The following is a 57,149-nucleotide window of genomic DNA, read 5'->3' as shown; positions in this document are numbered from 1 at the left end:
ATTTACAGCACAGGCATCGCCCGCGCTGGATTGGTATTTTATTAGCATTTTTACTAGGTATCCCAATGATAATTGGTCTATGGCTGCTGCTGTGGCGGTGGAACTACGTATCGTATTTAACTGGGCCCATCGGCGCAGGCATCATCTACCTAATATATAGTTTTATAACCCAGGAAGAAAAACCGCCGCTCCTTGATATCATTTTATTAATCTCAGCCTCTATACTCGGCACGGTAATCGGTTTCGCTGTTTGTCTGGCTGAATCGTTGCATATTTATACTAAAATCGGGTTCTTAGCAATGGTAGAATTTATCGTTTCGCCGCCAACATGGACAATATTATGGAAAGCAAATCCGATGGCTATCCTCTCGCTCTTATTCTCAATCGGTTTATCTGTTTACATCATTTTATGGGTTTGGCGCATATCCAAGCGAGCTGTTTTATAGAATATTCGCGGATTTTAGCCGTTGGCGTTATAATCACCCCATGACCATGAAACGGCACTTCATCAGCACCGCCTGGCAAAGCACGCGTTTTCGCCGCGGCTTGTTGAATTGTTCGTAAATTTCTTCTGAAAAACTAACCATGAATAGAGGCCGCGCGCGGCCTTTTTTATATAACCAAAGGAGGAATCATGAAACAAAGAATAATTATCATTGGCGGCATGGGACCGCAGGCGAGCTTGAAACTACACCGGCGAATAATTCGGCAGGCGCTAGCAAACGGCGCGAAGGCTGGCACGGATTTTCCGCATATAGTTCATTTGTCACTACCAGTTCCTGATTTTATCGCCAACGAATCGCGGCGCAGCGAAGCCTTGGAAATTATCATAAACGAACTGAAAAACATTGACGCGTCGATGGACGATGTTATCATAATTGCCTGCAATACCGCGCATTTACTACAGCCAGATATTGCACGGCAGCTGAATATTCGCATAACTTCCATGGTGGATGCCGCAATTGATTACGTTAGCCGCCATCATAAAACAATTCGATTGCTAGCGTCGCCGACAGCCATCCGCACCGGACTATATGACAAGCCGTTGAAAGCCGCCGGAGTAACCGTATTAACGCCGGATAAGGACGAAGAACAAGCGCTGGAAGTAATAATTCGCGCAGTAATTTCTGGTCAGGCAATACCGCAGTCAGCACTGGATAAAATACCAATAACAATCCAGTCCGAGCAGGCAAACGCAGCAAACTATCCGCCGATACTATTAGGCTGCACCGAGCTATCCTGCGCCTTCGCCGAAAAATCAAACACCATTGACCCAATGAATATTTTATTACGTTACTTAACAACCAAAGGAGTGTTATAATGAATACAATGAAACCAACCAAACCCGTCATCCTCACTGGCGTGCGCGCCAACAACGATATTCACATTGGCAATTATTTTGGCGCCATTTTGCCGATTGTCGACATGGCGAAGCGCCGCTCGGCTGATTATGATATCAATCTGTTCATCCCAGATCTACACAGCTTCACCACGCCAATCGACCACAGCAAGTTGTATGAGAGCATTCTCAGTAACGCCTGGATTTATACGGCGGCGGGGTTGCCGCTGGATAACGAGGCCATTCATTTGTACCGCCAAAGCCGCGTCCCGGCGCACAGCGAGCTGGCGTGGATTTTGGACTGTTTCACCGGGTTTGGCGAGATGAGCCGAATGACGCAGTTTAAGGATAAATCGCGCAAATTCATAGGCAATAAAATGTCTGAGGATACCACAGTAGATCATCGGAATATATCGGAAATTATCCAAAGCAATACCTCTGCTCATTTATTAAACTCTCCTATGCTAATGGCTTTAGAGAAGGCCACTTACAATAATGCGTCTGTTGGCCTGTTCAACTACCCAGTCCTGATGGCCGCCGATATCTTGCTCTACGGTGCCACTTACGTGCCAGTTGGCGACGACCAGACGCAGCACCTGGAATTTACCCGCGACATTGCCGAGCGGATGAACCGCAAATTTGGCGACTTATTCATCGTACCTAAGCCAGTCGCCCAGCAGCACCAATTCTTCGGCAACGACCAGGGTCTGAGGATCAAAGATCTAGTCAACCCAACCAAAAAAATGAGTAAATCCGACGACAGCGGTAAAGGCGTCATTTTCCTCGGCGATGAACCGCAGATAGCCTACAAAAAAATCATGAGTGCCACTACCGACTCGCTGGGCACAGTACAGTACGACCGCGACAACCAGCCGGGCATTTCCAATCTGCTGGAGATTTTGACCCTGGTACGCCAAGACGCTGGACGAGACGTCAGCTTGGAGCAGACCATCAGCCAGTACGCCGGCATGGAGCGCTACGGCAACTTCAAGCGAATCGTGGCTGATGAAGTAGCCGAATTCTTGGCGAATTTCCAAACGCGCCTGGCGGCAGTTGACGAGCAGGCCATCGAACGCAAACTGGAATCCAGCGAGCGCGACATGAACCTCGTCGCTAACACAACCTTGCACCGCGTCCAGACGGCCGTGGGGCTACGGAGATAGTATGGTGATGGCAAGTTGTCTCACCAAGCGGGGAACGCCGCCAGATCAAGCGCCGCAGATGTCTAGCCGCCCAAACCGCAGAGGACACGCCGCGTGAAAATTTTGCCGCGCACCGTCCTCAAAATCGCCAGATTGTACCAGCTGGCAGACGACAATACGCCCGTCAAAGCCTTGCGCCATCTGAAGGTTCAGACGGACGAATCGCACATTGTGGCGGAGTTTATCTTGAACAAGCAGCATTTCGCTGTGCTCTACGGTTCGATCATTGACGAGGAATCAATTGACGAATTGTGGCCCGGTAGGCCCGCCAACGCCGAGATGTTACCAAACCCGCTTGATTCGAGCTGCACCGAGACGCCGTTTCAGGGCAAGTTTGTCATGATGTTTCGAATTGTGCCGACCAAGCAGCGCCTGGACATCCACTTGTCCACGGACTTTGACCCGTCAATTTCGCGCAGCCTTTGGCAAAAACACATCAAAGCCGGGCATGTTTCGGTCAATCAGCGCGTAGTAACGACGCCGAAATTTGAGGTCGACGAGACTGACGAGATCGCCGTCAAGCTGCCAGAGCAGGAGCAGGCCAGCGCAGAACTGCCGGTTCTATACGAAGATGATGACGTGATGGTGGTCAATAAGCCAAGCGGGCTATTGACCCACGCCAAAGGTGGACTATCGACCGAGCCGACGGTGGCAGAAATTATTCGCCCCAGGACGTCGTTTGCCTCGGATACCGACCGGCCGGGCATTGTCCATCGGCTTGACCGCGACACTTCGGGCGTGCTGATTATCGCCAAAACTGCTGACGCTGCGACCCACTTACAACGGCAATTCGCCCAGCGCACCACCAAAAAAACCTACCTCGCGGTGACCGACGGCGTGCCGAAATTAGCCGCCGCGAAGATCGACCTACCGATTGGCCGCAACCCAGCCGCGCCCAGCACCTTCCGCGTCAACCCGAACGGCAAACCCGCCCAGACGACCTACCGCGTACTGGCGGCGGCTGACAACCAGGCGCTGATTGAGCTCAAACCCACCACCGGTCGTACCCATCAGCTGCGCGTCCATATGGCACACCTAGCCACACCAATTCTCGGCGACCGCGTTTACGGCAAACCAAGCGCCAGCCGCCTGATGCTCCACGCCCACAAATTAGAAATCACGCTGCCATCAGGTGAACAAACCACCTTTGAAGCGGCCGTTCCAGAGGAGTTTCAACAATTGTTTCCAAAGGTCGCCGTAACCCCGAACGAGCCTGGTGAGGCTGCTCATGCCTAACCCGCACCCAGTGAACATGCCAATACTGGCACATCGCGACCGCACGCCACTACATCAACTCGCCGATCGACTGCCGCAGGCACTGATCATCACCGCCGAGCGTGGGCTGGACGGCATGGGTGCCGCTGAATACCTAGCAACACTCACACCATCGGAGGTGCTTCGGCTGCAGCCGCTGGAGGCAAAAACCACGATTACAACCGAGCAGGTCCGCACCATGATCGCCATGCTGCGCACGCACGCCACGGTTCGCCGCGTTATCGTTATCAATCCAGCCGACCAGATGAGCGAGGCGGCACAGAATGCGCTTCTCAAATCCCTAGAGGAGCCAAACACCAACACGCATTTTTTGCTCGTGACCGAGAACGAACAGCAGCTGCTGGCCACCATTCGTTCGCGCTGTCAAGTGCTGACCTTGCACCGCACCTCGCAGGTGCAGGACGAAACGCTACTTGACGCCACCTCACTCACCGCCAGCGAGCGGCGCCAAATCCTGTTCCTAGCCGCCGGACGGCCGCTGCTTATCCGCCAATTAGCACGCACGCCGAAATTACTGTCCGAATATCAAGCCATCGCCGCTGACGCCAAATGCATCCTCTCTACGCCAGGCTCATACGAAGCACTACGCACGCTGCCATCCTATTTCACCGACCGCGCCAAAGCCCTCCAATTGATCGACATCCTCCTCACCATGGTGGCGTTTCAGATGAAAACTCAGCCGAGCCCCGCGCACCAGCCTCTCCTTGATCGGATCATCACCGCCGAGACGCGACTGACGCATAATGGCAATGTGCGGCTGGCGCTACTCAATATTGTGGTATAATGGATGCATATGTCTGGATTATTAGTTATCCTGCTAGTTATGGTGTGGGCAGTTTGGTATCAGCCATCAGTCGGCGAAGCGCAAAACTTACCAGTTAAATTGTCAGAGAAACTCGATAAGCTCTGGGCCATCGCTCAAGAGTCGCTGCGCGAAAACAAATATCTGCGTGCCGAGAAGGCACTCCTAACCATCCTGCGCGTCGATGAGAAAAATGCCACGGCCTACAACCGCCTGGGGATTTTATACGCCAAGCAGCGCGCCTACAAGGACGCCATCGAATGTTTTGAAATCGCCCAGAGCCTCGAGCCGAGCGCCTCGAGCCTGCACAATGTCGGCCTCATTTACTACGAGACGCAAGATTATGTCAAGGCGGCGCTGGCATTTGAGCAGGCGCTTGATATGGAAGCCAATCATGCCGCCCGGCACATCGCCTACGCCAAGGTTCAGGAGAAATTAGGCAACACCAAGAAAATGCTGGCGGCGCTGGAGAAGGCCGCCGAGCTTGAACCGACGCCGCACACACTGAACACACTCGCTCAAGCCTACGACAGCACCAAGCAGCCCGAACAAGCCGCCAAGCTTCGCGAGCGCGCCACGGCCATGCTCACGCCCGACAAACCAGCCGCCGCCCCGCGCCATTCGCAGCACCCAGCCCACCCTCAGCAGGCACGCCAGCCGCGGCAACAATCACGAAAAGTGATCATGTAGACCTTGTCTTGGGCTGCAAAACTTGCTACAATCATTCAAGATGCCGATTTAGCTCAGCTGGTTAGAGCAGCTGTTTTGTAAACAGCAGGTCCTGGGTTCGAATCCCTGAATCGGCTCCATTTGCGTCGCCCCCGCACCAAGCGTGTAAAAACGTGCGGACGCCGCGGTACAGCAAGTTCCATGCCGGAATCGTGTAGTGGCAATCACAGGAGACTGTAAATCTCCCGCCGTCAGGCTTCGTAGGTTCGAGTCCTACTTCCGGCACCAAATAGTTATTTCAGAGAGAGCGTCCGTCGGCGCTCTTTTATTGACTTTACTCGTAAACAATGCTATAATTTCGAGCATGTTAGAGCTTATTAAGCGAGGACTGATCACTTGGAACGAGCAGAAAAATCAGCGCCTCAAACTGCAGCAGGCCTATGTCGCCCTAGCCATCATCAGCTTGACTGTCGGCGGCGGGCTAATCCTGATCAGTAATTCAGCCGCACACCTAGCTGCCTCAATCGCCGGTATCGTCGGCGTGGTCTTCTTGGTCAATAGCGTCGCCTGGACGGTACTGGACGCCATCATTGCACCGCGCTTGCCACGGCCAGCCAAGCCAACCCGAGCGCGCACCACAAAATCTACCCGTACTTCACGCTGAGTTGCTCGCCGCCGCCCGACATGCTATTATCAAATCATGAAACGATTTCCATTTGCCAAAACACTCAAAGCACTCTATAAACCATTACCACGCATGTCCAAGCAATCGCGCCAAGCGGTCGCCGACAACCTCTGGATTGTCGCCGCACTGCTGGCAGTGGTGGCTGCCTTGTCGCTAACCTCAGCCCTGTCATTACTGTCACAAGCTGATCATATCTCCCTCTTTGGCGTCGCCATATTTGTACCAAATATCGCCATCATCCGCTTGCAGCAGATCATCACGCTGATCTTTGCGATCACCGAAATTGTCCTCTTCGGACTGGCCATCTCACCGCTACGACGCAAGCAAACCCGAGGCTGGCTCTTTACTACCGCTGGCATTGTCGTTACGTTCCTTGCCACCGTTGTCACCTTTATTCTCAGCTTCTTCACTCATTACTACGACGTTGCGAGCGGAGTTGTCGCCATCGCCCTGGTCGCCGCTATGGGCTACGTGCTTAGCGAAATCGAATCTGAGTTCGACTCAGCCAAAGCAGATAAGCCAACAACCCCTAAAGCTACTGATACACCAGACCAGGCTAAAACGGAAGCCAAAGCAAAGGCTAAGAAATAGTCTCGACTCGCCATCATCTTTGCACGACCATGCGAGTGTGATACAATAACAACTGTTACTGCGCCGTTTTTAGACGTAGTAATATGCCGCGATAGCTCAGTTGGTAGAGCGCATCCATGGTAAGGATGAGGTCTCGGGTTCAAGCCCCGATCGTGGCTCCATTTTGATTTTTAGATTACTAGTAAATTTTTAGCCAGTTTTTTTGTTTTGGCGCCTTGATGTCAGTAAGGCCATAACTCCAAGATCCACAATGGTAGGTAAATTGTCGGGTATATTATTATCGCTAGGTAAAGCATTCTCAGAAATGCAAGCAATAAACAAAGATACCTCCGATAACATCGACGACAGTCTACAGAATTATTTCCATGTATACAAGTGAGCACCGAGTGTTATTTTGTGGTATACTACTATTAGTCTATTAGCATGAAAGTACAAGAATTTAAGAACAAATTAGAAAATACCTTAAGGGGTGACCTTAAAGTCTTGCAAGACAAGAATAATGATTGGGTAGTTAAGGGCTTTATAGACATTTACAAAAATATCTATACTATCTCAATAGATACAAAGGTCATATCTAAGATAATAGAGCTTATGTTGTTCCCTACGATTTCGAAGTTTGCGAGAAGCAATAAGCTAAAAATGGTGCTAGCTGAGCATCAAAATTTCTATCCTGACATTACGTTTATTGATGAGAGAGACGGGACTGTGTTTGCAGTAGATGTGAAATCTACCTATCGAGTCAGCAATACTCGAGTAAACGGTTTTACCTTGGGTGCTTTTACTGGATATTTCCGCAATCGTTCCAGTGGTAAAAATATAACTATGCCATATTCAAATTATACTTGCCACCTTGTTCTTGGGGTCATTTATACGCAGCAGCCCAATAAAATTGATGAAGAAAAAATATATACGATTGATGATTTACCGGAGATAGTCTCTGTTGTCTCTGATTTTGATTATATTGTTCAGGAAAAATATAAGATTGCCAACTCAAGGCCAGGTTCAGGAAATACAAAAAATATTGGCTCGATCACAGAGATAGAAAAGCTACATAATGGTAACGGGCCGTTCGCTAAACTTGGTGCAGATATTTTTGACGACTATTGGATGTATTACCAAACTCGTGATATGGCTGATGGTGGAAATACGCCATATTCAAATCTAAAGCAATACGTAGCATACAAGAAAAAGCTGCCGGATGCTAAATTATTAAACACCATCGACGAAGAGTTGTAGCTATGAGAGATCTGAACGTCGCAATTCAGCCATCCTTCTTACCGTATTTAGCAGAAGAAAAAATCATTACTGTATTTGACGAAATGCACCCTTTTCCAGCTACACGCTATCAGGGTTCAAAGAACAAATTAACAGATTGGATTTGGGAAAATATATATGATATAAATTTTACAACCGCACTTGATGCTTTTGGTGGAACCGGTTCTGTATCGCATATGCTGAAGCGCAAGGGAAAGGAAGTTATCTATAACGACATTCTTAGGTTCAACTCGATAATAGGAACTGCACTTATAGAAAATGATTCCATATTATTAACCGAGGAAGATATTGAATTCATATTAAACAATGACAGCGGTTCATTTAATTTTATTCAAAAAACGTTTAAGGGAATTTTCTATACTGACGAGGAAAATGCTTGGCTTGATAAAACGATTTTTAATATTGAGCTCTTGGGGATAGGTATAAGAGGGCAATTGCTTATTTTTCTTTATTTCAATCGTGTATTATTAAAAGGCCGTATAATTTATTTCATAGAGCAAACTTGTACTTACGACTATCGACAGTAAAGCGCAGTTTTGGCAACAAAGCGACATGGGACAAGTCTTTCGAAAGTTGTTTTCGACATTTCGCAGCAGAAGCCAATAGCTCAATATTCTCAAACGGTAAAAATTGTGTTGCCCTAAATAAAGACGTAGCAACTTTTGATTCAAAAAACATTGACCTAGTATATCTTGACCCACCGTACATCTCTAGCAACGGTGTAGGCACGGACTACTTAGATTTCTATCACTTTCTAGAGGGAATAGCCAACTACAAAACTTGGAACAATAAGATTAATCATAGATATAAGCATTTACCTATAAAAAATAAGAAAAAGAACCCGTGGACTAATAAAAATCAGATAGAAAGAGAGTTCCATAAAATAATAAGTAAGTTTTCTGATTCCACAATAGTCATTTCTTATAGAAGCGACGGTATCCCGAGCATTGAACAGATATGTGATATACTTTCACAATATGGTAAAAAAATGTGCGTGGTATCTAATAGGGACTACAAGTACGCTTTGTCACACTCGAAAACAAAAGAGGTGCTAATCATTAGCAAATAACTTAAGCTAAGTCGTTTTGGTTTTGTTTTAGGCTACCTGGTTTGATATAAAAGAAGTGACTACGATGAAGCTCGTGCCGGGTTTCACCGAAACAGTGGGAGCAGCGTTAGCAATGCGCCGCTTATAGGTTATAATAAACATATGCTTCACAACCTCACGCGCCAACTCGAAACGCTCGCTCAAGGCAACGAATCCTACGCCGCCTTTAACAAGCACATCGTCAACACCAAAATGCCGGTCATCGGTGTGCGCATACCGGATTTGCGGCGATTGGCGAGGGAATTAGCGCCCGACATGAGCGCAGCGGACATTAGCAAATTGCTAACGGCCAAGAACAAGTCATTTGACTACGTGCTGCTATGCGGGCTGCTGATCACACACGCTCGGCTCGATGACCAAACGGCGATTGATCTAGCCAAGCGCTACCTGCCGCGCGTTGATTCGTGGGCGCACATTGATGTGTTCATCGAGAAAAAGCGGCGCTTTGCTGGCGAAGTGTGGTGGGGCTTTGCGCTGGAATGTTTGCGGAGCGAAGCCGAGTTCACGGTGCGCTACGGCGTGATTTCTTTGATGACTAATTTCCTAGACAAAGCACATATTGACCAGGTTTTTGCGGCGCTGCAAAACGTCAGGCACGATGGCTATTACGTCAAGATGGGGCTAGCTTGGCTATACGCGACGGCGGCAGTTAACTTCTTTGAGTTAACACTGGCTGAACTAGAAAGCAGACACATCGACGCTTGGACGCGCAACAAAGCTTACCAAAAAATGCGCGAATCGCGGCGATTCACACCCGAAGAGCAACATATCATTAGGCAACAAAAAGGAGGACGCCAATGACCAGCAAACCAACCATTTCAGCAGCGGAAATTACCAAAGCGCTGGATTTTCGCCATGCCTGCAAGAAATTTGATGCTGATAAAAAGATCTCTGACCAAGATATGAAGCTGATCCTTGAGGCAATTCGCCTCACGCCAACCTCGTACGGTTTTGAACAATTCGACGTCATTGTCACCCAAGATCAGCAGCTGCGCCAGGGTCTGAAAAAATGCGCGCCGATTAACAAGACAAGCCGCGCTTTGATGCCAGTCATTTCCTGATTTTTACCGCCAAGACGGCCGAGGCGCTTAGTGATCACATTGATCACATACTCCAGGACGTAAAACAAATGAACCTGGTCGAGCGCACCGCCTATAAGACCTTCTGGAAGCAGTGGGCCAAGAAAGATTTCAAGCTGATGGACACACCTGATGGGCTACATCAGTGGTCGGCGCACCAGGCGTACATCGCCCTTGGCTTTGCCATGCTGGTGGCAGCCCAGCGGGGGATTGACTCGTGTCCGATTGAGGGATTTTCGATTGATCAGGCGACAGAGGTACTGACAACCCACCAGCTCATTGACCCGGATAAAGACCTGCCAGTTCTCATGCTGGCGCTCGGATACGCCAGCCGGAGTGACCAGCCACACCCGCGCAGCCGCCGGCCACTTGATGAGGTGGTTCGCTGGTATTAGTCCGAGAGCAAGAGCAATTTTCCTTAACAAGCGCCCTAGCGTTTCCCAATTATCTGTGCTATAATCGGTCAAGATTGTAAATAAACGTAACGAGTAAAGAGATGGCAAAGAAGAATACGAAGCGAAAGTTGATTGGTTTAGTCAGTGATTTGAGCGGTCACCGCACGTACTACACCACGGTCAACACCCAAAACCGCACCACCAAAGGGCAGGGCAAATTGACACTCCGAAAATACGACCCGGTAGCTCGCCAGCACGCAACCTACACCGAGACCAAGAAAAACCTCGGCCGCAACGAAGTCAAACCACGTAAGGGCTAATGACATCGAGCGAGAATCACCCCCTCAGACAGGGGTGATTTTTTATTTGCGACAAACGACCAAATCAGTAGGCCGGCTTAATTCCCCTACGCTAACCTCAGCGCTGAGCCACGATCATATCGAGCAGGGTATTGACGTATTCAGCCGAAGCCACCACCGACGATACGCTTTGTTCATTCACTGCGCCAGTTTTCATAATGCGCCGCTCGCGGATCAAGTCAACGATTCGCTCTGCTCGCGCCATCTCTCCTGTCTCGATGTAGTATTGCGCCAGCCACAGGCTAGCAACCACGCTGCTATTGGGGTCATCCGCCCGTCGCTTAAACAGACCATCAACTGCCGCTAAGGTTTGCACCGCCTCAGTGACCAGCTGCTTTGTCCGCTCAGCCTCGCCCTCAACGCCAAACATATAGGCAGCATACACCGCATCCATCGTTACCTCATCAGCACCACGTCCCGCCAGTTGCGTGCTAATATCATCAGCGCAGGTTCGCCACTGCACCGCATTGGCTGGGTCGTCATGTTGCTGCGCGAGTTCACTCGCCTGTTCCAGCGCCGCGCGCGACAACTGCCAAACGAACGCTGTGTCGTCGTCCGCTGCTGGATTGTCCCAATTATCCGTCAAAAATGTCGCTACCTTGGCGGCCACCGATTGATATAGCTGCCGCGAGCGCTCCATGCCAACTCGCGACGTCGCAAATTGACAGAAGATAAATAGTACCGCCGCCGCATCCGCCAGTCGCATTGGCGGCCGGTCTTGACTCCACGCGGTATCAGTCGCCACCGGCTCACCATCCGTATAATACGCTGGCGCAAAGTAACCATCAGTCTCAAATATCCGCCGGCAAGCTTCGAAAAACATCGCCGCCTCATTGCCATACCCCAGCCGAATCAGTGGCCACAGCGCAAACGCCGCGTCGCGCAGACGACAACTGCCCGCCGCGTCATCAGTCAGTACCAGTCCAGATTCATCTGCGTGAGCCCGTAGTGTCAGCAGGGAATTAACGAAGGTCTGGCGGTGGGCTGGCGACAATTTCTGCACTGCGCGAAAACCTGGACTCAGCCACTTGTGCCAAAAATCCGTTGTCCGCGCCAAGCTCCGCACCAAGCCGATACTGCGCGTCTTTTCGTGCAGCCCCAATGCTTCCTTGATCGACGTCCCCGCCGCTAACCAATAGGTGCAGCGATCCGACGCCAACGCCGCTAGCCGTAGCGAACAGCCTAGCACCGAGTCAGTCATGCCATATTCATGCGGACAGCCCGCCAGCTCACCGTCCTCCGCATCACGCCACGCTCCATCCAGCCCAGCGCCAAATCGCCCGACCGTCCACCGATCGAAATCACGCCCATTAAACGTCCGTAGGCCAGCGGCAAACGCCCGCCGCCCGCGATAATGTAGCAGCGCCCGCGAAGCCTCGACATACTGCGCCGTATCAATCGCTTGACCATCGTCGTGCAGCCGAAACGCCTGATGCAAAAACAACCGCACCTGGCGTGTCTCAGTTCGCAGATTGACCACGTGAATATTACGACCAAATACATTGACCTTGCTATCAACGAAATCATCGCATTCCAGCACCAACCCCAGCCGCTCATGCTTGAGCACCGTGTGCGCCACCAGCGCCCCCTGCGGCAGTCGCATCGTCACTTGCCACGATCCATCATCAATCCACGAAAATTCGCCGTCTACCCACACGCCGATCCGATGCACGGATTGTCGATTCTGAACTTCGCGGCCAACGTGCGGGAACGACAGTGAACTCACTCGACCAAACTGATCGAGCCTAATCGCCAACCTGCCATTTGCTAGTAGCACCGACATCAAAACCTCTCGTACCGATGCGCGCTCAGCCGCCAGCGCACATCGCGAATTGCGTTAACATAATAGAGGAAGGCCTCGTACGGCGAATCATACGGACTGAAATAGGCGTGGACATCGCCGTCAGTAAACCACTTGGTACACATATAATAGAAATGATCAGACGACTGCAATCGCCGCCAATCGGCGATCAGCTGCTCATCGCCACTCCTCAGTACGTCGGCCTCCAGCTCGTACAGATACCGCAGCGCCTCCTTCTGCAAGTCATTGCCATTCCACGCTGTCAAATCGCGCTCACTATCCGCCCAAGTCACCGTCTCTGGCATACTGATATCACCAACCGGCCGATGCGCCGCCAGCGCCTCAGACACCGTATAAAACGTATTATCACTAACCTCGAGCCACGAGGCAACGAACTGATCAAAAAAGCTAAAAATACCGCTATCCGACCACTGGTGCTCGCCAAAGGTTTCATAATCCATGAACAAATTAACCAGCGGCGCCTCGGCCGTCGCCTCCATCAGCCACGTCCGATATTTTTCTGCCGTCAGTGGCCAACCCGCCCACGACCGATTGCTAAACCGAAAGGCGATATCGTCACTCAGGCGATAATTCTTGAGCAGCAGCCCGATCGTTTCCGTGCCGACCGGCCGATACACATAATTCGGACTACGCCACTCTAGCACATCATCCCAACCTTCGGCCAACACACCACTAAAGCCAGCCGCCTCCGCCCACTTAGCGAGGTCGTTATTGTACGCCAGCTCGGTATTTGCGAGCACCGTGGTCTCGACGCCAAACAGCTGGCGCAGTTTCTGCTGGTGGCGACGAATTTGCTCCTCAAACTCGGGTCGCGAATAAAAAAACGCTAGGCTGTGATAATACGGACTTGATACCAATTCGACCTTGCCAGTGGCAATCAGCCGCTTAAAGCTCTCGATCACCGCTGGGTTAAAGCGCTCCGCTTGCTCGAGGAACACACCGCTGATGCTCAGCGACAGCTTGAAATCATGATGCCGCCTGAGCAGCTCCTCCAATAGAGCATTCATCCGCAGATACGACTTCTCAGCGACTTTGTGAAAAATCAGCTCGTTGTTTTGAGCCGGATCATTGGTCTCGAAATAATCATGCCGCGCTGCTACGTCAAAAATACTATATCGCCGCACCCGCCACGGCTGATGCACGTGGAGATAGAGGGTGATACCCCGGCTCATGCCCACCTCCTTTGAGCCGATGCTTGATACAGCGCGACGCATCGCTCGGCGGCATCCCGCCACGACAGCCGAGCGTATTCATCCTTGACATTACGCTTTAATGCCGATTGCAGGCCCGGCGAGCGCGCAATATTGACGATCTCGTCCGCCAGCTTATCAACATCCCAATAGTCAAACCGCATGATGTTATGGAGCACCTCGCCAACACCTGACTGCTTGCTGATGAGCAGCGCCGTATCATGATGCGCCGCCTCCAGCGCCGTCAGCCCAAACGGTTCTGATACCGAACTCATGATAAATATATCGATCAGGTAGTAGGCATCGCGCCACTGCTTGCCACGAACAAAACCAGTGAAAATTACCCGGTCACTAACACCTAGCCGTGCCGCCAACGCTACCAATTCATCCCGCTGCTCGCCATCGCCCGATAGCAAAAATGCGATCTTGTCGTAGCGCTCTAGCGCTCTAGCTGCCGCCCGCACAAAATAGGTCAGCCCTTTCTGCACCGTCAGCCGCGTCAACGCACCAACAATGGTATAGCCATCAGTCTTGAGATCCTCGAGGTATTTATATGTCGCCGTGTCGTACTCATGCGGCGGCAGATCAGCCAGGTCAATCGCATTATATACTACCTCAACTTTATCTGGCGGGATGTGATAATTCTTGACAATCATATCCTTGGTGATACGGCTAACCGCGATAATTCGATCTGCCATCATCAGCCCCTGCTGTTCAATCTCATGCACTAACGGGTTACCCGAATGTTCACCCGAGCGATCAAACTCAGTAGCATGCACATGAACGATCAGCGGTGCGCCCGACACCTCCTTGGCGATCACACCAGCCTCCATCGTCAACCAGTCATGAGCGTGGATGGCATCTGGTGGACGTGACTGAGCAAACTGCCTGACAAACGTACCATAGCGACGCTGCAGTCGGCGCATCGGTTCAAGTCCGTGCTCATCGCTATCCTCAGTATCTGGCGTGACACCATGATCGTACGCCCCAAGGTCATGATAGCCCGGCGGCAGCGGCGAGGCCGCATGAATGTTCATATGGGTAATATTCGGATGCTCGGCCGTGTAGGGCACAACAAAATCAATAGCAATACCATGCGCTGCCAGCGCCTTTGACATCTGGTAACACGCCACACCGAGGCCGCCACAATTGTGCGGAGGAAGCTCCCACCCTAGCATCAAAATTCTCATCTTATTTACAGTATAGACCGCCGCTTATGCTTTTTCAAGCACATCTGGCAATTTTTCACGAGATCAAGGCATTATTTTCACAAGAGACGAATTGATATGCGCCGTCAATTCTACAGCAAGCCATTAAAAAACGACTTTCATCAAGTCGTCACGCCATAAATTGTGGCAGGGGCAGTAGGAGTCGAACCTACCTCTGCGGTTTTGGAGACCGCCATTCTAGCCGATGAACTATGCCCCTATCGTCCCGCTAACGGGTTAGCTCATCTATTATAACAGAAAAAAATATTCTGCAAACTGACCCAAACTAACTATTTTGAAAAAATGTGATATAAGTTATTGACAAAATAATGCTTGTGTGATAATATTGGGGAAACAACCAGTGAGGAGGATGTTATGAAATTAAGTACAAAGCTTAAGATCGTGGCGCTGTCGCTGGTCGCTGCTTTCGGAGCAGGACTGGTCTACTACGCCAACGCAGAAACAATTGACAATACCCGCGACTGTGACAAGTACGCCGTGGTGTATTGTGGTACCATGTCGGTACAAGAGATGCGCGAACGATATTTCAACAAAGGCGTATCAACAATTTATGGCGCGTTCGGTATTTCCTACGAGATGCTGAGCGGCAACTACGCTAATGGCGCAGTCTACCGTAACGGCGAGGTTCGCCTCGACAACGGCACCGTTGTCGCCACCAACGCTCGGACAGCCATCCGCAACATCAGCGGCGGCACACCGATCTCAGGCACCAACGCCAAGGTCGTCCCAGCCAGCCGCATGGGTAGCGCACAGCAGGCATTTATCCGACTTGATGAGCAGGGCCGCTTTAAGTTCGCCATCATGACACCGTGCGGTAACCCGGTTGTCGCCACCAACGTTGTTGTGCCACCAAAACCGAAACCACAGCCAGTGGCTACTTGTAAAGCACTTGACCAGCCAGTCATTAATCGTCAGACTAACACGGTCGCCCTGAAGGCTCACGCAACAGTCGAGAATGGCGCAACTGTCAAGTCATACACCTTTAGCATCACCGATGCTTCAGGCAAGGAAGTCTTCTCACGCAGCAACACTACTTCAGCGCTGACCAGCGAGACCAGCGCTACCATCAAGGAAGCGGGCACTTACACCGCTCGCGTCACAGTCACAACCAGCCTTGGTGATCGCACCAGCAACGACTGTGTCAAGCAGTTCACCATCCAGCCAGAAACGCCAAAGGCTAACCCTGGCATCAAAATCGAGAAAAAGGTTGATGGCCTCAAGCACAAGACCGTCCAAGTCGGCAACGAATTCCCATACCAGGTAACCGTCACTAACACCGGTAACGTTGACCTAAAGAACGCTGTTGTCACCGACAATGCGCCACAAGGTGTTACCTTCCTGAAAGCATCTGAGGGCACGCTCCAGAACAATACCTGGAAAGCAACAATTGCTGAACTCAAGCAGGGCGCATCAAAGACCTTTACCATCACGGCAACCATCAAAGAACAAGTTACTGGCAAGGTCGTCAACACCGCCTGCGTTGATACCCCAGAGATTCCTGGCGACAAAGATAGCTGCGATAACGCAACCGTCGATGTACCAGAAAAAGTTGAAGCATGTAACGTCCAGACTGGTGTCATCGAGAAAGTCGAAAAGGGCAAAGAGAACACGCCACCATACACCACTGATCTGAGTAAATGTGAAAAGATCAAGGTCTGTGACGTCACTACCAAGACCATCCGCGAAGTTACCAAGAAAGAAGCTGAAGACACCAAGCGATTCGTCGGTATTGACAGCGAAGAGTGTAATCCAAAGCCAACCACCCCAACCCCACCAACACCAACCGCACTACCACGAACTGGTATGACCGACATGGTACTCGGCGGCCTGGGTCTGGGCGCACTGGTTACCTCAGCCCTGGCATACGTCGCCAGCCGACGCCACCTGTAAGAGACTGACCGCTCCGAGAATCTATATTCTGAAGCGCGAGGTTTCAGGCGAGAATCCCCTTGGATAAGGGGGATTTTTTGTGTATACTAACATATATGAAACCTTTGCAACTTTCTTCTCCTCACATCATTGCCATGGTGGGCGTGCCGGGGGCGGGCAAGTCGCAATTCGCGGCTGAGTTTTCTGAGATGTTTCATGCGCCGCATTTGGACTCTAGTATCTTAGCGGCATTATCCGATGATGAGGCGGCCGTTAATTACGCTAGCGGTGCACTACTTAAAGAATTAATGAAGACCCATCAAACCATCGTGTTTGAAGGGGCGACAGAGAAGCGAGCTTGGCGGGTTGAGCTCGCCAAGACAGCCCGCGCTGCTGGTTATAAGATTCTCTTTGTCTGGGTACAGACTGACCTGGCGACCGCCAAGATGCGCTGGCTCAAGGCCAATGATAACGACGAGGCAACATTCGACGCTAAAATCAAACAATTCTCATCGCCGCACCCCAGCGAGCCATGCGTCGTCATCAGTGGTCGTCACACCTATAATACGCAGGCACGCACCTTGCTCAAGCGCCTGGCCGACGTGCACCCGAATACTACAGCCGCTCCGACTCAACCGCAAGCCGCCCAGGCTGATACTCCCAAGCGCCGTCCGCAACGTCCGGTACTCAGCCGCGTTCGCATCAGCTAGGAGCTATGTATGCCAACCATTACCGACGCTGAGTTTGGCGAAATCACGGTGAGGCGCTCGCACTTGGCGCGTCAGGTGTCACTGAAAGTCGCGCCAAACGGGCAGCTGCGGATTAGCTTACCGACGTACGCACCGCTGCTCGCAGCAAAAATGCTCATCAAATCATCCCGGCCGCGTATTCGCGAGTTCCTGAGCGAGCATCAACAGGGTCACTACTACACGCACGACCAATCAATTGGTAAAAGCCACCACCTGATCATTGAGACCCAGCCCACGCTCACTGAACCCATTATCAAGCGCTCCGGCACCCGCATCCTTGTCAAGCTACCGCCCGGCACCAACATCGCTACTCCAGCCATCCAGCAGCGCATTCGTGAAGTCGTCATCACAGCGCTACGCAAAGAAGCCAAAAGCTACCTGCCACGGCGACTGAAGTTCCTGGCCGAGGAATACGGCTTTTCCTATCAAACCGTCAAGCTGACGCACGCCTCGAGCCGCTGGGGTAGCTGCTCGTCGCGCGGCACGATTAGCCTGAACATCGCGCTGATGAACCTGCCGTTTGAGCTACTTGATTATGTGCTGATTCACGAGCTGGCTCACACCCGCCAGATGAATCACTCTGACGCGTTTTGGCGAGAGGTCGCAGCCATCGACCCGGCCTACAAAACGCACCGAGCGGTACTGAAAAACCATACACCGCACGTGTAGCATGTGCTATACTAAAATCATATGAGACAAGGGATGGGCAGGTGGCGCATGGGGCGCAGTCAGCAATGCGGACGCGATGAGACGAAAGCCGCGCCAGAGCATAGCCAGATGATGACATTGGTAAACAGCTTGACCGACGCGGTGCTGAGTACTGACGCTCACGGCGTGATCACGATTTATAATGCGGCGATGATCGGCCTGCTGGACACTAACGCCACGCTGCACGGTCATCACATTAGCGAGACATTTCAATTGCAGACGCTTAGCGGTACACCGATCGACGTGTTTGAGGAGCTCAGTAAGTCACCCTCAATCCGCACCCGTGACGACCTGATCATGCCACTCAGCGATGGCGATCATTTGCGACTGGAGGCGACCTTTGCGCCGATTTTGGGCGGCAGCTCGAGTACCGACGGCTATGTGTTAATTCTGCGTGACGTCACCAAGATAAAAAGTCTCGAAGAGGAGCGTGATGAGTTCATCAGTGTCGTTAGCCACGAACTGCGCACACCGGTGGCGATCGCCGAGGGAGCGCTTGATAACGCTCGACTGCTCGCCGAGAAAGGCTACACCCAAAAGGTGCATGAGGCGCTGGTGGCGGCGCACGATCAAGTGATGTTCCTCGCTAAAATGATCAATGACCTTGGCACCTTATCGCGCGCTGAGCGTGGGGCGGCGGACGAGACGGAGACGATTAATCTGATGGAGCTGGCCAGCACGTTACACAGTGAGTTTGCGCCGCGAGCGGCCGAGAAGGGGTTACGGTTCGACCTCGACGTGAGTGCGCAGATTGGCGTGATCAAGGTTTCGCGGCTGTACTTGACCGAGCTATTACAAAACTTCATCATCAATGCCATCAAATACACGCCTCGTGGCGGGGTGACGCTGCGGATGCACCGGCGTAACGGCGTCGTGCAATTTGCGGTAATCGATACCGGGATAGGCATCGGCAAGACAGACCAAAAAAAGATTTTCCAGCGATTTTACCGGGCCGAGGATTACCGCACCCGCGAGACCAGCGGCACCGGACTGGGGCTGTACGTTGCGGGCAAATTAGCGCACAAACTCGGCTGCACCATCTCTGTCAAAAGCCGACTCAATCACGGCTCGACGTTTAGCTTTGAGCTGGCCGATCAGCCCACGTCCGCGTGAGACCGCCCTTGCAATCACGCTTCGAACACGCTACAATAGACTTGACAGTCTGCTAAGAAGCAGACTTTTTAAATTGGGAGAAACTATGGCTCAAAAAAACGCAGCAGAATCAAAGACGAGGGTTCGCCGCATCACCGCGAAAGATGACGAGACGAAGCAGCCGTCACCAACTAAACCAAAATCAACCGCAACCACCAAAAAAACCACCAGTAAGACCGCCAAAAAAACGGTGGCAGCGACCAGCACCTCACCAAAGCAACCAAAAACTACGGCCAAAAAATCATTGAAAAAATCAGGTGACGTTGGCTACTTCAAGGGCGCGTGGCAGGAACTCAAATTGGTACGCTGGCCGACTCGCTCAGCAACCTGGAGCATGACGGCGGCGGTGCTGGTGTTTACGTTGATCTTTGTGGTGCTGATCTTGCTGCTTGACGCCGGCTTTAACTGGGGCTTTAATCAAATTTTGAAATAGGAAAGGGAAATTATGTCATCAAATCGCTACGATTCAACTCGCTCGTGGTACGCCATTCACACCTACTCGGGCTACGAGGAAAAGGTTGCTGAGTCCATCCGCCAGCGCATCAACGGCGTCGACATGGCCGACAAAATCTTCGACGTCATGGTGCCGAAAGAAAAGCAAATTCAGATCAAAAACGGCAAGCGCAAGGTTGTCGATGCCAAGATCTTTCAGGGCTACGTGCTGGTCGAGATGAAGCTGACCGACGAGACGTGGTACATCGTCCGCAACACGCCGGGCGTGACTGGCTTCGTTGGTGCTGACACCACGCCAACACCGGTGTCGGACAAAGAAATTGCCAAGATCAAAAAGCGCATGGGCGTCGAAGAGCCAAAGCATCAGATCGATTTCTCGGTCGGTGAAGTGGTCTCCATCATTGACGGGCCGTTCAAGGGCTTTGATGGCTCAATCGCAGAAATTGACGCCGTCAAGGGCAAGATCAAGGTCATGGTCAGTATGTTTGGCCGTGATACACCAGTCGAGCTGGACGCGCTGCAGGTCAAGAAAGTCTAGCTGCCTGATCATCTAGCCGCGCAGCGATACACCACCAAGCTACCAAACATCTTTGGCTTCAACTACCTCGCTACTTTTGGCGAGGTAGTGTTGCGTGGCAAAGAGGACCAGCGCCACCGTAATTACTCCCAGTAGCACCGCCGCGATCGGCCACTGCCTAGCATCATACATCGCCATGATCAGCACTGGCACCGTACCGATGCCGCACGCCAATATCTTGCCAAATAACAAGGTCGCCAGCGTCACTTGGCTGTGACATAATCGAATGCTGCGCTTCAACAGATACGAGCCGCAGCGCCCCAGCCAATACGGTAGCATCACCACCACACCCAAAACCGCCACCGTCATTACCGACATCAACACCAGCTGCACCACCTGAAGGAGAAACGGTACCGCACGAGGCGTCGTGTCGCTCGGCGTAGTCGGCGGGGTGGGTGCCGGCTGGACTGTCTCTGGCGATACACCGAGCTGCATGAGTAGGCCACTACGCGCCAGCCACAACAACCCAGCACCGACGATAACCGCATAATTAAAAATCAACAGGCTGTAAGCGAGCGCCCCAAACATGTTGATTAGGCGACGAACCGGCTTGATGCTGCGAGCGTTCATGCTTGTATTCTAGCACAATTTTCGTTATAATACAGTGGTTACGCACGGAAAAATAAGAGGAAACTATGGCAAAGAAAGTTATCGGTAATCTAAAATTACGCATCCCTGCCGGACGAGCAACCGCCGGGCCACCAGTCGGTTCAACCCTCGGTCAGTGGGGGCTGAACATGATGGATTTCATCAATCCATTCAACGACGCTACCAAAGATATGATGGGCAAGGACGTTATCGTCCACATTCAGGTGTTTGAAGACCGCACCTTTACGTGGAAGAGTCTGGGGCAGCCAGTCGATGACATGATCCGCGAAAAAGCCGGCATCCAAAAGGGTTCAGGCAAGCCACACGCCGAAAAGGTCGGCACCATCACTCGCGCACAGCTTCAGGAAATTGCCGAAACAAAAATGGATCAGCTAAACGCCATCGATATCGAAGGCGCGATGAAAGTCGTTGCTGGTTCCGCTCGCTCAATGGGCGTAGAAATCGCCGCCTAATTTACACCTGTTCATCCAAAATTGCTCCCTGCCGTGGGAGCAATTTTATTGTGGTATAATCATTTGGTGATTACCAAAAACTTACTTGATACCACCGTTATCGAGGCGCTGCGAGCTGACAAACTCGTCGTGGCACCAACTGACACTATTTATGGCCTGCTCGCTCGAGCTGATAGCCCGAGGGCAGTTGATGAGCTGTACCGCGTACGCCGGCGCGACCGCACCAAATCCTGCATCATCCTGCTTAGTAGCGCCGACAACATTCCCGAACTCACCACCAAGCAGCGGCATATCTATGACCAGCTACGCCACGAACGGCCGACCACTATTGCTGCCCGGGTTAGCCCTGACTTTATGCCGCACCTAGTGCGTACTGACGCAACCTTGGCATTTCGTGCCGTACCACCAGACACAGCATTATCTGAGCTAATTCGGCTAGTTGGCCCACTGCTGGCACCAAGCGCCAACCTCGCAGGGCAGCCACCAGCCACTACAGTCAACGAAGCAACCGCCTATTTCGGCGACCAGGTGGCTGTCTACGTTGACAGCGGGGAAGTGACAGGGGTAATGCCTTCACGGATCATCACATTTACCGACGACGGGCAGCTGGTTGCCTTGCGGCAATAATTTCCACTACAGCTGACCAAGCGTCCGACGTCTTGTCTCGTAACCTATGAACTACGACTGTTTGAACGGCCGCACCAGCTCTAGCTCTGGTCGCATCTCGGCGATGCGCATCAGCTCGTTGTACTTGGCGATACGCTCTGAACGCGACATCGAGCCAGTCTTGATCTGGCCCGTACCGAGCCCGACCGCCAGATGAGCAATTGTCACGTCCTCGGTCTCGCCCGAGCGATGGCTCATCACCGTATTCCAGCCGGCCTTTTTCGCCATCATCACCGCCTGAATCGTCTCACTCAGCGTGCCAATTTGATTTGGCTTGATCAAAATCGCGTTACCGGCCTTTTCAGCGATCGCCCGGTCCAGCCGCATCACATTCGTCACTAACAAATCATCACCGACCAGCTGCGTCGTCGAGCCAAGCTCCGTCGTCAGCGTCTGCCAGTCGTGCCAAGCTTCCTCATCCAGTCCATCCTCGATCGACACCACCGGATACTCAGCCCGCAGCTGCTTGTACATCTTGATCATACCATTCACGTCAAGCGTGCGATGCTCCGTCTCCAGCCGATACCGGCCATTGCCCTCATGGAATTCACTCGAGGCCACGTCAAGAGCAAAGGCAAAGTCCTGCTCCAGTTTATAGCCAGCCTGCTGAATCGCCCGTGCTAGCAGCTTGACCGGCTCCATATTACCGCCGCGCACATGTGGCGCGTAGCCGCCTTCATCGCCAACAGTCGTCGGGTAGCCCTCGGCCTTGAGTACCTTCGCCAGCACGTGAAACACCTCGGCACTCATCCGCATCGCGTCCTCGAACGTCGATGCGCCGACTGGTATGATCATGTATTCCTGAATATCAGTCGCACCAAGCGCGTGCTGACCACCATTCATCACATTAATCATCGGCATCGGCAGGCTCATCGTGCCGGCATTCGCCAGCTGATTGACATAGACGAAAAGCTCAATACCCTTAGACTCAGCCGCCGCCTTGGCAACTGCTAGGCTGACCGCTAGGATCGCGTTCGCTCCAAGCCGCCCCTTATTCAGCGTACCGTCCAGCTGCCGCATCCGCTCATCAACCCGATGTTGCGCAAATGGATCCATGCCACGCAGCGCCCGCGCAATCTCAGTGTTGACATGCTCGACCGCCTTGAGCACACCCTTGCCACCATACGCCAAGTCGCCGTCACGCAGCTCAACCGCCTCGTGCGAACCAGTACTGGCGCCCGACGGCACCGCCGCCCGCCCGAACGAGCCATCGCTCAGCCGAACATCGGCCTCCACCGTCGGATTGCCCCGAGAATCTAAAATTTGTCGTGCGTGAATGTCTGTGATTGTGATATTGTTCATACCTGCTATTGTAGCAGAGATAAAAGAGCAGGGGCAAGCGGGTTACGACCTTCGCCTCACTCGTACAGGCTCTATGTTTCCCTCTCCGCTACTTTGCCAAGGCAGTGCAGGGCTATTACACACCGTCACCTCTACTAAGCGGCCCGTCTTCTTTGCCCGAAATCGAGCTGTCGTTGGACCGGGACACTTCTCGGCAAACCGCAATACGCGATCTCCAGACTCATCGATCTCATCAAAACAGCCCGGCTACCTGACTACGTAGATCTTTATTAAGCTCTCCTACGACCTCAGGATCCAGATCTGCAACATCAACCTGCACGCCGTCATCTCGAAAAAGTTGAATATTTGGATTATTGCTCAACCCCTTCAGGGCTAACTCTGCAGCCTCCTTGGCAGCCTACCGTCTATTCTCTACATTCTCGCAAGCTGGCCCAGCAATCGGACAGTCCTTGCACCTACCTAAAAATTCCGCCTTACTCATAGTTACATAATTGTACCGCTACGTTGCAGGTATGTCAAATTACTTGCAAAATAATGTATTCTCATCTACACTTGTAGTTAATTATGGGAGAAAGACGTTATCATTCACCAATAGCCGACGGGCTGTCTGTACTAAGTAGCCCAAACTTTCGGCGAGGAGTTAGTGAAGCTAATCAAGCACTCGCCGCTAAAACAGAAGTAACGAAGAGAGGAGAGCACCTCCCGCCGAATAGGGATCCCGAAAACATAATCAAGCAGCATATCACCCCGCACTTCCCAGACGACTACATCGGCTCGTCAGTGACTATCACAAATGTTACTGAGAGCGATGAGCTAGCTGTCCGCCAACTAAAAGGAGAGCTCCTGTCACCAGAGGCTAAAGCATTTACAGTCAATAAGCGCCCACAAACACTGGCAGCGCTGGCTATTCGTTCCTGGGAAGGTACGCATCATTTTCTGCTCTCCCAAGAGACAGTCGGCAATATTCTCCAATTTGATGTCCATCTACCAACTGATTTGCTGGCGAATTATTTTTCGGCTCAAGCCATAAATCCCGAGATACACGAGACAATACTCGACATAGAAAATGCCGCCAAATATGCCACCTCACCCGCCGACCGTGCTGCAATAATCGCTTGGGGCGTACAAACATTGACTCAGCAATTGGGCGAAGATTTCTGTAAGAGTGGGTCGTTTTCCGGTGAAGGGTCTACATTTACAGGGGAGGGAGTTAGACTTCCGTATGGCAAATTTAACGGCATGAGATCCACCGGCTTTAGTGTAATCACCGACCACACCAGTGATGAGCCAGCTCCACGGGTTGCCCTTTCACTGGAAGCTAGCGATAATACCACTATTCATGTTATCCCAGATCGTCGTTTTCTCTCGAAGCTAATGCGCCGTAACAGCGGCGACACAGATGCTCTCGCAGCATAAACCATAGTTGCTTTACTGCATTATTTCAGGTATAATTCCACTATCATCAAATCAATGCTGGGAGGCAGATTCGCCCGAGAGGTCGCGAGTCGCCGCTTGTACCACAGAAAGGATTAGTATGGCCAAGAAAGCCGAGCTGCTCGAGAAAGCAGCAGAACTACAATTAGCAGTCAGCGACAAGAATACTATCGCAGAGATTGAGGCGGCAATTGCCGAAGCTGAAGCAGGCGCGCCTGAGAGCAGCAAGCCGCACGAAACCAAAGACAAAGACGTCATCGCCGAGCGCGAAGCTGTCGTCGCCAAGGCTGGTAAGCGCAGCCAAAAAGCCCTCGATGAGGCTGCCGAAAAAGCCGAAAAGGAAGCCCGCAAAGAAGCCGGCGACACCACGCCGCAGTCCGACGACGCCGAAGCGCATGTTAAGAAAGGCCCGAAGCCGATCACGCGTCCGCGCCTGGAGCGCCGCGGCAAAAAATACCAGGAAGCAGCAAAGAAGATTGAGAAAAATAAATTGTACAGTCTTGACGAAGCACTGAAGCTGGCGGCTGAGACCAGCCCGGTCAAATTCGACGCCAGCGTTGAAATTCACGTTCGCCTGGGCGTTGATCCGCGCCAAGCCGATCAGAACGTCCGCTCGACCGTAGCACTACCGCATGGTACTGGCAAAGACGTTCGCGTAGCAGTTTTCGCGCCAGAAACCGAACATGCCGCCGCTAAGAAAGCTGGCGCAGACATCATCGGCGACGAGGAATTCCTCAAGCAGCTAGACAAGGAAGAATTGAACTTTGATATCTTGGTCGCCACGCCGCAATACATGCCGAAGCTTGGCAAGTACGCCCGGCTGCTCGGCCCGCGCGGTTTGATGCCGAATCCCAAGTCCGGCACCGTCGCTACCGACGTCGCCAAAGCCGTATCCGAAGCCAAAGCCGGCAAGGTCGAGTACCGCGTCGATAAGCAAGCCATCGTCCACTTGGCAGTTGGTAAAGTGTCGTTTGGCGCCGACAAACTGGTAGAAAACACTCGCGCCTTCCTCGCCAGTCTGAACGCCCAAAAGCCATCCAGCTTCAAGGGCATTTACGTCAAATCTATCGCCGTCGCCACCACTATGGGGCCGAGCATAAAGGTCGAGACTTCGCTGTAAAACCAGTTTCTATACAAACGCGCTCCGCATTAAGCAGGGCGCGTTTTCATATTCCTGAAAAATAAACCAGCATTGTCTTGCATCCCGTTGTCATTTCTGCTACAATTCTAATGAACATTACCAAAGACAGCGCGCGACCGAAGGAAACTGAGGTGTAAACATGCCGCCGAGGGATGAAACGAACAGTTTTATTTGACGTCTTTGGTAGTGCGAGAATCAAAGACGTTTTTATTTGCCTGGCTAATGCCCAGAAAATGAGAACCAGATTCTCCATTACCGCACGTTAACAAATCGGTCGAATCACGCAAGAACCAATCAAAGAAAGGATTTTTATGGCAATTTCACGCGATAAAAAACAAACTTTGGTTGCTGAACTAACCGAGCTGCTGAAGAATGCCAAAGGTACGGCATTTGCGCGGTACCAGGGCCTGAGCGTGGCTGAATTACAAGAGCTGCGCAAGGCTGCCCGCGAGGCAAACGTGGTCATCAAGGTTGTCAAAAACCGCTTGGTACGCGTAGCATTGCAGGGCGTTGACGGTTACAAAGAAGCCGAGACTGACTTATTGGTTGGCCAATTGGTTTACGCCATTAGCGCCGAAGATGAGGTCATGCCAGCCAAAGTTCTGGACACGTTTGCAAAGACGCATCCAGCACTGCAGTTGGCCGGTGGCTTCTCAGGTGAAGGCTTGAGCATCAACGAAGCTGACATCAAGGCGCTGGCGAGCCTGCCAAGCAAAGACCAGCTTATCGCCGAAGTTGTGGCACAGCTGCTCTCACCAGTCCACGACACTGTGGGCGCGCTTGGCGGCAATTTGCACGGGCTCTTGGACGGCATCGAAGCCAAAGCTGCGGCTTAAGTTTAGCAATCAATCATCTCGAGTTATTCGGTCTTCATAAGCTCCGGTATAGCGTTGCAGCCCGAGCGCCATTCAAGGCGCACGGCGCGAAAAGAGGAGGCGTTGAAGATTGGATAACTCGAGATGATAATAATCAATAATTAAGGAGACATATCATGGCTGATATTAAGAAATTGGCTGAAGAACTGACCAGGTTGACAGTTCTGGAAGTTAACGAATTAAAGAATCACTTGAAAGATGAATACGGCATTGAGCCAGCTGCTGCTGCAGTGGCTGTTGCTGGTCCGGCTGCTGGTGGCGAGACTGCCGCAGAAGACGAGAAAACTGAGTTCACCGTCACCCTAAAGGACGCAGGTGCTCAAAAAGTTGCTGTCATCAAGGCAGTCAAGGAAATCACCGGCTTGGGCCTCGGTGAGTCAAAGGCCATCGTCGACGGCGCACCAGCACCAGTCAAGGAAAAGGTGTCAAAGGACGAAGCTGAAGCTGCGAAGAAGACTTTGGAAGACGCCGGCGCTAGCGTTGAGTTAAGCTAATTTTGAGTGAAACGACCGATTGTTTTCGTAGAGAAATGCCGCCCGGAGCTTATACCACGGGCGGTGTTTTATTGGCAAGGGTAAAAATTACCACATTTTTGCCTGACTATCTGTTGTCCTTGTGGAAAGACGAGCCGTTGGCCGATGCGAATATACTGGCGGGACTTGCACACTCACATAATTAGTGCTATATTACTCTCACGTACTATCAAAAATAGACAAGGAATGCGAGCCATATGTCTGATTTACCGGAAAAGCAAGTGAAGCGCCTCAGGACGCTCATCCAAGAAGCAGAAACTAACTTAGCAGCAGCCAAGGAGCTGCTGATCAGCATCGTTGGTGACGATGGACAAGTCGTCACGCCGAAAACCTCGTCGGACGATGTTGCCGGCAAGATAATCGAGGGTGTGTTTGATGGTCAAATGATGATGGGGCCTGATGGCAAGAATTATCCAATCCCGGCGAACTACGCCTCAAAGTCCAAGCTCGTCGAGGGCGACATCTTGAAATTAACCATCGCCGAAGACGGCAGCTTTATCTACAAACAAATCGGCCCGGTCTCGCGCAAACAAGTCATCGGTACGCTCGTCCAACACGACGGCGTTTACTACGTCGAAGCCAATGGCCGTGAATATCGCATCCTGCTCGCCAGCGTCACCTTCTTCCGCATCGAAGTCGGCGACCAAGTCACCATCATCATCCCTGATGACAATCCGGACGCCACCTGGGCAGCTGTCGAAGCGCCACTATAGACCGTTTTTGACATTTGAAGCCGTCCCGGGCGGTTACCGGGCGGCTTTTGATATAATGGTGCTATGTCTGGGGAGTTTTTGCTAAGCTACGCCAGCTTTGATACCGAAAACCGGCCATTTCTGGAATGGCAGATTGACGGCAAGACTGAGCGTGGTGATGTTTTGGGACAGGAGCTGTCACTGGCGTTTGATTTTTCGACCAAATATTGTACCGGCTGGGTGGATTTTGAAAATCATTGCAACCAGGTTTGTCCTGACAGCGCCACGGTTGACGGTAAATATGAAAATTGCCTGAAATGCCGTGATCGGACTGGTTTTAATCCTGCGTTTTATAACGCCGATTCGGTGTCGGCCCAGCAGGAAAAAATTAATCAAAACCCGCACTTCGTCTATCTGGCATATTTCGCGCCGGAAGCTATCAAAGTCGGCATCTCGCAGGAAGAGCGCGGCATTCGGCGGCTGCTGGAGCAGGGAGCGCGCCTGGCGGTGAAGCTGGAAACGTTTGCTTCGGCGTTGATCGCCCGGCAGTATGAGGCGAAAATAGCCGGCCTGGACGGCATCATAGAAACGGTGGCTGCCAGCAAAAAGCTAGGGATGATCAAGCAGCCGCTCGATACTGCAGCGGCGGAGCAGGCCCTAGCTGACACGCTGATACGCATTCAGCAAAAACTGGGGCTGGATTTTCCAAATCGGACGCTCATCATGTGCGACGAGTATTTTCACACGGACGGTCGAGACCTCAGTAGTGTGATTGATATGACGGGGCATAAAACCATGGCTGGCGTCGTCATCAGCGTCATCGGCTCGGTACTCATCACCGAGTACGACGGGCAGCTACTGGCATACAACGTGAAAAAATTCATCGGCTACCAGGCGCAGGCAGTTGACGGCGCCATTGACGTCGAAATACCCAGCACGCAGCTGGCGCTGTTTTAATACATGCCCGCGGGCAGGATTATACCTAAATCATAAAAGCCTGAACTGCCAAACAGCTTACTAATCCCGCACTTTGCGCTATAATACATAAGTATGAGCCAGGCACTGTACCGCAAATATCGCAGTCGCAGCTTGGACGAGGTGTTGGGGCAAGATCACGTGACCAATATCTTGCGCCGAGCGCTGGAGCAGGGGAAAATCGCCCATGCGTATTTGTTGACGGGTCCGCGCGGCGTGGGCAAAACCAGCGTAGCGCGAATTTTAGCGCATGAAATTAATAAGCTACCGTACGACGAGGAAGCCTCGCACCTGGATATCATTGAAATTGACGCCGCCAGCAACAACGGCGTTGACGACATCCGCGCCCTGCGTGAAAAAGCCCAGGTCGCACCGGTTTCCGCGCCAAAGAAAATTTACATCATCGACGAAGTCCATATGTTGTCCAAGCCTGCCTTTAACGCGCTGCTAAAGACCCTAGAGGAACCACCAGAGCACGTAGTATTCATCTTGGCGACTACCGACGCCGACAAGCTGCCCGCCACCATTCTCAGCCGCGTCCAGCAATTTTTTTTCCGCCCCATTCCAGCGGACATCATGGCGCGCCAGTTGATGACTATTGCTGAGAAAGAAGGCTTTGCCATTGAGGCGGACGCTGCTCGGCTGATCGCTGAGCGCTCGCGCGGCGGGTTTCGCGACGGCATCAGCATGCTCGATCAATTGTCGGCATTAGCCAGCGCTGATAAGCCGCTAAGAGCGTCGGACGTTGCCCAGTACCTGGGGCTGAGCGCCACGGAGACGCTGGAAAACCTGCTGGAATTGTATCAGCAGCGTGACGCTTCTGGGGCGCTGAGCTTGCTGAGTGAACTAGAGCAAACTGGCACCGATCCGGTCGTCCTGTCCCGTCAATTATTATCACTGCTGCGAGCGCGCTTACATCAGCGCCCAGAGTTAATTACATTGGTCAAGCGGCTGATTGAGGTTGATCGCCATCCGCATCCAGATCTGAAATTATTGACGATATTTATGGACGGAGCTGGAAGTATAGTTCATAAATCGTCCGAGACCGCACCTACGTCGACCACGAGCCCAAAAGCCGCAGTCAAACCGCCAGTAGAAAAGCCAGAGCTGCCAGTAGCTACTTCAGAAGCGCCAGCCCCAGCCGCTCAGCCAGCAGAAAATTCGCTAAAAACTGCTCCAAAGAATCAGCAAACTAATGATTCTAAGGGTAAGGAAACCGCAGACACCGCCACCCCGGCAGACAATCAACCAACGTCGGACAATCCGCCGACCTCCGCCACAGACATCGACTGGGATAAAATCATCGCCCTGGCCAAAGAGCAGTCATTCGCTATTGCGACATTGTTGCAACACTGTAGCTGGCAGCGAAACGGTAACACCTTGACCCTGTACGTTGGCAATGCCTTTAATAAAAAGAAGCTAGATAACGCCAAGAATCGCCCGCTTATTGCGACAATTGTGCAACAAGTCACCGGCACTGAACTGGATATTATGACAATCGGACAAAAAGCCCCGCCCAAAGACGCCGAGCTTGCGAAAATTGCCGAGCTAATGGGCGGCGGCGAAGAAGTTAACCTGGAGGAATTATCATGAGCGAAACAACCCAAACCGAGACCATAGCGGGCAAATTGCCGCCCCAAAACCTGGACGCTGAAAAAAGCCTGCTCGGCGCAATTCTCATCGACGAGGAAGTCCTAGCCGACGCCGCGGAAATAGTCAAACCGAACGACTTTTATGATAAAAACCACGGGCTAATTTTCGCTGGTATGATGCGGCTATTTGAAAAACATAAGCCAGTTGACCTCTTGACTCTAACTGATGAACTGAAGCGCAAGGACGAGCTGGAACTCATCGGCGGCTCGGCGTATTTGACGGAACTCACCAACTACGTGCCGACGGCAGCGCACGCGGCGGCATACGCCGAAATGGTGGCGCAAACAGCGGTGCGGCGGCGCTTGATCAAGGCCAGCAGCGGCATCACCGAGCTTGGCTACGACGAATCGACGACGACGCAGGAATTATTAGAAAAAGCCGAGGCCGAATTATTCAGCGTCTCCGACCAGTCATTGAAACAGGATCTGGTCAGCCTGGAAAGCATTTTGACCGATAGTTTTGACCGCATCGAGGAGCTTCACCGCAACAAGGGCAGCCTGCGCGGTATGCGGACTGGCTACCGCGATCTGGACACTATGACGGCGGGGCTGCAAAAGTCGGATTTGATTATCCTGGCGGCACGGCCAGCCATGGGTAAGACCACGCTGGTGACTAACCTAGCATACAACGTAGCGACAATTGAGAAAAAGCCGGTACTGTTTTTCAGCCTCGAGATGAGTAAGGAGCAGCTGACCGACCGCATGCTGGCGGACGCGGCCGGCGTTGATAGCTGGAATATTCGTACCGGCAATCTGAGCGGCGATGATTTTGAGAAATTGTCCGAGGCCATGGGCGAGATGGCAGAAGCGCCGATTTACATCGATGATACGCCGGGCCTCAGCATTTTAGAGATGCGCACCAAGGCTCGCCGGCTGGCACACGAGGGCGAAATTGGCCTGATCATCGTCGACTACCTGCAGCTGATGCAGGCCACCAACAATCACAACGGCAACCGCGTCCAGGAAGTGTCGGAAATTTCCCGCGGCCTGAAGTTGATCGCCCGCGAGCTCAACGTGCCGCTGATCGCCCTCAGTCAGCTGAGCCGTTCCGTCGAGTCGCGCACGCCGCCAATCCCACAGCTAGCCGACCTGCGTGAGTCCGGCTCCATCGAGCAGGACGCCGACATCGTCAGCTTTATTTACCGCCCCGGCTACTACGAACCGGATAACCCAGAAGTCCAAAATATCACCGACCTGATCATCGCCAAGCACCGTAACGGCCCGGTCGGCAAGATTCAACTCTACTTCCATCCAGAGCGCCTGCGTTTTATGAGTCTCGATCGCAAGCATGACTAGAATTGTGCTATAATCAATACCAATGAAAAAGCGGAAACTTGCCGACTCGGCTGTCTATCGTTGGCGCTATTGGCTAGGCTACATGGCGCTGATCGTGCTATTTTGTGCGGCCATCACCGCCGCTAGTTTGTATGCCCCGGGCGGCGTGAGCGAGGCGGAAATTGAAGCGCTTAGCACCACCAATGCCATCTCGCCAACTAATCTCGGCTCGTTCGCCCAAACCAACCTACCATTTCACCTCTTGCAGCGTGGGCTATTCAGCTTATTTGGCGTCACCGTCTATACCATCAAGTTGCCGTCGCTCATCCTGTCCTTCATCGCCGCCGTCGCCGTATTTTTCCTATTGCGGCGCTGGTTCAAGCCCAATGTCACCATCCTGTCGCTCGTCATCATGACCGTCACTGGCCAGCTGATCTTCTTTGCTCAAAGCTTCACGCCGCACATCCTCTACATCACCTATGCCGCGCTCATTCTCCTCTTTGCCAGCCTGATCGTCCAGCGTGCTAAGGGCTCAGCCTTGTGGCGGCTACTGCTGGCGACGACGGTCGGCCTGAGCCTGTTTACGCCGTATTTTTGGTATATTCACCTGACGCTGCTGTTGGTAGCGCTGATCCACCCGCATACCCGCTACGCGCTACTCGCCAAACGCAATCGCTTCAAATGGCTACCAGCGATCGTCGTTCTCGCGCTCACGAGCGCGCCGGCAATTTTCCTCGCCGCGACACATCACGATCTACTCAAATCACTGGTCGGTATTCACAGCCTCAGCTGGGCGCTGGTCGATAATTTGCGGTTGCTACTGTATCATTATCTCTGGGTCAAGCCGACCGTTATCGGCGGTCAGATCGCACCAGTGCTCGACTTTTCGGCGCTGTTTCTGATCGTGCTTGGTCTGTTCAAAACCATCCAGCATCACCACACCGCGCGTTCGTACATGATCGGCGTCTGGCTGCTACTAAGTTTGCCGCTGCTGGTGCTGCAGCCATCAATGACCAGCATTATCATCTTGCCGCTATTTATCCTGCTGGCCGTTGGTGTCGAGGCGCTGCTCAATCAATGGTATTCGCTATTTCCGCGCAATCCTTACGCCCGTATCACTGGCTTATTGATGCTGATGGCGCTCATCGGCGTGATGGTGCTCTCGGGTCTCGACCGCTTTACCAATGGGTATCGTCATTTCTCGGGCGCCGTGCATGAATTTAGCACCGACCTGCCGCTGCTACAAAAAGCCATCGCCGGCAGGCAAAACGTCGTTCTCGTCGCTAATCCGCACGAGGCGCCGCTCTACGAAACCGTCGCTCGCTATAGCAAGCACAAACTCACCGTCAATCAGCCGGCCGCGGAGGGTGCTACGCTCGTCATCACCCGCGCTGAACAAATGGCACACCCCAACACTGACGGCTGGACACTGGAGCGCATCGTCACCAATAGCCACACCGAGCGAGCTGACCGCTTTTACCTCTACAAATCGGCAAAAAAATAGCGTATAATGAAAAAGTAAATTCAAGGAGGAATCAATAATTATGGCGTTTGACCAAGTCAAGATGTTGCAGCAACTGCGCAAGGCCCAGAAACAACTCGGCAAAGAAATCATTGAAGTAGAAGCCGGCGACGGCGCGGTGATTGTCCAGATCACCGGTGAGCTAAAAATTAAGTCGATCAAGATTAATCCAAAAATGGTTGACCTCGATAATATCGAGCAGCTGGAGCACTGGATTCAGATCGCAATTCGCGATGGCCTGGCTAAGGCACAGGAAGTTGCTGCCGAGACGATGAAGCCGCTGATGGGCGGGCTGGGCAACTTGCCGTTCTAATGAAACCGACGATTTTGCCGACGGCGCTGACGACGCTAATTGATGAGTTTGGCGGGCTGCCTGGTGTCGGGCCGCGAACCGCTGAGCGCTATGCCTATGCCGTACTTCGGCGTGACGCCAGACGAGCCGAGCAGCTAGCACGGGCGCTGGATCGGCTGCACACACGCGTCAAAACCTGTCCGGTCACGTTCGCGTTGATTGATCATGATCAAGAGGTGTCGCCGCTATATCAGGACGAGTCGCGCAATCGACGCTTGATTTGCGTGGTCGAAGAGCCACTGGACATCGTGGCGCTGGAGCGGACGGGGCAGTATAGCGGCACCTATCACGTGCTGGGCGGGGCGATTTCGCCAATTGACGGCATCGGCCCGGAGCAGCTGCACATCCCTGAGCTCATCAAGCGGATCAAGCACGATGACGCCGAGGAACTGATCATCGCCACCAACGCGTCGGTCGAGGGCGAATCAACCGCGCTCTTTTTGCAGCGCTACCTCCAGGAGGCCGGTCTCACCATCACTATCTCGCGCCTGGCCCGCGGCATCCCCGTCGGCGTCGACCTTGAATACGCCGACCAAATCACGCTGACGCATGCGCTGGAAGGACGACGAACGCTGTAGCTTGCTAAGGCCATCCTGCTTTTGCTACAATACAACCATGAAACCAGAGGTGGGGAAGGCACGCGCTGAGGATATCGCGGCATTTTTAGCGAAATTTGACGACGTCGAGGAAGCAATTGACGCAATCCGTAACTTTGCCCAACCGGCTGTTTCGGCTGGTTTAGTTGATTTACCTCCAGCCGCCAAATCTAGCCCAGCCGCTAAGGTTATGACACCGCCCGCTGCCGCGCCAAAACGCTCCAACCGTTGCCATATCGCCATAACCGACCTCGCTAAATCTTACCGCGTCGGCCACCAGACCATTCCGGCGCTTGATGGCGTTAGCCTTGATATTTTTGCTGGCGAGTTCGTGGCCATCACTGGCGCTAGCGGCTCGGGTAAAAGCACTTTATTGCAACTCATTGGTGGACTCGACAAGCCGTCCACTGGCCAAATCCTCATTAACGACCAGCCGCTCAGCCGCTTGTCCGACCGGCAACTGTCGCGGTTCCGATCGCGTGAAATCGGCTTTGTTTTTCAATCATTTTATCTGCAGCCATTCCTAACCCTGTTCGCCAATCTGGAAATCCCCGCCATGTTTGCCCGCATCAAGCCCAAGCAGCGCCGCGCTCGCGCCCAGGAACTCGCCGAACTGGTCGGACTAGCAGACCGGATGCACCATTTGCCGCGCGAACTTTCCGGCGGTCAAATTCAGCGCGCTGCCATCGCCCGCGCTTTATTCAATCGCCCGAATATTTTACTCGCCGACGAGCCGACAGGCAATCTGGACAGCGCCAATTCCGACCGCATCATTGACCTATTTCACCAAATCCGCCGCGAACTCGGCACCACCGTCGTTATCGTTACGCACAATCCAGACATCGCCGCAGCAGCCGATCGTGAAATCCGCCTGAAGGACGGGAGAATAGCCGATGCTTAGAATCACCGATTCGCTGCGGCTGGCTGGCACCAAACTCCGAGTGCGGCGTATTCGCTTGTCCATCACCGTGGTCGTGTCCGGGCTGCTTTTCGCGGCGCTGCTGGCGGGACTGACTATGCTAATGGGCGCCCAGCGGAGCGTCGAGGAATTTGATCGAGGCAGCCTGAATAGTCGCTATTTGGTGGCGCAAACCGCCATTCGGCCAAATAATATTGAATTTACCTCAAATCTAACTGCCCGCGCCGAAGTCGAACGCACGCAAATGATCAAGGACAAGCAGGCGCTGGCCGCCCGCCTCGGCCTGCCATACGACCCCAAATCCGAACCGCCAATCATGCAGTCGTTTCCTGATAGCCAACCGTACCCGAACGACCAAAGCGTCATCGTCCAGCGGCTTATTCGCCAGGAGACCGCCAAATTACCGCGCCTCACAGCAGACGCGCAGTGGCAATTTGCCCACACCCGCGGCGCCGTGCAGCAGTTTAGTATTCAATCAATCGCCGCCAATGGCATGCTGAACTATATGGAGCGGGGAATTGAGTCATTTGATGACAAGCGCCAGCAAAACAACCAGCCGACACCGCTGGAAGAATTTAAACAGCAATTCAGCAGTATAACCGCTATCGACCAATCGCTGCTGGGCGGCTATTTGCTGGCTGGCGCCAGCGCCAAACCCAGCGAGATCCCGCTGATCATCCGCTACCAGGACGCCGAGGTGCTGCTCGGTCTCAAGCCGCTGGATAAAAACGCCAGCAATGACACGCAACTAGCAAGACTAAAAGAATTGCGCCAAAAAGCCGGGCAGCTGACATTCAGCGCTTGTTATCGTAACCCGGCTTCGCAAGAATTACTGCAAACCGCCAAACAGCAGATCCAAGCTGCCGCCAATCAAGCTAAAAAACCATCCGCCGATTATGTCAAACCAGACCGCGAATACGCCATGCCACCTGCCGATTCCTGCGCTGCGCCGGCCGTCGTTAAGGATAATCGTTCAGCCGAAGCCAAGCGCACCGAGGCCAACCAGCGCTATTTTGATCAAACTTTTGGCTCAGCTCAGCCCGAACCCGCCCAGGCTAAATTTACTTTCCGCGTCGTCGGCCTGATGCCGGACGACATGAAAGCCACCCAGAGTGACATCGGCAGCTTCTTACAGCAGTTTTTAAGCACCCGCCTGTCACACACCTGGATCATGCCGCGCGGATCAATGACCACCGCGGCGCAAACGGCACTTGAATCGACTATTCAAACCGCCAGCAATGATCAAGGTAACGCCAACAGGGACGAGACGCTGGCTATCTATGAATTCAGCGACCCCAACAAAGCTCGCAACTACCTGGCAGCCGCTTCTTGCGGCGAAGGAGCTTCTGGCGGTACAGGAGGCACCGATTTATTCGCCCAACCCGAACCCGCCGAAACTTCCACAGCCAAAAGATCGAATAAATCAATCTGCCTGCCGCACTACGTAGTATTCGCGTCGCCCACCGGCAGCAACTCGCTCGTCAATTACGACGCCATGGAACGCCTCAAGCCAATCATCATGTGGACGTTCATCGGCGTGACGATCATCGCCGCCTTTATCTTACTGATTATCATCTCCCGCACCATCGCCGACAGCCGCAAAGAATCCGCAGTCTTTCGGGCACTCGGAGCAACACGGCTTGATATTAGCCAAATTTATTTCGTCTACACCATGATCGTGGCGTTGCTTACCGCGCTGTTCAGTATCGCCGCCGGACTAATCGTCGTATATATTGCCGACAACTTGCTGGCTAGTCAAATCACCGCGACGCTGCGCATCGCCATGACACCGAAAGATTTGGCGACAACTTTCCACTTTTGGACAATTGACTGGACGATCATCGGCGCGGTCGCCCTCAGTATCATCGCTGCCGCCGTGCTGGCGTGCCTGATACCGCTCATCCGCAACACCCGCCGCAACCCGATCAAAGACATGCGTGACGAATAGCCTCGCCACACCACCGAAACTCCCATCTGCTATAATAAGACTATGTTTGATACCGCCGAGCAACTCATCCAATCCGCCAATAACATCGTCATCATCCAAGCCGAAAACCCTGACGGCGACAGTCTGGGCTCTAGCTTGGCGCTAGAGGAAGTACTGAGCGATTTGGGCAAGGCCGTGGCGCTGTATTGCCCGGTCGATATCCCCAAATATCTGCGGTATATTCGCGGCTGGGACCGGGTAGTTGGTGATTTTCCAGCCCATGCTGACCTAGCCATTATCGTGGACACCAGCGCTGATATTTTACTCAGCAAGGTCTTAGAAGCGCCGGGCGTGCGGCACTTCTTGGAAACGCACCCCGTCTTGGTTATCGACCATCACACCGCCGAGCCGACGCTGAGTTTTGAGCATACTATGCTCTCTGACACCGTGGTGGCCACTGGGGAATTGCTATACCAATTGTTCACCCACGCTGGCTGGACTATCAACCAGCAAGCCGCCGAAGACCTCCTCATCGCCATCATGTCTGACAGCCTGGGCCTCACCACGCCAAATACCACCGCGGCGACCTTTCACGTCGCTGGTGAATTGACCGAGCTGGGCGCTTCCAACGCCGAGATCGAAGAACGACGGCGCGAATTTATGAAGAAATCACCGGAGATTTTGGCATACAAAGGCAAGCTAATTGAGCGAATCGAATATTTACTGGACGGACAATTGGCGCTGGTACACGTGCCATTTGAGGAGATTCAACAGTACAGCGACGCCTACAACCCCGGCGCGCTGATCGGCGATGAATTGCGACTGGTCGATGGCGTGGCGCTCAGCTGCGTCATCAAAACCTACCCTGACGGCAAACTAACCGCCCGCCTGCGCGGCAACCTACCAATCGCCGACACCGTGGCTGGCTACTTCGGCGGCGGCGGCCATCCGTACGCGGCCGGCTTCCGCGTGTACGAGGATTATGACGAGGCCGTGCGAGAATTGGTGACAGCGACGGATAGGGCTTTACGAGAAGCGGAGCAAAACTAGTCATTCCTTATGAACATGCCACAAAACTATCCACTTTTCTTGCTATAATTACGGTTACCATATGAACAATTATTCAAATATCCTCTTCCCTAAAATAATCAACAAAGCATTCCCAATTCTCGACGGCGCATCATATATTCGCCAGCTGGCGTCGCTTGTGCCACTCTGTCCCGACACAGCGTTTCATTTGTTTGACGATAAAAATGGAGGCTTCTTTGCGCTGGTAATGACGGATTATCCCGACCCGCTTTATCAGAGCGAGGAGTTGAAGCAGATTTCTGGCGAATACGAGTTTGAGTTCACTTACCTCATCAAGCCATACGCCAACGATCAGCATATTGAAATTCGTCCGAACGATGATATCGATAACAGCTTTTTCGTTTCAGGCCCGGAGAGCTATTATCGGTATTATCTGGCGGCGACCAAGCAAAAGCTGGATCGGTGATTTTCGCATACATAGCGCGGAAAGCGGCCACCGATAGCGAATGCGAGCCATCATTGCTACCCAAATTTATTTATAATCATAACAGAGGTGAGAGAAATATTACACCACATTTTTGACAAAATCCATTGACATTTTATTCTATTAGTGATATATATCAGCTTTTGCTCAAGGTTACGTCTAGGGCGGAAGTTGCCCTTTAGCTTTGAGCTTTCTTTCTGAAAGGATGGAAGGTATGTCCAAGAGTGCCCTCATCGTGTTTGCAATCATCTCCGTTATCGGTGTTGTGGGGGGCAGTTTGCTGCTCATCGACGGCGCATGCTCGGGCCTTGACGTCTGCGTCGGGGTCAGAAATTGTCCCAAGGCGGAGAGCTGCTCCGTAGCGTTCTTCTCGGTGTTGCTCGGTGTTCTCGGAATAGGTGTCACAGTGTATGAGATAAAACAAGACACATAAAGAGGTGAGGACAAGGGCTAAACGCCCACCGAAAAGAAAATAGCTCGCCGTATGCGCTCAATCTGATTGAGGTAGATTCTATCTCTCGGGTTGAATAAACCCGCATACAGCTTGAGCTCATTCGGTGGGCTATTTTCATTGGAGATAGTTGTTACTAATTAGAGCCCTATTCGCCCGCTCATTCTGGGCGGTTCGTCTTCATCCGCTCATCAGCCGCTTCTACCATATCAGCGAACTTCCGACCAGCACGGCGAGCCAGCCACCACTGAGCCAGGGCAACGGGAACGACCACAGCGATGCCCGGCCAGAGCAGGGCAATATTTGGCATAGTAAAGTCAAAGAACTGCCTGAGCGGCTCAATGCCAAAGCTCACCAAGGTCACGAACAGCACGCCCGCCATATACAGTGTCCGCGCCAGGTGCGCCCGCTTGTCCAAAATTACACCCAACATCGGCCCGACCAAAAATACCAGATAAATCCCAAAGAACGTCGCCGTCAGGACGGTCATCGTCGCCGCCTCGGCCGCCTGATGTGGATGCAGCGTCACGCCCGACCAGTAGGTAAACGCCACGGTGAGACCCGTCAGCAGCGCGATTGGCGCCACCGCCCGCAAGGTGTCTCGCCAAAAATGCGCCGGATTGACCCGGTGGCGCGGACGCGGCGGAAACAGCGTCCACATGATCGTCGGCATGGTCACCAGGAAAATATTGAGGAAGGTGATGTGCCGCGGCGCGTACGGATAATTCAGCCCGACCAGCATGGTACTTAGTAGCAGCACCACGCCATAAATAATCTTGTGAAAGAACAGGGTGGCGATGACTTCGATCGCTTGCATGATCCGATTGCCCAGCTTCATGCCAATCGGCAGGGACGTAAACGAATTATTGAGTAAAATAATGTCCGCCACCCGCCGCGATGCCGGAGCGCCCGCGTACATCGCCACGCCGAGGTCGGATTTTTTCAGCGCCAGCGCGTCGTTAACGCCGTCGCCGACCATGCCGGTGAACTTGCCAGACTGTTTGAAATGAGCGATCAGCCGCTCCTTTTGCTCTGGCAGCACGCGGGCAAAAATTGTGTGTTCATCAGCAGCCTTGTTGAAGGCTTTGTCGCTGAGGCCTGCTAGCGCCGAGCCGAGGATAGCTTTATCTGGATTGGCGATGCCCGCTTGGCGCGCGATGTGCTGAACGGTGCGCGGATTATCGCCGGAAATCACGCGAATGACCACGCCTTGCTCCTGGAGGAACTTGACCGTATCAATCACGCCGTCACGCAGGGAATTACGCAAAATCACCGCGCCAATCGCCCGGCCAGAACCGTCCGGTAGATCCTTGAGCTTCGCCGTTTCATCATCAAATTCCGCCAGCATCAGCACCCGTAGGCCGCTGTCTGCCCACTCGTCCAGCTGGCGCTGGAGCATGGCGTCAACCGGCGCTAACTTGGCCACAAACTCCGGCGCCCCCATCATCAATGTCCTGGTTTTCCCGTCAATCTTCGCACGGACGCCCGCCATCTTGCGCGCCGAGGAAAAGGCCATCACCTCAATGATGTCTGTGTGCTTGGGCGGCGTGATTTCCGCGAGGATCGCTTGCCCGGTGATATTGCCGCCACTGGTTTCATGGGCGATGAGAGCAGCGAAAGAGGCAACAGCTGACTCAGAAAAATCCGGAACCCGAGCGACCACTGGGCGCGCGGCGTGTAGCTTTTCTGAGGTGGCTGTCGCCGAACTTGTTGATACACCCATCTCATCAAACGCCACCACGCGCTCCAGCGTCACCTCGTCGCTGGTCAGCGTGCCGGTCTTGTCCACCGCCAACAGATTAAGCAGCGCCATCGCCTCGATTGCCGCCAACTTCTGCGGCAACACCTTGGCCTGCGCCAGCCGCAGCGAGCCGAACGCCAGCAGCAGGGAACTCGCTAGCAGCAGCCCCTCCGGCACTACGGTTACCGCCGACGAGGTGATCGTCTTGAGGATGATTACCATATTATCACCCGACAAATAGTACACGATAAAAATCAGCGCCGCCAATATAATCGCGCCGTATGTTAAGAAGGAAATCGCCCGCCAAATTGCTCGCTGCAAGGGCGTCAGCTCTGGCTTGTAGCGCTTGAGGACTTGGCTAATGGCGCCGGCCTTTGTCTGGTCGCCGACCGCCGTGACCCGCGCCGTACCTTCGCCCGCCAGCACCGTGGTCGCCGCCAGTACCGTATCGCCAGCCGCTTTCTCGACTGCCGCCGACTCGCCCGTGAGCATACTTTCATTCAACTCCAAGCCCTTCGACACCATCACTGTCGCGTCCGCCGGCAGCTCATCGCCGGCCCTGAGGATAATCTCATCGCCAACAACCAGCGAATCATACGGCACTTCCACCGCCTGGCCATCACGCAGTACCCGCGCCCGAGGCGCACTCATCAGTTCCAGCCGGTGCAGCACCCGCTTGGCACGAATTTCCTGCACGATGCCGATCAGCGAATTGACCACGATCACCACCGAGATAAACCAAGCATCGCGGTACTCGCGCACATAAATCAGCGCCCCGGCCAGCAGGAAAATCGCCAGCACAATTGGCGATAGTAAATTTCTCTTGATGATGTCTAGATAATCTCGCATTATATTGTTTCGCTCCTTTTGTAATGTAATCGCGCGCCGACACGATAGCCGCCGCGAGCGTCCGGGTCAAATTGGTATATTTCGCCGCGCTTGACCTCTGATATGACGACCAGGGCTGGATTATACGGCACCAGCGTCCGATAATATATCAAGTCATCCGGCGAAGTCACATTCATCCCCGGAAAAACCGCCTGAAACTTCTCGGTCGCCACATCGTCAAAGTAGTTCGGCTGGTGCTTTGGCGGCACGAACCGCTCCGGCCGCAAGCCCATTCGCCGCACCAACCGCTTGACATCGCCCAGCGTCATGATGGCCCGCGCTGTGATGTAAGCCAACAATTCACCCGTCCTATCAAGCACCACCGTCGCCTGCGCCGTGCGGCTGACATCGCTCATCGGCAGCACAACCGACTGGATCTCGACCGTCAGCCCAAACTGATCATCAATCAACGCGGCGAGGACTTGCTTATCATGCATACCTTCTATTTTACCATTGTTACCAGCGCCTCCGCCAGCGTGCTACAATTGACTCATGGATTTTGACACGCGCTACGCCAAGCTGAACACTAATCAGCGCCAGGCGGTCGATTATATTCACGGCTCGCTCCTGGTGGTCGCCGGGCCAGGCACGGGCAAGACCGAGCTGCTGAGCATGCGCACCGCCCAGATTTTGCGCCAGACCGACACGCTACCGGATAGTATCTTATGCCTGACGTTTACCGAGAGCGGCGCCGCCAACATGCGTCAGCGCCTGCGCCAGATCATCGGCGAGGACGCCTACAAAATCGCCATTCACACCTTTCACAGCTTTGGCACGGAGATTATCAATCAGCACCGCCAGTATTTTTTCCGCGGCGCCGATGCCCAGCCGGCAGATGAACTGACGCAGCACCAAATTGTGACGGGGATTCTCGAGGGGCTTGATTGGCGTAATCCATTGAGCGCTAAAAACAACGGCGAATTCGTCTACACCAGCGAGCTGATCCGAGTCATTTCCGAGTTCAAGCAGAGCGGCCTGACGCCGGCGGAACTGCGATTAGTGACGTCCGATAATCAGCGCGTCATCACCGACATTGCCGCTGACATCCAACAGGTATTTGCGAGTAAGATTTCTAAAAAAACCATCGAATTATTTGCGCCGCTGGCGGAGAAGATTGCCGAGAGGGTCGGTGAGAGAGGCGCTACAGAACTTTCTGAAAATACGGCCAGCTCGGCACCACATCACACCAATTTGCCATCCTCCATCACCCCATACGCCCAAGTTCTGGCACTCAGCATCGCCCATACGGCCCAGGAGGCAATCGATACCAACTCCACCAAACCGCTAACCGCCTGGAAAAATAAATGGTGCGAAAAGAACGCCGCCGGCGAGTTCGTCCTGAAGGATTTTGCCGCCAGCGAGAAATTATCCGCCGCCATTGACATCTACGAAGCATACGGCAACGTGCTGGCCGAGCGCTCGCTATTTGACTACGACGACATGATTTTGTCCGTCATTCAAGCCTGCGAATCCCACCCGGAACTGCGCGCCAACCTCCAAGAGCAATTTCAGTTCATCATGGTCGACGAATTTCAAGACACCAACCTGGCGCAGCTGCGGCTGCTGTTCGACCTGACTGGCGATGAGGACAATCCCAACATCATGGCGGTCGGCGACGACGATCAGGCGATTTTCAGTTTTCAGGGCGCCGATGTTGGCAATATCCAGCGCTTCCGCCAGCACTATCACGACCCAAAAATTATCGTACTGACGGATAATTACCGCTCGGCGGCTGACATCCTGACGGCGGCGCGCGGAGTGATCACCCAGGGGACGGATCGCCTGGAGAATACCATTGACGGCCTGTCAAAACAATTGACGGCACACGCGTCTGGTAGCGGCGCGCGGGTTGAAATCCAGGAATTTACCTCAGTGAGCGAGGAGCGGGCAGGGGTAGCCCGGCAAATTGCCGAGCTGATTGAACGTGGCGAAAACCCAGAACATATCACCGTCATTGCCCGCCATCACAAGGAGCTGATCGAGCTGCTGCCACACCTGTACCGCCAGAATCTGATAGTCAATTACGAGCGCCACGATGACATCCTCGAGCAAGACATCATTCAAGCGCTGGACAAGCTAGCGCGGGTCGTCATGGCGATTCATCAAAACAACCTCGACACCGCCAACAGCCTACTGCCAGAGGTCATCGCCCATCCGGCATTCGGCTTTTCGGCGCTGGATATTTGGCGGTTGAGCCTCCATGCCTATAAAAATCGGCAACTGTGGCTGGAGAGTATGCTGGCGAACAGCACCTTTCAGCCATTTGGCGAGTGGCTGCTGGAGCGAGCCAGGGACGTACCAAATTTGCCGCTGGAGGAGCAGTTGGATAAGTCACTAGGGCTAGAGATGAGTGCTGGAATTACTCCAATCGACTCCGTACAGCGATTGCAACCAACCGGCGAGGAGCTTTCCTCGAAGCTCCTCTTTACGCGCCGGGCGTCCAGGGACGCTCGGGCTGCAATCGCTGTACGGAGCTTCGAGGAAAGCTCCTCGTCCGCCTCTCTCGCTGCCCACTACTTCTCGCCTGAATCCCTCGCCCAAAACCCCGACGCCTACCTGACCACGCTCGAGAGCCTGCGCACGCTGCGCCAAAAATTACGCGACCGCGCTACCGACGCAACCCCGACGCTGGCGGACTTTTTAGAATTCATCGACCTACACCGCTCGACCAAAACCCGCCTGACACACATCCGTCCCAGGCCAGCGCCCTCGGCGGTGCTATCAACCTGATGACCGCCCACAAATCCAAAGGCCTGGAGTTCCCGCACGTTTTCGTCATCGGGGCAATCGACAGCGCGTGGGGCGAAAAAGTCCGCTCGCGCTCGCGGCTAATTCGCTATCCCGCCAACCTCCAGCTCCAGCCCGCCGGCGCCAGCTATGACGAGCGGCTACGGCTATTCTTCGTGGCGATGACCCGCGCCAAGACCACCTTGACCATGACCTATTCTCAGACCAATGACGCCGGCAGCGATACTATGATCACCAGCTTCCTGACTGACCACGCGCCGACGATTATCCCCGCTGCCAACACGCCCGCAGCGCAAATTACCGTGGCGCAAACCGACTGGAGCACGCGGCTGAGTGCGCCAATGACCGCGGAACTCAAGGACGTACTGGCGCCGACCTTAGAGACTTACAAACTTTCCATTACGCATCTGAATAATTTCCTCGACGTCTCGCGCGGCGGTCCGCAGAACTTTTTGTTGAATAATCTGCTGCGCTTTCCGTCCGCCAAAAGCCCCGCCGCCAGCTACGGCACCGCCATTCACGCCAGCCTCCAGCAGCTGCACAATCTGCTACGCGCCGACCACCGCCTGCCGCCTGCCGAACGCATCCTACAACATTTCCGCACATCGCTCGAGACCCAGCACCTGCCGCCCGACGATTTCGAACTGTATTTGGACAAGGGCACGGCGGCGCTGACGGCGTTTCTGGACGCCAAATCGTCCGATTTTCATGACACGGAGCTGGCGGAACTCGATTTCGCTCATCAGGGCGTCGTCGTTGGCGGCGCGCGCCTGACCGGCAAGCTGGACGTCGCTGATATTGATAAGAATAATAAAACTATCTTCGTGACCGATTACAAGACCGGCAAGCCATCGCACTCCTGGAGGGGCACATCTGATTACGAAAAAATCAAGCTCCACAAATACCGCCAGCAGCTGATGTTCTATCAACTCTTGGTCACGTCATCACGCGACTATGGCAATTTCAGCTTCACCGGCGCCCGCCTACAGTTCGTCGAGCCGGACATGAAAACCGGCGACATCCTCAGTCTGGAGGACACGTTCTCTGAGGAAGAACTGACTGAATTCGCCCGACTGATCAATGTCGTCTGGCGGAAAATCACCACGCTGGAACTGCCAGATATCTCTGGCTATTCAGCGGATTATAAGGGGATGGTGCAGTTTGAGGAGGATTTGTTGACAGGGAGGCGGTAATCCCTCCGCGGGACATAGCGGAAATAAGGGCACGAACCTCCCCCCCCCCCCCCCAGATTTACTCCCTCCAGAACCTCTGTTGTGTCAAGCTAGGTTACCGAGATTATTGACTTTTTTAGTTGTGTATGATATAAACGTACTTGGCTCTTCACTCGAAGAGTTGTTGTGGTGAGTGCGCTCAGGCGACCATCACTCTGCATCCGCAGAGTAGCGTCTGGTGGAAAGCGATGTCCACTCACTGCAACTCTCCAGGTCCCGTGAGAGGAGGTAAAACTCATGGGACTATTCGGATATGACTATATCCGGACGAGCAAGACATGCAGTGGTAGCGATACCACAAAGTCGATCTGCTCGTCATGCCATCGTACCATCTGGTATGATGGCAATGCCCTGCGGAGGCAGGATGGATATAGGTGTTGCCATTGTAACGCCACCATCCTGAACCTGAAGTAGCCGTGCAGGCGGGGCGCTAAAGGCCCCGGGGGTGATCCCCCCGCCGAAGTCCGTTAAGCTTCGGAGAACAAATCACGGGTGTGCTTGGAGGAGGCAAGGTTCTAGAAACCACCGAATCTCGCGGGTTCGACTCCCGCCACATCCACTGGGGTGCGTACTGTGCTCAGCGTTGAGCTATAAACAGTACGCATGATAGGCCAGTAACCTCCACTCTGGTCTATCACGAAAACGGCATTGTTTTCGCCCCTCGCTCTTCCCGGAGGGGCCCCGGGAAGAGTCCCGGGAGGCTATCTGCATAGATAGTCTCCACCCCGCCACCAGGTGTATCCGGATGCATCTGGTCGGCGGGGCCCCAAAACATTGGATTCGCGAGTTCACTCGTAGTAGTTTTTCTCAGCGATGAGATCAACTCCGAGCAGAACCGCTTGAGTCCACCACCCCGCGTCAACGATGACGCGGGGATTTCACCTTTTTGGGAGTGATCATCGGGCAGGGGTAGCCACTTGTACATCCAAAAACCCTCGCCACCATACCATCAGACTCCTAGCAAACATCGTGCTATTTGACAAACATCATGAGGTTTTGGTAATATCACGACATGAATGCTGCGCAATTGCTCCAAGAAATTCTGATGCGGACAGGCCTTACCCAAGAACAACTGGCGCGTCGCCTAGATGTGCCGGTGCGTACGCTCAACGCCTGGGTACACCAACACATGTCGCCGCGCGCCAAAAACCTGGCAAATATTCAGCTATTACATCAAGAGATGATCGGGCAGGACACCATCGACGAGGCGAAGCGCCTCGCTACTGAACGTGCCGCCCATGCCAGCCGCATGACGATCCGGACACTCCTAGCAAATCAAGAATTACTTGACATCCTGACGCTCCACTTGACCTACCACACGAACACGATCGAGGGTAGCACAATGACCCTAGCGGACGTCGCAGAGGTGCTGAACGATGATAATCGCGTCCTCGCCAACAAGACAGCGCGCGAACAGATAGAGGCCCGTAACCACCGCACTGCGCTCTACTTTCTGCTGGATGCCTTACACAAAGAAGGAACGCATTTTACGTGGAGCGAAGAGCTGATCTTGCAAACACATGTCCGGCTGATGAACACGCTGGTGTCTGACGCCGGACTCTACCGCCGGCACGGTGTGCGCATCATGGGTAGTCGTGTCACAACAGTAAACCATCTGCGCATTACTGAAGCGATGTCCGAGTGTATTGACGAAATGAACAAATCGCCCAAAACAGAGCCGATAGAATGGCTAGCCCGTACTCATGCGACATTTGAAAAAATCCATCCGTTTAGCGATGGCAACGGTCGCACCGGGCGACTCTTGCTCTTTGTCCAGGCCCTACAACTGGGGTTGGTACCACCCCTCGTCGCCAAAGAGCGCAAGCGAGCGTACTATACCTATCTGGAGCGAGCGCAGGTTCGCGGCGAGCTGGAGGCGCTACGTCTATTTATCGCGGAAAGTATATTATTTAGTAAAGGGCTGACGGCGTGAACATGACATGCTGGGACAATCTACCGCAGCCATTTTTCATCTTGGCGCCCATGGAAGCCGTCACTGACGTGGTGTTTCGTCATGTCGTGAAAAGGGCGGGCGCGCCCGACGTGTTTTTCACCGAATTTGCCAATGCCACCGGCTGGGTGCATGCTGGCGACAAAGCCATCGCCGGGCGGCTCGTCAAGACCGACGACGAGCATCCGCTAGTCGCCCAAATCTGGGGCGGTGAGCCAGGCGATATGGAGCAATTTGCTGGCTATTGCGCCAAGCTCGGCTTTGACGGCATCGACATCAACATGGGCTGTCCCGCCAGATCCGCCATCAAATCTGGTGGCGCAGCGCTCATCCGCCGACCCGACGTGGCGGTTGCCGCCATCGCTGCCGCCAAAACTGCCGGCCTGCCAGTCAGCGTCAAAACCAGGCTGGGCTACACGTATGTTGACGAATGGCGAGAATGGCTGACGACTATTTTGCAGCAAGATATTGTTAATCTGACCATTCATCTGCGCACCAAAAAAGAAATGAGCAAAGTCCCAGCCCATTACGAACTTATCGACGACATCATCAAACTGCGCGACGAAATCGCCCCGCAAACCTTGCTAACCATCAACGGCGACATCCGCAACCGCGCCCAAGGCAAAGAGCTCGCCCGTCAGCACCCCGGCATCAACGGTATCATGATCGGGCGGGGAATTTTCAGCGATCCGTTTTGTTTTCGGAAAGGCGGAGTGTCTTCGGAGATCGAGGATAAGCGGGTGATAGTCGGCGGGGCAGCACCCACTTCTGAACAAATCTCTGATTTTTCAGAAGAAGGGGCGGACCGACTAGCAGGACCCGCGTTTAGCGACCTACGTGCCGTCGGAGACGGCGACGACGGGAGCGACAATACTAAATCAGAGCTTATATATCTACTACATTACCACCTCGACCTCTTTGACCACTACCAGCCAGCCCTCGGCCGCCCCTTCGAAACCCTCAAACGCTTCTTCAAAATCTACATCCGCGACTTCGACGGCGCCAAGGAACTGCGCGAGCAATTGATGCACACCACCAGCACCGACGAAGTCCGCCAATTACTGGATGATCAATAAAACTGAGCGCCCATAACCGACCGCAAGACACATCGTAATCAAACGTGCGCCTAAAATGACACTGTAAACAATCTACTACCGTCGTCGCTTGCGCCGATGCAAGTCCGCCACCTTCAACCGCACCATATGCCGGTCGATGAGCTGTTTGGCTTTCTCGCGCTCGACTTGGTCGCCGGCCTCGTCGCGGGCTTTGATGGCGCGCTCCAGGGCCGCCTGAGTCTCCGCCTCGATGATGTCGTCGCCATGGTCGGCCTCGTCCACCAGGATTTGCACCGATGAATAATCGATTTTCACCACGCCGCCGGAGATTGCGAAATATTCCAATTGATTGTCGGGGTCTTCTTGACGCCGGCGCACGGTGATCACGCCGTCCCTCGCCACCGTCACCAGCGGTTCGTGGCTCGGCAGCACCGAAATCTCACCGTCAATCGTCGGAATAGTTACCGAGTAGACCATCTCATCCAGCTTGACACCACCGAGCGTTACCAGCTTTAGATCCATCAGGCTAGTCCTTCTTTGCTTCTGGTTGCTTTGCGTTTTCAGCATCACGAGCTACTTGGTCGGCCAGTGTGCCTTGCACCATGTAGAACCAGCTTTCTGGCTTGTCATCGTATTTACCAGCCAAGATGTCAGCGGCGTCACGAATAGTATCTTCCAATTTGACGTACACGCCAGGGTTGCCAGTAAATTTCTCAGCCACGTGGAATGGCTGCGCTAGGAAACGCTGAATGCGGCGCGCCCGAGCAACGATTTGCTTCTGGTCGTCTGACAATTCTTCCATACCGAGGATAGCGATGATATCCTGCAATTCCTTGTACTGCTGCAGTACTCGCTGAACTTCGCGCGCCACGCGGTAATGTTCCTCACCAACGATTTCTGGATCAAGCGAGTTAGAGCTAGAATCCAGCACGTCGACAGCAGGGTAGATACCAATTTCTGTCAAAGCACGGTTCATCACGATGGTCGCATCCAGGTGAGCGAAGGTCGTCGCTGGCGCTGGGTCGGTAAGATCGTCAGCTGGCACATACACCGCCTGAACAGAGGTGATCGAACCCTTTTTGGTTGAAGTGATGCGCTCCTGCAACGCACCCATTTCTTGCTGCAAGTTCGGCTGATAGCCCACGGCACTTGGCAAACGACCAAGCAGTGCCGACACCTCAGCACCAGCCTGCGTGTAGCGGTAAATATTGTCGATAAACAGCAGCACATCTTTGCCTTCGTCACGAAAGGCTTCAGCCATCGCTAGACCCGACAGTGCCACGCGCAGACGTGCTCCAGGCGGCTCGTTCATCTGGCCAAACACCAGCGAAGTCTTGTCCAGCACGCCCGCTTCTTCCATTTCGTAGTACAAGTCATTTCCTTCACGGGTACGCTCACCCACACCAGCAAACACCGAGTTACCAGAGTGGAACTTGGCAATGTTGTTGATCAGCTCGGTGATTAGGACGGTTTTACCGACACCAGCACCGGCGAACAGACCGGCTTTACCACCTTTGGCCAGCGGTGCGATCAGGTCGACAACCTTAATTCCAGTTTCCAAAATCTCCGTCTTGTTTGACTGCTCGCTCAAATCCGGAGCAGGGCGGTGAATTGGTGCGGTTTTGCCCTTTGGCTGTGGTTTCTCGTCAATCGCTTCACCAACCACATTGAACATGCGCCCCTGGGTCTCGGCACCCACCGGCACAGAAATCGGCGCACCAGTCGCCACCACGTCCGCACCGCGAGCCAAGCCGTCAGTCGACGACAGCGCGATCGTCCGCACGGTGTGCTCGTCCAGGTGCTGCGCTACCTCCAACACCAGCGTCTCTTTGCCATTCTTGACATGCAACGCGTCATAAATCGCCGGCAATTTAACGTCACGTGGAAACTCCACATCGACCACCACGCCAACGATTTGAATAATTTTTCCTAGTGTTTTACTCATCAATTTTTCCTCCGCACTTCCTTTGTATTAATCTCACTTTTCATACCGCGTCTACGCCTCCTGATAATCCATAATTATATCCAAAGGATAGCTCTTACCCAACAGCGCTCGACGAGCTGGTTCTATCATATCATCAGGAAAACGCAAGTTTAGTTTCTCCAAAGCCTCTAACGTTACGAAGTCAACCTGCTGGATTCCTGCTTCGCGCGCGACAAGAGAATTATCGGCAATACGACCCAGGAAAAACACGATCAACGACATACCAGAATCAGTATTTTTCAACAGCACCGACAGAATACCGTCAATTGCAACTGTATAGCCAGATTCTTCCTTCGCTTCGCGCACCGCCGCCTCCACCAAACTTTCGCCCGGCTCGACATGTCCCGCCGGAAAATTCCACGTACCTAACTGCCCGTAGTTATTTTTCCCCTCTTGAACAACCAATAGCTTTCCGTCTTTTACGACAACAGTACTGACGAATAGGGTTGTGTTATTCATCATTGTTTCATCGCCTCCACGCCGCCAGAAATTTCGGCCAGCTCCTGAGTAATCGCCCCCTGGCGAGCTTTGTTCATCGCCAAGGTCAAATCGTCCACCAAGTCAGACGCATTATCTGTCGCATTCTTCATGGCCATCATCCGCATGGAGTGCTCACTGGCGCGAGCGTCCAGCAACGCCTGCAGCAATCGCGCACCCGTCAAACGGTTCGCCACGGCGTCCAGCACTTCTGGAATGCTCGGCTCATACTTGGCATCAGAAACTGTGTTCGAGACCTCGCTCGGATCAATCAGTGCCTTGGTACCCGCCGGTAGCAAGCGCGACAGCTCCGCCGTCTGCACCATGCTATTAACAAACCGCGTATATACCAGCGTCACTGCGTCAACTTCGCCATCCTCAAACATGCTAATGGCGGTATTTAAAATCGTGTGAAAAGTCAGTCCCGACGGCTGATCTGGCAGGTCCTCGTACGTACCGATAATCTTCGTATCCTTCAGTCGCGAGGCAAACTGCGACGCCCGACGCCCAATTGTCAAGGTTAGATTCTCAATGCCGCGCTCGTCGTCGCGCTTCAGTAGCTCCAGATATTTCTTCAAGACATTGGTGTTATACGCACCGGCCAGACCCTTGTCGCTGGCAATGACGATAATCAAACGCTTGGTAATTTTGCGGCGCTTAAACAGTGGGTGATTATCCGTCGCACCTTGACTCGCCAAGTAACTCAGCAACTCTTCAGCCGCCATAGTGTAGGGAGCCGAGGCCTTGTCCGCCTCTTGCGAACGACGCATTTTGCTGGCGGCCACCAACTGCATCGCCTTGGTGATTTGCTTGGTCGAGTCCACCGAGCGAATGCGATTTTTCAGCGCACGAGTACTCGGCATGGATTACTCCTCAAACCCTTTCGCTACCACCTGCGTTACCTCGTCGATGACCTGGAGTTGCTCGTCAGTTGGCTTGGCACCCTTGTTTAGCTCGCACATGGCGTCCTTGGCATTGTTCCAGAGGTACGTTAGCAGGCCGGCCTGCGCTTCCTTGATCTTGGCAACTGGCACATTGTCAAACGCACCGCTCGTCACCGCGTGGATACTGACAAATTGTTCCCAGACGCTCATCGGCTGGTATTGCGGCTGCTTGAGCAGTTCAGTCAGGCGCTGACCGCGGTCAATTTGTGCCTTGGTCGCATCATCCAGGTCTGAGCCAAATTGCGCGAAACTAGCCAATTCACGGAACTGCGAAAGACCGAGCTTCAAGTTACCGCCGACCGACTTAACCGCCTTGGTCTGAGCGGCGCCACCAACGCGGGAGACTGACAAACCAGCAGAGATGGCTGGGCGAATACCCTGGTAGAACAGATCGGTTTCCAGGAAAATCTGACCGTCGGTGATGGAAATCACGTTGGTCGGAATGTAGGCCGAGATGTCGCCAGCCTGCGTCTCGATGATCGGCAGGGCAGTCAGTGAACCAGCACCCAATTCGTCCGACAACTTGGCTGAACGCTCGAGGAGGCGAGAGTGTAGATAGAACACATCACCCGGGTACGCCTCGCGTCCCGGTGGACGGCGGAGCAAGAGCGACATCTGGCGGTAGGCCACGGCGTGCTTGGTCAAATCATCATAAATCATCAGCGCGTGGCCGCCGTTGTCGCGGAAATATTCACCCATGGCCGTACCAGCATATGGTGCCAAGTACAGCAGGGAAGCCGCATCCGACGGGCTGGTCGCCACCACGATGGTTTGTTCCATCACGCCTTCTTCTTTCAGGCGGTCAACCAGCCGAGCAATCTTTGATAATTTCTGTCCAATCGCCACGTAGACGTTGACCACGCCGGTCTTTTGCCGTGCCTGGTTGATCATGGTGTCGATAGCGATTGCCGTCTTACCAGTCTGGCGGTCACCGATGATCAGCTCGCGCTGGCCGCGACCGATTGGGAACATGGCGTCGATTGACATGATACCGGTCATCAATGGCTCATGCACCGACTTACGGCCCATCACGCCGATGGCTGGTCGCTCAATCAGCCCGCGCTGCTTGGTCTTGATAGCTGGTCCGCCATCGAGCGGCCGACCGAGCGGGTCAACCACCCGGCCGAGCAGTTCCTCACCAACCGGCACATCCAGCACCGCACCCTTGCGGCGAACGCTGGCGCCAGCCTTGACCTTTTCTTCGCCGCCGAGGATCACCGCACCGATTTCATCTTCCATTAAGTTCAGTGCAAACGCTTCCACCACGCCGCCGTCAGTCTCGATTTCTAGCACTTCGCTGTAGCCAGCTTTGCTGAGGCCGTGCACCCACGCCACGCCGTCGCCGACGCGGATAACGATGCCAGCGTCCTCTAGTCCTTCCGTTGCCTCCAGCTGCGCGATTTTTTCCCGCAGGCTTTTGGCTAGTTCTGTCACATCAATCTTGCTCATTTTTCCTCCTAGATTTTCTTCGCCCGCAAATCGTTTAATTTCTTGGCAATTGTCGCGTCCATCACTTGAGTTGGCGTCCTCAGTTTGAAGCCGCCAATGAGCGCCTGGTCAATTGATTCACGCAGCAGCACGTTAACGCTCTGGCCGCTAGTATCTACTTCGGGTGCTTGGGCTGCAGAGCGACCCTCCACAGATGCCAGCGACTCCATACCCGAGTTAGATAATAGTAGCCGCTTTATCTCATCCTTTGTCGCCGCGTCCAACGCTCTTGCACTTTCCACTGTCACCACGACCGTGCCACGTTCGGCTAATTCCGCCTCAATATCCTGCACCAACAGATCAATTTCTCGCTCGCGCCGCTCGGCTATGATCAGCGCCGCTAATTCATCAATCACTGCTGCGTCGCCCTTGAGCAGCCGCTCGGCCGCATGCTGCGCCAACTTTCGCCGAAGCGTCCGCGCCATGACTAGGCGACCTCCTTGACCGCGGTTGCGATCAGCTTGGCATCGGCCTTAGCATCAACCTTTTCGTTCAAAACCTTACCCGTTGCCTCAGCCACCAATTCCAGCGTTTCATTGTGCAATGCTTTCTTGGCCTGTTCAACTTCCTTGGCGATTTCCGCCTGCGCCGCGCTGACGATAGTCTCGGACTTGGCAGTCGCCTTAGCCGCGGCTTGCTCGACGACTGAAGCCGCCTCCTCACGCGCTGCCGCCACGATATCACTGGCCTCCGCCCGAGCTTTTCGCATCAACTCGTTGGTCATTTTTTCGGCTTTATCAGCGTTATCACGCGCCGACTGCGCCGCCTTTTCGGCTGTGCGCATGTCTTTTTCGCGCTTGTCGAGCATCGCTGCCAATGGCGGATACACCCACTTGCGCAGAATCACCAGCAAGATCAAGAACGCCACCGTCTGCAAGATCAGCAACTTCCAGTCAATGCCCAGCGAGCTGAACAGGTCGGCCTTTTCGGCCGCGTGCGCTTCGGCACTCGCAAACTGTGTCAATATAGTCTCCACAATTTACCCCTCAAATTACATAACTTTGCCGACGATAGCCGCCACGAAACCGATAATCGCTAGGGCGTCGATGAACGAAATACCGAGGATCATCATGGTGCGCAGGTCGTTAATTTTCTCTGGATTACGGCCAGCCGCGTTCATCGCTGCCGCGCCGACGATACCGGCGCCGATTGCTGCCAGTGCAGCTGGAATGGCGTAGGTGAGTGCAAATGCTAATTCTTTCATATGATTTCTCCTTTATTTATAATTATTACTTACCTAGTGTTGCTCACTCTCTTGCACCAGTTTAGGACTATGGACAGGGGAGTGAACAGATTCATCATGCGACTCAGCATGGTCGCCATGTGGTACGAGACCCAGAGAAATAAAGACGGTCGAAAGCATAAAGAAAATATATGCCTGAATACCGCCGATAAATAGTTCAAACAAATAGAATGGCTGGAGCGCCGCCGGGGAAATAAACTGTGTCAAAAAGGCGATCATAATCAGCAGCACCTCGCCGGCCAACACGTTGCCAAACAAACGGAAACTCAGACCAAGCAGGCGCGAAAACTCCGCCACCAACTCCAAAATACCGACAAACGCCATGATCGGATCGCGCAGCGGATTAACAAAGTAGCGGCCCATATTACCCTTAAAACCAAGGTATTTGAAGGCATAAATTTGGGCAGCGACAATTGTCACAATAGCGAGGCCAAATGTCATATTCAGATCAGCCACACCGCCACGAAATAGCGGCGTACCATGACTACCCACAGTAATCGGCCCTACGATCGGTAGCAGCCCCAGCCAATATTGTGCCACCACGAAAAAGAATATAGTGATACACAGTGGCGCCACTCGACGCGCCCATGTCTGGTCAGGGATGACTTGGCGAACCGTATTGTACAGCCCATCAAATGTCCAGTGTACCAGCCGCGTCGTAAAATTATGCTTTTTCTTGCCCAGCACTGCCGCCCGCGTCCGAAACATCAGCCACACCAAAACGATCAGCCCCAGCGCGCCAAGCATGTGCGAATTAGTAATCGATACGCCCATAACATTCGCTACTTCATCAGCCTTGACTGAAATGTGCGGACCGGCACTGGCAAATAATTGCATCATATATTTTTACGCTCCTTTTTTCGTTTCACGCGTCCCAACTGCTTATTCACCAGCAGGTACGCGCCCAAAAAGCCAAGTACCACACCAGCAAACATCAGCCACGGCTTCAAGCCAAATACGCTATCCAGCCATACACCCAGCAGTGTACAGCCGATGCTCGGTACAAACATCCGCCACGTTGTGTCGCCGATCGTCCCGAGAATAACCCGAGCCGCCGCCACTTCCGTCGCTGTCGTTACGCCATTCTCAACATCTGGTCTCTCAGCCATTACTCTGTCACTATAGCAACATGCTATACTCTTGACAAGATGCCACGGCGAAATTACCCCAAAAACCAACCAAAATCGGCCCGAACGCTCGTCAAGCCGACGCTGACAACTACCGATCACGACACCTGCCGGCGCAAGCGCCGCTTCGCCACCGAGCAAATCGCCAGGCGAGCGGCTGATACGCAGGAGCTGATGTCACCAAAACTGGAGTTAGACGTGTATTATTGCCGGGGGTGTGACGGCTGGCACTTAACGAGTCGGGTGTCCCGAGACTAGATAGCATTGCCGAGGCACCGATGCTTATGCTACAATAGAGAAAAGCCATAAGGAGGGAAGTTATGAGCGAAGATAACACGGCCAATCACCAAGACGCCAAAGTCACCGTCTATAGCACCAGCTGGTGCGCATTCTGTCACACCGAGATGGAGTGGTTGAAAAAACTCGGCATCGATTTTGTCGCCAAGGACATCGAGGCTGATCCAAGCGCCAAGGAAGAATTGCTCAGCAAGAACGGCGGCAATTTCCAGGGCGTGCCGGTGACCGATGTTTGCGGCGAGGTCATCCTGGGATTCGACCGGCCGAAACTACAGGATGCGCTGAAGAAGAATGGTTTGATAAGCGAGTAAATATCACTGATTGACGCCAAAAAACCTGCTGCCTAGGAACTTACTGGCAGCAGGTTTTTCATTAGTACACCCTTTATGCTGCGCCGATTTGCACCACCTCACCGCCAATTGCTTGACGGAAATAATTGTCGTGGCTGACGTACAGAATGGCGCCAGAATATTTCGCCAGCGCCGTCTCTAACTCCTCAATGCTTGGTAAATCAAGGTGGTTGGTCGGCTCGTCCAAAATCAGCAGCTGCGGATCATTCG

61 protein-coding genes, 5 tRNA genes, 1 pseudogene and 1 other annotated feature (2 of these 68 only partly in view) are annotated in these 57,149 nt (G+C 53.5%); of the genes and pseudogenes, 48 read left to right on the top strand and 19 right to left on the bottom strand.

The features are described from left to right. The 17 genes and pseudogenes from GWK76_02155 to rpmG all read left to right on the top strand — a co-directional run. Positions 1–446, top strand: partial view of a hypothetical protein gene (locus GWK76_02155; protein ID QHU92115.1) — the 3' portion only. 25 nt of this gene lie to the left of the window's left edge; only the last 446 of its 471 coding nucleotides appear in the window; its start codon lies off the left edge, out of view; the stop codon is at positions 444–446. A gap of 188 nt (positions 447–634) precedes the next feature. Next, the gene (locus GWK76_02150) at positions 635–1,321 is read left to right on the top strand and encodes an amino acid racemase (GenBank protein QHU92114.1); all 687 of its coding nucleotides are present in this window, start codon (positions 635–637) and stop codon (positions 1,319–1,321) included. Then, positions 1,321–2,502 carry a tryptophan--tRNA ligase gene (gene trpS / locus GWK76_02145; GenBank protein ID QHU92113.1) on the top strand — a complete coding sequence of 394 codons (1,182 nt, stop codon included), beginning with the start codon at positions 1,321–1,323 and terminating at the stop codon, positions 2,500–2,502. Before GWK76_02150 ends, trpS begins: the two co-directional genes overlap by 1 nt. A gap of 93 nt (positions 2,503–2,595) precedes the next feature. Then, entirely contained in the window at positions 2,596–3,777 is a 1,182-nt protein-coding gene (locus tag GWK76_02140) for an RluA family pseudouridine synthase (protein QHU92112.1), read from the top strand. A gap of 16 nt (positions 3,778–3,793) precedes the next feature. Continuing rightward, complete coding sequence (locus GWK76_02135; protein QHU92111.1) at positions 3,794–4,600, top strand: hypothetical protein; 807 nt, start codon at positions 3,794–3,796, stop codon at positions 4,598–4,600. Positions 4,601–4,609: 9 nt separating this feature from the next. Further along, the gene (locus tag GWK76_02130; protein ID QHU92110.1) at positions 4,610–5,308 is read left to right on the top strand and encodes a tetratricopeptide repeat protein; all 699 of its coding nucleotides are present in this window, start codon (positions 4,610–4,612) and stop codon (positions 5,306–5,308) included. 42 nt (positions 5,309–5,350) lie between these two features. Continuing rightward, positions 5,351–5,427, top strand: a tRNA-Thr gene (locus tag GWK76_02125). A 63-nt stretch (positions 5,428–5,490) separates the two neighbouring features. Continuing rightward, positions 5,491–5,575 (top strand) — tRNA-Tyr (locus tag GWK76_02120). Between the two features lie 76 nt (positions 5,576–5,651). Continuing rightward, entirely contained in the window at positions 5,652–5,951 is a 300-nt protein-coding gene (locus tag GWK76_02115; GenBank protein ID QHU92109.1) for a hypothetical protein, read from the top strand. 36 nt (positions 5,952–5,987) lie between these two features. Continuing rightward, complete coding sequence (locus GWK76_02110) at positions 5,988–6,563, top strand: hypothetical protein (protein QHU92108.1); 576 nt, start codon at positions 5,988–5,990, stop codon at positions 6,561–6,563. A gap of 85 nt (positions 6,564–6,648) precedes the next feature. Then, a tRNA-Thr gene (locus GWK76_02105) sits at positions 6,649–6,724 on the top strand. Between the two features lie 262 nt (positions 6,725–6,986). Next, positions 6,987–7,799, top strand: a complete 813-nt coding sequence (locus GWK76_02100; GenBank protein QHU92107.1) for a restriction endonuclease — start codon at positions 6,987–6,989, stop codon at positions 7,797–7,799. Between the two features lie 2 nt (positions 7,800–7,801). After that, positions 7,802–8,907: pseudogene (locus GWK76_02095) on the top strand (DNA methyltransferase). Between the two features lie 141 nt (positions 8,908–9,048). Continuing rightward, complete coding sequence (locus GWK76_02090; protein ID QHU92106.1) at positions 9,049–9,747, top strand: hypothetical protein; 699 nt, start codon at positions 9,049–9,051, stop codon at positions 9,745–9,747. Then, positions 9,744–10,007: a hypothetical protein gene (locus GWK76_02085; protein ID QHU92105.1), complete on the top strand. Its 264-nt coding sequence runs from the start codon at positions 9,744–9,746 to the stop codon at positions 10,005–10,007. The genes GWK76_02090 and GWK76_02085 overlap by 4 nt, the downstream gene beginning before the upstream one ends. A gap of 68 nt (positions 10,008–10,075) precedes the next feature. Further along, entirely contained in the window at positions 10,076–10,420 is a 345-nt protein-coding gene (locus tag GWK76_02080) for a hypothetical protein (GenBank protein QHU92104.1), read from the top strand. Positions 10,421–10,521: 101 nt separating this feature from the next. Then, positions 10,522–10,740 carry a 50S ribosomal protein L33 gene (gene rpmG, locus GWK76_02075; protein QHU92103.1) on the top strand — a complete coding sequence of 73 codons (219 nt, stop codon included), beginning with the start codon at positions 10,522–10,524 and terminating at the stop codon, positions 10,738–10,740. 97 nt (positions 10,741–10,837) lie between these two features. On the opposite strand, the gene GWK76_02070 is transcribed toward rpmG, so the two are convergent. The 4 genes from GWK76_02070 to GWK76_02055 form a co-directional block, all read right to left on the bottom strand. After that, complete coding sequence (locus GWK76_02070) at positions 10,838–12,562, bottom strand: hypothetical protein (GenBank protein QHU92102.1); 1,725 nt, start codon at positions 12,560–12,562, stop codon at positions 10,838–10,840. After that, positions 12,562–13,779 (bottom strand): alpha-amylase, encoded by a 1,218-nt coding sequence (locus GWK76_02065; GenBank protein QHU92101.1) that lies wholly within the window; start codon positions 13,777–13,779, stop codon positions 12,562–12,564. Before GWK76_02065 ends, GWK76_02070 begins: the two co-directional genes overlap by 1 nt. Further along, positions 13,770–14,981 carry a glycosyltransferase gene (locus GWK76_02060; protein ID QHU92100.1) on the bottom strand — a complete coding sequence of 404 codons (1,212 nt, stop codon included), beginning with the start codon at positions 14,979–14,981 and terminating at the stop codon, positions 13,770–13,772. Before GWK76_02060 ends, GWK76_02065 begins: the two co-directional genes overlap by 10 nt. A gap of 163 nt (positions 14,982–15,144) precedes the next feature. Then, positions 15,145–15,219 (bottom strand) — tRNA-Trp (locus GWK76_02055). A 155-nt stretch (positions 15,220–15,374) separates the two neighbouring features. On the opposite strand from GWK76_02055, the gene GWK76_02050 reads away from it, so the two are divergent. The 6 genes from GWK76_02050 (at position 15,375) to nusG (ending at position 20,489) form a co-directional block, all read left to right on the top strand. Then, entirely contained in the window at positions 15,375–16,910 is a 1,536-nt protein-coding gene (locus GWK76_02050) for a DUF11 domain-containing protein (GenBank protein ID QHU92099.1), read from the top strand. A gap of 95 nt (positions 16,911–17,005) precedes the next feature. Beyond that, complete coding sequence (locus GWK76_02045; GenBank protein ID QHU92098.1) at positions 17,006–17,599, top strand: AAA family ATPase; 594 nt, start codon at positions 17,006–17,008, stop codon at positions 17,597–17,599. 9 nt (positions 17,600–17,608) lie between these two features. Next, positions 17,609–18,307 (top strand): DUF45 domain-containing protein, encoded by a 699-nt coding sequence (locus GWK76_02040; GenBank protein QHU92097.1) that lies wholly within the window; start codon positions 17,609–17,611, stop codon positions 18,305–18,307. A gap of 21 nt (positions 18,308–18,328) precedes the next feature. Further along, complete coding sequence (locus GWK76_02035; GenBank protein QHU92096.1) at positions 18,329–19,459, top strand: hypothetical protein; 1,131 nt, start codon at positions 18,329–18,331, stop codon at positions 19,457–19,459. Between the two features lie 85 nt (positions 19,460–19,544). After that, positions 19,545–19,931 carry a preprotein translocase subunit SecE gene (gene secE / locus GWK76_02030; GenBank protein ID QHU92095.1) on the top strand — a complete coding sequence of 129 codons (387 nt, stop codon included), beginning with the start codon at positions 19,545–19,547 and terminating at the stop codon, positions 19,929–19,931. A 9-nt stretch (positions 19,932–19,940) separates the two neighbouring features. Further along, positions 19,941–20,489: a transcription termination/antitermination protein NusG gene (nusG, locus tag GWK76_02025; protein ID QHU92558.1), complete on the top strand. Its 549-nt coding sequence runs from the start codon at positions 19,941–19,943 to the stop codon at positions 20,487–20,489. Between the two features lie 39 nt (positions 20,490–20,528). On the opposite strand, the gene GWK76_02020 is transcribed toward nusG, so the two are convergent. Continuing rightward, positions 20,529–21,098, bottom strand: a complete 570-nt coding sequence (locus tag GWK76_02020) for a hypothetical protein (GenBank protein ID QHU92094.1) — start codon at positions 21,096–21,098, stop codon at positions 20,529–20,531. Between the two features lie 65 nt (positions 21,099–21,163). Here GWK76_02020 and rplK point away from each other — a divergent pair, with 65 nt between their 5' ends. Continuing rightward, positions 21,164–21,589 carry a 50S ribosomal protein L11 gene (gene rplK / locus GWK76_02015; protein ID QHU92093.1) on the top strand — a complete coding sequence of 142 codons (426 nt, stop codon included), beginning with the start codon at positions 21,164–21,166 and terminating at the stop codon, positions 21,587–21,589. A gap of 66 nt (positions 21,590–21,655) precedes the next feature. Then, positions 21,656–22,216: a threonylcarbamoyl-AMP synthase gene (locus GWK76_02010; GenBank protein QHU92092.1), complete on the top strand. Its 561-nt coding sequence runs from the start codon at positions 21,656–21,658 to the stop codon at positions 22,214–22,216. 51 nt (positions 22,217–22,267) lie between these two features. Here GWK76_02010 and GWK76_02005 read toward each other — a convergent pair whose 3' ends face one another. Continuing rightward, positions 22,268–23,557 (bottom strand): phosphopyruvate hydratase, encoded by a 1,290-nt coding sequence (locus GWK76_02005; protein ID QHU92091.1) that lies wholly within the window; start codon positions 23,555–23,557, stop codon positions 22,268–22,270. 564 nt (positions 23,558–24,121) lie between these two features. On the opposite strand from GWK76_02005, the gene GWK76_02000 reads away from it, so the two are divergent. The 16 genes from GWK76_02000 (at position 24,122) to GWK76_01925 (ending at position 39,396) form a co-directional block, all read left to right on the top strand. Further along, positions 24,122–24,973, top strand: coding sequence for a hypothetical protein (locus tag GWK76_02000; protein QHU92090.1), 852 nt, complete (start codon positions 24,122–24,124; stop codon positions 24,971–24,973). A 451-nt stretch (positions 24,974–25,424) separates the two neighbouring features. Beyond that, positions 25,425–26,111, top strand: coding sequence for a 50S ribosomal protein L1 (rplA, locus tag GWK76_01995; GenBank protein QHU92557.1), 687 nt, complete (start codon positions 25,425–25,427; stop codon positions 26,109–26,111). 102 nt (positions 26,112–26,213) lie between these two features. Further along, positions 26,214–26,351 (top strand) — a sequence feature (ribosomal protein L10 leader region). Positions 26,352–26,443: 92 nt separating this feature from the next. Then, positions 26,444–26,968: a 50S ribosomal protein L10 gene (gene rplJ / locus GWK76_01990; GenBank protein QHU92089.1), complete on the top strand. Its 525-nt coding sequence runs from the start codon at positions 26,444–26,446 to the stop codon at positions 26,966–26,968. A 155-nt stretch (positions 26,969–27,123) separates the two neighbouring features. Next, complete coding sequence (gene rplL / locus GWK76_01985; GenBank protein ID QHU92088.1) at positions 27,124–27,501, top strand: 50S ribosomal protein L7/L12; 378 nt, start codon at positions 27,124–27,126, stop codon at positions 27,499–27,501. 236 nt (positions 27,502–27,737) lie between these two features. Then, entirely contained in the window at positions 27,738–28,253 is a 516-nt protein-coding gene (locus tag GWK76_01980) for a hypothetical protein (GenBank protein QHU92087.1), read from the top strand. Between the two features lie 63 nt (positions 28,254–28,316). After that, a complete protein-coding gene (locus GWK76_01975; GenBank protein ID QHU92086.1) occupies positions 28,317–29,189 on the top strand; it encodes a DUF2797 domain-containing protein in 873 nt (290 codons plus the stop codon). Positions 29,190–29,282: 93 nt separating this feature from the next. Then, complete coding sequence (dnaX, locus tag GWK76_01970) at positions 29,283–30,800, top strand: DNA polymerase III subunit gamma/tau (GenBank protein QHU92085.1); 1,518 nt, start codon at positions 29,283–29,285, stop codon at positions 30,798–30,800. Further along, a complete protein-coding gene (gene dnaB, locus GWK76_01965) occupies positions 30,797–32,155 on the top strand; it encodes a replicative DNA helicase (GenBank protein QHU92084.1) in 1,359 nt (452 codons plus the stop codon). Before dnaX ends, dnaB begins: the two co-directional genes overlap by 4 nt. Positions 32,156–32,177: 22 nt before the next feature. Continuing rightward, on the top strand, positions 32,178–33,638 hold the full coding sequence (locus GWK76_01960) for a hypothetical protein (protein ID QHU92083.1): 1,461 nt from the start codon (positions 32,178–32,180) through the stop codon (positions 33,636–33,638). 40 nt (positions 33,639–33,678) lie between these two features. After that, positions 33,679–33,969 carry a YbaB/EbfC family nucleoid-associated protein gene (locus GWK76_01955; GenBank protein QHU92082.1) on the top strand — a complete coding sequence of 97 codons (291 nt, stop codon included), beginning with the start codon at positions 33,679–33,681 and terminating at the stop codon, positions 33,967–33,969. After that, complete coding sequence (gene recR / locus GWK76_01950; GenBank protein ID QHU92081.1) at positions 33,969–34,586, top strand: recombination protein RecR; 618 nt, start codon at positions 33,969–33,971, stop codon at positions 34,584–34,586. The genes GWK76_01955 and recR overlap by 1 nt, the downstream gene beginning before the upstream one ends. A gap of 37 nt (positions 34,587–34,623) precedes the next feature. After that, positions 34,624–35,505 (top strand): ATP-binding cassette domain-containing protein, encoded by an 882-nt coding sequence (locus GWK76_01945; GenBank protein QHU92080.1) that lies wholly within the window; start codon positions 34,624–34,626, stop codon positions 35,503–35,505. After that, a complete protein-coding gene (locus GWK76_01940) occupies positions 35,498–37,471 on the top strand; it encodes an FtsX-like permease family protein (GenBank protein ID QHU92079.1) in 1,974 nt (657 codons plus the stop codon). Before GWK76_01945 ends, GWK76_01940 begins: the two co-directional genes overlap by 8 nt. Positions 37,472–37,513: 42 nt before the next feature. Beyond that, a complete protein-coding gene (locus GWK76_01935; protein QHU92078.1) occupies positions 37,514–38,500 on the top strand; it encodes a hypothetical protein in 987 nt (328 codons plus the stop codon). 61 nt (positions 38,501–38,561) lie between these two features. Continuing rightward, a complete protein-coding gene (locus GWK76_01930) occupies positions 38,562–38,945 on the top strand; it encodes a hypothetical protein (protein ID QHU92077.1) in 384 nt (127 codons plus the stop codon). 232 nt (positions 38,946–39,177) lie between these two features. Further along, on the top strand, positions 39,178–39,396 hold the full coding sequence (locus GWK76_01925) for a hypothetical protein (protein ID QHU92076.1): 219 nt from the start codon (positions 39,178–39,180) through the stop codon (positions 39,394–39,396). A gap of 178 nt (positions 39,397–39,574) precedes the next feature. Here the strand turns inward: GWK76_01925 and GWK76_01920 are convergent, their stop codons facing one another. Both GWK76_01920 and GWK76_01915 read right to left on the bottom strand, forming a co-directional pair. Further along, positions 39,575–42,004: an HAD-IC family P-type ATPase gene (locus tag GWK76_01920; GenBank protein ID QHU92075.1), complete on the bottom strand. Its 2,430-nt coding sequence runs from the start codon at positions 42,002–42,004 to the stop codon at positions 39,575–39,577. Further along, the gene (locus GWK76_01915) at positions 42,004–42,480 is read right to left on the bottom strand and encodes a hypothetical protein (GenBank protein ID QHU92074.1); all 477 of its coding nucleotides are present in this window, start codon (positions 42,478–42,480) and stop codon (positions 42,004–42,006) included. The genes GWK76_01920 and GWK76_01915 overlap by 1 nt, the downstream gene beginning before the upstream one ends. A gap of 55 nt (positions 42,481–42,535) precedes the next feature. Here GWK76_01915 and GWK76_01910 point away from each other — a divergent pair, with 55 nt between their 5' ends. The 5 genes from GWK76_01910 to GWK76_01890 all read left to right on the top strand — a co-directional run bounded on the left by GWK76_01910 (position 42,536) and on the right by GWK76_01890 (position 49,050). Beyond that, positions 42,536–44,773, top strand: a complete 2,238-nt coding sequence (locus GWK76_01910; GenBank protein QHU92073.1) for a UvrD-helicase domain-containing protein — start codon at positions 42,536–42,538, stop codon at positions 44,771–44,773. Then, positions 44,773–45,984: a hypothetical protein gene (locus tag GWK76_01905; GenBank protein QHU92072.1), complete on the top strand. Its 1,212-nt coding sequence runs from the start codon at positions 44,773–44,775 to the stop codon at positions 45,982–45,984. Before GWK76_01910 ends, GWK76_01905 begins: the two co-directional genes overlap by 1 nt. Before the next feature lie 529 nt (positions 45,985–46,513). Then, a tRNA-OTHER gene (locus tag GWK76_01900) sits at positions 46,514–46,582 on the top strand. Positions 46,583–47,035: 453 nt separating this feature from the next. Next, on the top strand, positions 47,036–47,956 hold the full coding sequence (locus tag GWK76_01895; protein ID QHU92071.1) for a hypothetical protein: 921 nt from the start codon (positions 47,036–47,038) through the stop codon (positions 47,954–47,956). A gap of 2 nt (positions 47,957–47,958) precedes the next feature. Next, positions 47,959–49,050, top strand: a complete 1,092-nt coding sequence (locus GWK76_01890) for a tRNA-dihydrouridine synthase (protein QHU92556.1) — start codon at positions 47,959–47,961, stop codon at positions 49,048–49,050. 75 nt (positions 49,051–49,125) lie between these two features. Here GWK76_01890 and atpC read toward each other — a convergent pair whose 3' ends face one another. The 10 genes from atpC to GWK76_01840 all read right to left on the bottom strand — a co-directional run bounded on the left by atpC (position 49,126) and on the right by GWK76_01840 (position 56,274). After that, positions 49,126–49,551, bottom strand: a complete 426-nt coding sequence (gene atpC / locus GWK76_01885; GenBank protein ID QHU92070.1) for an ATP synthase F1 subunit epsilon — start codon at positions 49,549–49,551, stop codon at positions 49,126–49,128. A 4-nt stretch (positions 49,552–49,555) separates the two neighbouring features. Beyond that, positions 49,556–50,974: a F0F1 ATP synthase subunit beta gene (gene atpD / locus GWK76_01880; protein QHU92069.1), complete on the bottom strand. Its 1,419-nt coding sequence runs from the start codon at positions 50,972–50,974 to the stop codon at positions 49,556–49,558. Between the two features lie 51 nt (positions 50,975–51,025). After that, positions 51,026–51,475, bottom strand: a complete 450-nt coding sequence (locus tag GWK76_01875) for an NUDIX domain-containing protein (GenBank protein ID QHU92068.1) — start codon at positions 51,473–51,475, stop codon at positions 51,026–51,028. Beyond that, positions 51,472–52,353, bottom strand: coding sequence for an ATP synthase F1 subunit gamma (atpG, locus tag GWK76_01870; GenBank protein QHU92067.1), 882 nt, complete (start codon positions 52,351–52,353; stop codon positions 51,472–51,474). Before atpG ends, GWK76_01875 begins: the two co-directional genes overlap by 4 nt. Positions 52,354–52,356: 3 nt before the next feature. Beyond that, on the bottom strand, positions 52,357–53,883 hold the full coding sequence (locus GWK76_01865) for a F0F1 ATP synthase subunit alpha (GenBank protein ID QHU92066.1): 1,527 nt from the start codon (positions 53,881–53,883) through the stop codon (positions 52,357–52,359). An 8-nt stretch (positions 53,884–53,891) separates the two neighbouring features. Next, complete coding sequence (locus GWK76_01860) at positions 53,892–54,347, bottom strand: hypothetical protein (protein ID QHU92065.1); 456 nt, start codon at positions 54,345–54,347, stop codon at positions 53,892–53,894. A gap of 2 nt (positions 54,348–54,349) precedes the next feature. Then, a complete protein-coding gene (gene atpF, locus GWK76_01855) occupies positions 54,350–54,898 on the bottom strand; it encodes a F0F1 ATP synthase subunit B (GenBank protein QHU92064.1) in 549 nt (182 codons plus the stop codon). Between the two features lie 15 nt (positions 54,899–54,913). Then, the gene (locus GWK76_01850) at positions 54,914–55,126 is read right to left on the bottom strand and encodes a H(+)-transporting ATPase (GenBank protein ID QHU92063.1); all 213 of its coding nucleotides are present in this window, start codon (positions 55,124–55,126) and stop codon (positions 54,914–54,916) included. Positions 55,127–55,159: 33 nt separating this feature from the next. Beyond that, positions 55,160–55,939 carry a F0F1 ATP synthase subunit A gene (locus tag GWK76_01845; protein ID QHU92555.1) on the bottom strand — a complete coding sequence of 260 codons (780 nt, stop codon included), beginning with the start codon at positions 55,937–55,939 and terminating at the stop codon, positions 55,160–55,162. A 62-nt stretch (positions 55,940–56,001) separates the two neighbouring features. Next, a complete protein-coding gene (locus GWK76_01840; protein ID QHU92062.1) occupies positions 56,002–56,274 on the bottom strand; it encodes a hypothetical protein in 273 nt (90 codons plus the stop codon). A 39-nt stretch (positions 56,275–56,313) separates the two neighbouring features. Between GWK76_01840 and GWK76_01835 the strand changes: the two genes are divergently transcribed. Then, a complete protein-coding gene (locus GWK76_01835; GenBank protein ID QHU92061.1) occupies positions 56,314–56,550 on the top strand; it encodes a hypothetical protein in 237 nt (78 codons plus the stop codon). Between the two features lie 62 nt (positions 56,551–56,612). Then, entirely contained in the window at positions 56,613–56,900 is a 288-nt protein-coding gene (locus GWK76_01830; GenBank protein QHU92060.1) for an NrdH-redoxin, read from the top strand. Positions 56,901–56,973: 73 nt separating this feature from the next. Here GWK76_01830 and GWK76_01825 read toward each other — a convergent pair whose 3' ends face one another. Continuing rightward, a protein-coding gene (locus GWK76_01825; protein ID QHU92059.1) for an ATP-binding cassette domain-containing protein crosses the window boundary here: on the bottom strand, positions 56,974–57,149 show its end. The gene runs 1,516 nt beyond the window's last position; 176 of the gene's 1,692 nt are visible here — the last part of the coding sequence; its start codon lies beyond the right edge, outside the window; its stop codon occupies positions 56,974–56,976.

It is taken from the genome of Candidatus Saccharibacteria bacterium oral taxon 488, from assembly GCA_010202465.1.
Lineage (GTDB): Bacteria > Patescibacteriota > Saccharimonadia > Saccharimonadales > Saccharimonadaceae > Nanosynbacter.
Note: the sequence above shows the minus strand (reverse complement) of the source record. Positions and strands in the feature narration are given on the sequence as shown.

Bases quoted from the DNA above. Each gene is read 5' to 3' on its own strand.
- GWK76_02150 (QHU92114.1), top strand. From the start codon at position 635: ATGAAACAAAGAATAATTATCATTGGCGGCATGGGACCGCAGGCGAGC.
- trpS (QHU92113.1), top strand. From the start codon at position 1,321: ATGAATACAATGAAACCAACCAAACCCGTCATCCTCACTGGCGTGCGC.
- GWK76_02135 (QHU92111.1), top strand. From the start codon at position 3,794: ATGCCAATACTGGCACATCGCGACCGCACGCCACTACATCAACTCGCC.
- GWK76_02130 (QHU92110.1), top strand. From the start codon at position 4,610: ATGTCTGGATTATTAGTTATCCTGCTAGTTATGGTGTGGGCAGTTTGG.
- GWK76_02115 (QHU92109.1), top strand. From the start codon at position 5,652: ATGTTAGAGCTTATTAAGCGAGGACTGATCACTTGGAACGAGCAGAAA.
- GWK76_02110 (QHU92108.1), top strand. From the start codon at position 5,988: ATGAAACGATTTCCATTTGCCAAAACACTCAAAGCACTCTATAAACCA.
- GWK76_02100 (QHU92107.1), top strand. From the start codon at position 6,987: ATGAAAGTACAAGAATTTAAGAACAAATTAGAAAATACCTTAAGGGGT.
- GWK76_02090 (QHU92106.1), top strand. From the start codon at position 9,049: ATGCTTCACAACCTCACGCGCCAACTCGAAACGCTCGCTCAAGGCAAC.
- GWK76_02085 (QHU92105.1), top strand. From the start codon at position 9,744: ATGACCAGCAAACCAACCATTTCAGCAGCGGAAATTACCAAAGCGCTG.
- GWK76_02080 (QHU92104.1), top strand. From the start codon at position 10,076: ATGAACCTGGTCGAGCGCACCGCCTATAAGACCTTCTGGAAGCAGTGG.
- rpmG (QHU92103.1), top strand. From the start codon at position 10,522: ATGGCAAAGAAGAATACGAAGCGAAAGTTGATTGGTTTAGTCAGTGAT.
- GWK76_02070 (QHU92102.1), bottom strand. From the start codon at position 12,562: ATGTCGGTGCTACTAGCAAATGGCAGGTTGGCGATTAGGCTCGATCAG.
- GWK76_02060 (QHU92100.1), bottom strand. From the start codon at position 14,981: ATGAGAATTTTGATGCTAGGGTGGGAGCTTCCTCCGCACAATTGTGGC.
- GWK76_02050 (QHU92099.1), top strand. From the start codon at position 15,375: ATGAAATTAAGTACAAAGCTTAAGATCGTGGCGCTGTCGCTGGTCGCT.
- GWK76_02045 (QHU92098.1), top strand. From the start codon at position 17,006: ATGAAACCTTTGCAACTTTCTTCTCCTCACATCATTGCCATGGTGGGC.
- GWK76_02040 (QHU92097.1), top strand. From the start codon at position 17,609: ATGCCAACCATTACCGACGCTGAGTTTGGCGAAATCACGGTGAGGCGC.
- GWK76_02035 (QHU92096.1), top strand. From the start codon at position 18,329: ATGAGACAAGGGATGGGCAGGTGGCGCATGGGGCGCAGTCAGCAATGC.
- secE (QHU92095.1), top strand. From the start codon at position 19,545: ATGGCTCAAAAAAACGCAGCAGAATCAAAGACGAGGGTTCGCCGCATC.
- GWK76_02020 (QHU92094.1), bottom strand. From the start codon at position 21,098: ATGAACGCTCGCAGCATCAAGCCGGTTCGTCGCCTAATCAACATGTTT.
- rplK (QHU92093.1), top strand. From the start codon at position 21,164: ATGGCAAAGAAAGTTATCGGTAATCTAAAATTACGCATCCCTGCCGGA.
- GWK76_02005 (QHU92091.1), bottom strand. From the start codon at position 23,557: ATGAACAATATCACAATCACAGACATTCACGCACGACAAATTTTAGAT.
- GWK76_02000 (QHU92090.1), top strand. From the start codon at position 24,122: ATGGGAGAAAGACGTTATCATTCACCAATAGCCGACGGGCTGTCTGTA.
- rplJ (QHU92089.1), top strand. From the start codon at position 26,444: ATGGCAATTTCACGCGATAAAAAACAAACTTTGGTTGCTGAACTAACC.
- rplL (QHU92088.1), top strand. From the start codon at position 27,124: ATGGCTGATATTAAGAAATTGGCTGAAGAACTGACCAGGTTGACAGTT.
- GWK76_01980 (QHU92087.1), top strand. From the start codon at position 27,738: ATGTCTGATTTACCGGAAAAGCAAGTGAAGCGCCTCAGGACGCTCATC.
- GWK76_01975 (QHU92086.1), top strand. From the start codon at position 28,317: ATGTCTGGGGAGTTTTTGCTAAGCTACGCCAGCTTTGATACCGAAAAC.
- dnaX (QHU92085.1), top strand. From the start codon at position 29,283: ATGAGCCAGGCACTGTACCGCAAATATCGCAGTCGCAGCTTGGACGAG.
- dnaB (QHU92084.1), top strand. From the start codon at position 30,797: ATGAGCGAAACAACCCAAACCGAGACCATAGCGGGCAAATTGCCGCCC.
- GWK76_01960 (QHU92083.1), top strand. From the start codon at position 32,178: ATGAAAAAGCGGAAACTTGCCGACTCGGCTGTCTATCGTTGGCGCTAT.
- GWK76_01955 (QHU92082.1), top strand. From the start codon at position 33,679: ATGGCGTTTGACCAAGTCAAGATGTTGCAGCAACTGCGCAAGGCCCAG.
- recR (QHU92081.1), top strand. From the start codon at position 33,969: ATGAAACCGACGATTTTGCCGACGGCGCTGACGACGCTAATTGATGAG.
- GWK76_01945 (QHU92080.1), top strand. From the start codon at position 34,624: ATGAAACCAGAGGTGGGGAAGGCACGCGCTGAGGATATCGCGGCATTT.
- GWK76_01940 (QHU92079.1), top strand. From the start codon at position 35,498: ATGCTTAGAATCACCGATTCGCTGCGGCTGGCTGGCACCAAACTCCGA.
- GWK76_01935 (QHU92078.1), top strand. From the start codon at position 37,514: ATGTTTGATACCGCCGAGCAACTCATCCAATCCGCCAATAACATCGTC.
- GWK76_01930 (QHU92077.1), top strand. From the start codon at position 38,562: ATGAACAATTATTCAAATATCCTCTTCCCTAAAATAATCAACAAAGCA.
- GWK76_01925 (QHU92076.1), top strand. From the start codon at position 39,178: ATGTCCAAGAGTGCCCTCATCGTGTTTGCAATCATCTCCGTTATCGGT.
- GWK76_01920 (QHU92075.1), bottom strand. From the start codon at position 42,004: ATGCGAGATTATCTAGACATCATCAAGAGAAATTTACTATCGCCAATT.
- GWK76_01915 (QHU92074.1), bottom strand. From the start codon at position 42,480: ATGCATGATAAGCAAGTCCTCGCCGCGTTGATTGATGATCAGTTTGGG.
- GWK76_01910 (QHU92073.1), top strand. From the start codon at position 42,536: ATGGATTTTGACACGCGCTACGCCAAGCTGAACACTAATCAGCGCCAG.
- GWK76_01905 (QHU92072.1), top strand. From the start codon at position 44,773: ATGACCGCCCACAAATCCAAAGGCCTGGAGTTCCCGCACGTTTTCGTC.
- GWK76_01895 (QHU92071.1), top strand. From the start codon at position 47,036: ATGAATGCTGCGCAATTGCTCCAAGAAATTCTGATGCGGACAGGCCTT.
- GWK76_01890 (QHU92556.1), top strand. From the start codon at position 47,959: ATGACATGCTGGGACAATCTACCGCAGCCATTTTTCATCTTGGCGCCC.
- atpC (QHU92070.1), bottom strand. From the start codon at position 49,551: ATGGATCTAAAGCTGGTAACGCTCGGTGGTGTCAAGCTGGATGAGATG.
- atpD (QHU92069.1), bottom strand. From the start codon at position 50,974: ATGAGTAAAACACTAGGAAAAATTATTCAAATCGTTGGCGTGGTGGTC.
- GWK76_01875 (QHU92068.1), bottom strand. From the start codon at position 51,475: ATGATGAATAACACAACCCTATTCGTCAGTACTGTTGTCGTAAAAGAC.
- atpG (QHU92067.1), bottom strand. From the start codon at position 52,353: ATGCCGAGTACTCGTGCGCTGAAAAATCGCATTCGCTCGGTGGACTCG.
- GWK76_01865 (QHU92066.1), bottom strand. From the start codon at position 53,883: ATGAGCAAGATTGATGTGACAGAACTAGCCAAAAGCCTGCGGGAAAAA.
- GWK76_01860 (QHU92065.1), bottom strand. From the start codon at position 54,347: ATGGCGCGGACGCTTCGGCGAAAGTTGGCGCAGCATGCGGCCGAGCGG.
- GWK76_01850 (QHU92063.1), bottom strand. From the start codon at position 55,126: ATGAAAGAATTAGCATTTGCACTCACCTACGCCATTCCAGCTGCACTG.
- GWK76_01845 (QHU92555.1), bottom strand. From the start codon at position 55,939: ATGGGCGTATCGATTACTAATTCGCACATGCTTGGCGCGCTGGGGCTG.
- GWK76_01840 (QHU92062.1), bottom strand. From the start codon at position 56,274: ATGGCTGAGAGACCAGATGTTGAGAATGGCGTAACGACAGCGACGGAA.
- GWK76_01835 (QHU92061.1), top strand. From the start codon at position 56,314: ATGCCACGGCGAAATTACCCCAAAAACCAACCAAAATCGGCCCGAACG.
- GWK76_01830 (QHU92060.1), top strand. From the start codon at position 56,613: ATGAGCGAAGATAACACGGCCAATCACCAAGACGCCAAAGTCACCGTC.